The following is a 57,671-nucleotide window of genomic DNA, read 5'->3' on the forward strand; positions in this document are numbered from 1 at the left end:
AAGAAGGCGGCCCCCGCCAAGAAGGCGGCCCCGGCCAAGAAGGCGGCCCCCGCGAAGAAGACTGCTCCGCCCAAGAAGACGACCCCGGCCGCGACCGCGGCCCCGGCCACGAAGGCAGCGCCCGCGAAGAAGGCACCGGTCAAGAAGGCCCCGGCCAGCTCCTTGGTCGTCAAGGAGGGCGAGGGCGCGTGGACCAAGTCCGAGCTGAAGGAGGTCCTCGACGAGCTGCGTAGGCAGTACGCCCACAGCACCGCGATCGTGCAGGCACAGGAGGCCGAGCTCTCCGGCCTGCTGCGTGACGCCGGCGACGGTGCCGGTCAGGACCAGGCCGACATGGGGGCCACGAGCTTCGAGCGCGACCACGAGCTGACCGTCCTCAACAACGAGCGCGACAAGCTCGCCCAGATCGACCGGGCGCTGGCCCGCATCGACGACGGCACCTACGGCGTGTGCGAGTCGTGTGGCAACCCGATCGGCAAGATGCGTCTCATGGCTTTCCCCCGTGCGACACTGTGCATGACATGCAAGCAGCGCGAGGAACGTCGCTGAGCGACGACGCCAGTGCCGACCAAGCACCCGCAGCAGGACCGGCCGCACACCGCCGTCTCTGGTTCCGGTTCGCCGCGGTCGCCCTTGTCGTCTACGCGCTCGACGTCGGGTCGAAGATCCTGGCCGTCGCCGAGCTGACCGGCCGCGAGGACATCCCGCTGGTCGGTGACCTGCTCGTGCTGCACCTGACCCGCAACCCCGGCGCCGCGTTCAGCACCGGCACCCAGTTCACCGAGGTCCTCAGCTGCATCGCGATCATCGCGGTCTTCGTGGTGCTCTGGCTGAGCCGTCGCCTCGGCAACGCGGCCTGGGCCGTGGCGCTGGGCTTCCTGCTCGCGGGCGTTGCGGGCAACCTCACCGACCGCTTGCTGCGCGAGCCCGGACCCCTGCGCGGTCACGTGATCGACTTCCTGATGCTGCCCAACTGGCCAGTCTTCAACTTCGCCGACATGTCGATCAACGCCGGGGCGATCCTGATCCTGGTCCAGGCGTTCCGCGGCATCCACATCGACGGCACCCGCGAGCGCGACAAGGATCACGAGTCCCAGGAGCCGACGCAGTGACCCAGGTCGACCACCGCAGCCTCCAGGTGCCCGAGGGGCTGGCCGGTGAGCGCGTCGACGCCGCGCTCGCGCAGATGTTTGGGCTCTCCCGTACGAAGGCGGCCGACCTGATCTCGCAGGGCCTGGTCACCGTCGACGGCGGCGGCGTCGCCAAGAGCGACCGGGTGCTCCCCGGTGCGCTGCTCGACGTCACCATCCCGCACGAACGCGACCCGCTGACCGTCGTACCCGAGGTCGTCGAAGGCATCAAGATCCTCCACGACGACGACTCGATCGTGGTGATCGACAAGCCCGTGGGCGTCGCCGTGCACCCCTCGCCCGGCTGGTCCGGGCCGACGGTCGTGGGCCACCTCGTCGGTGCCGGGTTCCGGATCGCCACCAGCGGTGCCCCGGAGCGGCAGGGCATCGTCCAGCGCCTCGACGTGGGCACCTCCGGCGTCATGGTGATCACCAAGTCCGAGCACGGCTACTCCCTGCTCAAGAACGCCTTCCGGCAGCGCACCGTCGACAAGACCTACCACGCGCTCGTCCAGGGCCACCCCGACCCGCACGAGGGGACGATCGACGCCCCGATCGGCCGGCACCCCAAGGCCGACTACAAGTTCGCGGTCATGGCCGACGGGCGCGCGAGCGTCACCCACTACGAGACGCTCGAGGCGCACCGCTTCGCCAGCCTGCTCGAGGTGCACCTCGAGACCGGCCGCACCCACCAGATCCGCGTCCACATGGCCGCGCTCAAGCACCCGTGCGTCGGAGACATCACCTACGGCGCCGACCCGACCCTCTCGCGGCGGGTCGGGCTGGAGCGTCAGTGGCTGCACGCCGTCAAGCTGGGTTTCGAGCACCCCGACTCCGGTGCCTACGTCGAGTACGAGTCGACCTACCCCGACGACCTCACGCGCGCGCTCGAGATCATCCGCAACGCCGACTGACGATGGCGAACGACCTGGTCCTCCGGCCCGCGGGCGAGGGCGACGCCGAGGCGGTGGCGGCCGTGCACCTCGCGGCCCGCCGGTCGGCGGCGATGCCTCGGGGTGTGCACACCGATGCCGAGGTCAGGGACTGGCTCGCCGCCCGGCTGGCGTCCGACGAAGGCTGGGTCGCCGAGGTCGAGGGCGAGGTCGCGGGCTACGCGCGCCTGACCGACACCTGGCTCGACGACCTGTACGTCGCTCCGCCGCACGCCGGGCAGGGGCTGGGCTCGGCACTGCTCGAGCTCGCCAAGACCCGGCGGCCGCACGGCTTCTGCCTGTGGGTCTTCGAGATGAACCGTCCGGCGCGCGGCTTCTACGCCCGCCGCGGGCTGGTCGAGCTCGAACGCACCGACGGGACGGCCAACGAGGAGCGGGCCCCTGACATCCGGATGGCCTGGCCCGGCGCGGAGCCGCTGGCCTTCTACCGCCAGCTGATCGACGAGGTCGACGCCCAGCTCGGGGACCTGTTGGCCCGCCGCGCGGCGCTGACCCGGGCGGTCCAGCCGCACAAGGCCGACCCCGAGACCCGCGACCCCGCGCGTGAGCACGCCATCGCCGAGGCGCTCGCCCGCCGGGCGCCGGCGCTCGGCACCGACCGGATCCAGCGGATCGTCCACACGATCATCACCGAGAGCCTCGACGCCGCCCGGGAGCGCTCCTGATCCGCCCGCGGTGGGGCGCCCGGTGCTGACCCGGTGCTGACCGCGGTCGTCCTCACCCTGCTGGGCTCGGTCGCCCACGCAGCCTGGAACCTGCTCGCGAGCCGGGCGCACGCGGAGGACAGCCGGGTCTTCGTCTGGGTCTACTCCACGCTCTCGCTGGCGACCATGGCCCCGGCGGCCGTGGTCGTGCTGGCGCTGGGCGCGGAGCTGTCGTGGGCACTGGTGGGTGCGAGCGCGCTGAGCGCCCTCTTCCACACGGCGTACGCCGTGTCCTTGCAGGCCGCCTACTCCCGTAGCGACCTCAACGTCACCTACCCGGTCGCGCGCGGCCTGGGCCCGGTGCTCGCCTCGGCGTTCGCCGTGGCCGTGCTGCACGAGCGGCTCTCCGGCTGGGGGTGGCTCGGGATCGCCGCGATCACGGTGGGCGTCGCCGTCGTGTCGACTGGTGCGGCGCCCGAGGACACCCGGCACCGGCGGGCGGCCGGGCTGCGCTGGGGGCTCCTGATCGCCGCCGCGATCGCGTCGTACACGCTCTGGGACGCGTACGCCGTCGGCGAGCTCGGCGTCGACCCGGTGCTCTACTACGCGGTCGGCGGGGTGTGGATGTTCGCCGTCCTCACGCTCATGTGCGCCGACCGGCTGCGACTGGCCGGGCCGGTCGCGCGCCGGCACTGGCGCACCGGGGTCGCGGTGGCGGTGCTCTCCCCGCTCGCCTACATCCTGGTCCTGGTGGCACTCACGATGGCGCCCGTGTCGGTGGTCGCGCCGCTGCGCAGCACCAGCATCGTGATCAGCAGCCTGGCGGCGTGGTGGTGGCTCGGCGAGACGCACGGCCTGCGCCGTCTGACCGGTGCGGTGGTGGTCACCGCGGGCGTCGCGGCACTCGTCCTCGGCTAAGCCTGGATCCACCGATCTCCGGCTGCTACGCGCCACCATGCGGGCGCGCTGGCTGCGTTACCGACGCTCGATGGACAACCAGTACGCCGTCGCGCCGGCGCCTTGCCATCACACCCGCCTGGCGACGCTCGCGACGCCGCCCATCGGTGGATCCAGGCTGACGTGCTGGCCGGCCAGGATGTCGGTGTGCCCTGCCACTATGGCCGAAGCGGTTCGCGTAGGCTGACGTCCTTCCCCAGCGAGACGTCCGAGGCCCTGATCCAAGGGCCGCGAGGCCGCTGCACGATGCCCTATCTCGACCGGCGAGGAGTCCGAAGCAGACCATGACGACAGGCTCCTCCGACTCCTTCGTCCACCTGCACGTCCACACCGAGTACTCCATGCTCGACGGGGCGGCACGGCTGGGGGCGCTGACCGAGCGGGCGGCGGAGCTGGGCATGCCGGCGGTGGCCATGACCGACCACGGCAACGTCTTCGGGGCCTACGAGTTCTACCGCAAGGCCAAGCAGGCCGGCGTCAAGCCGATCATCGGCATCGAGGCCTACTTCACGCCCAACATCTCCCGTTTCGAGCGCAAGGGCGTCAACTTCTACGGCGGCGGGCCCGACGACGTCTCGGCCCGCGGCGCCTACACCCACATGACGCTCCTCTCGGAGTCCACCGAGGGCATGCACAACCTCTTCCGGCTCTCCTCGGGCGCGTGGCGCGACGGCTTCTTCAAGCACCCGCGGATGGACCGCGAGCTCCTCTCCCAGCACTCGCGCGGCATCATCGGCACCACCGGCTGCCCCTCGGGCGAGGTGCAGGTGCACCTGCGCCACGGCAACTACGACGCCGCCCGCAAGACCGCCTCCGACTTCCAGGACATCCTCGGGCGCGAGAGCTACTTCCTCGAGCTGATGGACCACGGCCTCGACATCGAACGCCGTGTCCGCGACGGGCTGCTGCGGCTGGCCAAGGACCTCCAGATCCCGCTGCTGGCCACCAACGACTCCCACTACGTCAACCGCGAGGACGCGGCCTCGCAGGAGCACCTGCTCTGCATCAACTCCGGCAGCACGATGGACATCCCGGCCGGCGACGGCCCGGGCCAGCGGTTCGCGTTCAACGGCGACGGCTACTACCTCAAGAGCGCGGCCGAGATGCGCGAGATCTGGCGCGACCACCCCGCGGCGTGCGACAACACGCTGCTGATCGCCGAGCGCTGCGACGTGCAGTTCACCGAGGGCAACGGCACCTTCATGCCGCGCTTCCCCTGCCCGCCGGGGGAGGACGAGAACTCCTGGCTGGTCAAGGAGGTCGAGAAGGGCCTGCACTTCCGCTACCCGGCCGGCATCCCCGACGCCGTACGCAAGCAGGCCGACTTCGAGGTCGGCGTGATCACCCAGATGGGCTTCCCGGGCTACTTCCTGGTGGTCGCCGACTTCATCAACTGGGCCAAGGACAACGGCATCCGCGTGGGCCCCGGCCGCGGCTCCGGCGCCGGCTCGATGGTCGCCTACGCCATGCGCATCACCGACCTCGACCCGCTCGTGCACGGGCTGATCTTCGAGCGCTTCCTCAACCCCGACCGCGTCTCGATGCCCGACTTCGACATCGACTTCGACGAGCGTCGTCGCGGCGAGGTGATCCGCTATGTCTCCGACAAGTACGGCGACGACCGGGTCTCGATGATCGTCACCTACGGCACGATCAAGGCCAAGCAGGCGGTCAAGGACTCCAGCCGGATCCTCGGCTACCCGTTCGCCATGGGCGACCGGATCACCAAGGCGATGCCCGCCTCGGTGATGGGCAAGGACGTCCCGCTCAAGGAGATCTTCGACCCGGGTCACAAGCGCTTCGGCGAGGGTGGCGAGTTCCGGACGCTCTACGACGGTGACGCCGACGTCAAGCGCGTCGTCGACACCGCCATCGGCATCGAGGGCCTCAAGCGCCAGTGGGGCGTCCACGCGGCCGGCGTGATCATGTCCAGCGAGCCGCTGATCGACATCATCCCGCTGCTCAAGCGGCCCGCCGACGGCGCGATGATCACCCAGTTCGACTACCCGACGTGCGAGGCGCTCGGGCTGATCAAGATGGACTTCCTTGGCCTGCGCAACCTCACGGTCCTCGACGACGCCCTCAAGAACATCCAGGCCAACCGCGGCGAGACGGTCGTGATCGAGGACCTGCCGCTGACCGACGAGGCCACCTACGCCCTCCTGCAGCGGGGCGACACCCTCGGCGTGTTCCAGCTCGACGGCGGGCCGATGCGTGCCCTGCTGCGCTCGATGAAGCCCGACACCTTCGAGGACATCTCGGCGGTCGGTGCGCTCTACCGCCCGGGCCCGATGGGCGCCGACTCCCACAACAAGTACGCCCGCCGCAAGACCGGTCGCGAGCCGGTCGACCCGCTCCACCCCGAGCTGGCCGACGCCCTCCAGGACGTCCTCGGCGAGACCTACGGCCTGATCGTCTATCAGGAGCAGGTGATGGCGATCGCCCAGAAGCTCGCCGGCTACACGCTCGGACAGGCCGACATCCTGCGGCGGGCCATGGGCAAGAAGAAGAAGGAGGAGCTCGACAAGCAGTTCGAGGGCTTCTCCAACGGCATGACCGAGCGCGGGTTCTCGTTCGGCGCGATCAAGACACTGTGGGAGACCCTGCTCCCGTTCTCCGACTACGCCTTCAACAAGGCGCACTCCGCCGCCTACGGGCTGGTGTCCTACTGGACCGCCTATCTCAAGGCCAACTACCCCGCCGAATACATGGCGGCGCTGCTCACCTCTACCAAGGACGACAAGGACAAGTCGGCGATCTATCTCAACGAGTGCCGCCGGATGAAGATCCAGGTGCTCCCGCCCGACGTCAACGAGTCCTCCTCCGACTTCACCCCCGTCGGCCACGACATCCGCTTCGGCCTCACCGCTGTGCGCAACGTCGGCGCCAACGTCGTGGAGAAGATCGTCGAGGCGCGGCGCGAGAAGGGCCGGTTCGAGGACTTCAACGACTTCATGGAGAAGGTGCCGCTGCTCGTCTGCAACAAGCGGGTCATCGAGTCCCTCGCCAAGGCTGGCGCCTTCGACGACATGAAGCACCGCCGGCGCGCGCTGGTCGCGATCCACGAGCAGGCGGTCGACAAGTACGTCGAGTCCAAGAAGAACACCGACTACGGCCAGGACTCCATGTTCGACCTCCTCGAGGCCGCCGACGTCGGCTCCGCCGGCGGCAAGATCGACGTGCCCGACCTGGAGGAGTGGGACAAGATGACCCTGCTCGGCCACGAGCGGGAGATGCTCGGGCTCTATGTCTCCGACCACCCGCTGCTGGGCCTCGAGCACGTGCTGACCAACAGCTCCGACTGCACGATCGGCCAGCTTATGCTCGACGAGGAGCGCACCGACGGGTCGCCGATCACCATCAGCGGCCTGGTCACCTCGGTCCAGCGCAAGATCACCAAGCGAGGCGACGCCTGGGCGATGGTGACGCTCGAGGACCTCGACGGCGCGATCGACGTACTGCTGTTCCCCAGCTCCTACCAGCTCGCCAGCACCTACCTCGTCGAGGACGCCATCCTCACCGTGAAGGGCCGGCTGTCGCGCAGCAAGGACCAGCCCGAGATCCACGGTCAGGAGGTGAGCGTCCCCGACATCTCCGACGGCCCCTCCGGGCCGGTCGTCATCAGCCTGCCCTCGACCCGGTGCACCGCGCCGGTCGTGGAGCAGCTCAAGGACGTGCTCGGCACGCACCCCGGGGTGACCGAGGTGCAGCTGCGGCTGCTCACCCGTGACGCGACCAAGGTGATGCGCCTCGACGACCGGTTGCGGGTGACGCCGAGCCCGGCGCTGTTCGCCGACCTCAAGCAGCTCCTGGGGCCCGGGTGTCTGGCGGGGTGACCTACGCACCCGTGACGCACGCGCCGCCGGTCCGCCCCCAGTGGGGGCCGATCGTCGTCCAGTTCGCGGCCGTCCTCGCGATCTTCTCCGCTGCCGGTGCCGGCTGCGGGTGGCTGTGGTCCCGCCTGTGGGACCCGCCGCAGGGCGTGGTCTTCGAGGGCAAGTGGTACCTCGACGAGGAGGGCCTGCGCGGCGTCTTCTCCAGCACCGGGTGGTTCGTGGTCGTCGCCGCCGGTGCCGGCCTGGTGCTCGGGGTGCTCTGCGCCCTCGTGTTCGACAGGTCCGAGCTGGCGACGCTGCTGGCGGTGCTCCTCGGCGCCGGGCTCGCGACTTTCCTGATGTGGCGCGTCGGGCTCGAGCTGAGCCCCGCCGACCCCCATGAGCTCGCCCGCAGCGCCGCCGACGGTGACCGGCTGCCCGGCCGCATCGAGGCCTCCGGGCTGAGCCCGCACCTCGTGCTCCCGATGACCGCCCTGGCCGCCGTGGCGCTCGCCTACGCACTGGTGCCGAAACGCCGCGCAGCGCGCGGTTGACCCGGAACCACCGTGGGTAGGCTCGCGTCCGAGTCAACGAGGACCGCGCCGCCTGCGGGGTCCTCCCCAACGCCCGTAGTCCCACCCCTGGGGGTCCCCGTGTCCAGCAACCTGCCACCCGTCGGCCCGCCGTCCGGCCCCCCGTCCGGCTCGCCGTCCGGTCCTCCGGTCGGGCCGCCGCCCGGGATGCCGAGCGGGCCACCCCCGTCCGGACCGCCCCCGATGGCCCCGCCGACGGCACCTCCGTCAGCACCGCCCACGTGGGCCGCTGGCCCGCCTCCGGAGTACCTCGAGGCCGGCGGCGGCCACCCGCTGCCGCCGCAGCCGCCGACGGGCTCCGCAGACGGGGGCGGTGGGCGCAAGAAGATCATCCTCGGCGCCGTGGCCGTGCTCGGCGTGGGTGCCGTGGCCGCCGGAGCGTTCGCGGCGGTGTCGTTCTTCGGCACCGGTGCCCAGCCCGCTGAGGCGCTCCCCGCCAACACGCTCGGCTACGTCAGCATCGACCTCGACCCCAGTGGGGGACAGAAGATCGAGGCCGTACGGACCCTGCGCAAGTTCCCCGCGTTCAAGGACGAGATCGGTCTCGACACCGACGACGACATCCGGGAGCGGATCTTCGAGGAGATCCAGAAGTCCGACGAGTGCGAGGGACTCGACTACAGCGACGACATCGAACCCTGGCTCGGCGACCGGATGGCCTTCGCCGCCGTCGACCTCGGCGGTGAGGAGGACGGGGAGCCGAAGCCTCCCACGCCCGTGCTCGTCGTCCAGGTCAAGGACGCCGACAAGGCCGACGCCGGTCTCCAGAAGATCCGAGACTGTGGCTCCGACGAGGAGGCCGAGAGCTCGGACGAGTCCGACGAGTCCGACGAGTCGGACGAGACGCCGGACGAGGTCGGGGGCTGGTCGATCGACGGTGACTGGGCTGTGATCTCGGAGTCCCAGGAGGTCGCCGAGGAGATCGCCGCCCAGGCCGCCGACAGCTCGCTGGCAGACGACGAGGACTACAAGCGGTGGACCGGCGAGACCGGTGACGCCGGCATCATCACCGCCTACGCCGCGCCCGAGGCCGGCCAGGTGCTCGCCGAGTCCCTCGGCGGGTTCGGCCTGCCGATGGGTGGCGAGGACTGCGTCACCTCCGGCCCGATCGACCCGATGTCGCCCGAGCCGTCCTATGAGATCGAGTGCTCCGACGGTGGCCTCCACGAGATGATGCCCGACGAGTTCGTGTCGATGCTCGAGGACTTCGAGGGCGCGGCCCTGACCGTGCGCTTCGACGACGGCTCGCTCGAGGTCGAGTCCGCGACCGGTACCGAGCTGCTCGGCCTGCCGACGCTGACGGGCAGCGACCAGGGCGGCACCGCCATCGTGACTCTGCCGGAGGACACCGCCGCCGCCTTCGGGCTCGGCTTCGAGGAGGGCTGGTTCGACGAGCTCCTCGACTACGCCTCGTCGTTCAGCGGCGAGGGGATGGACATCGACGAGCTGATCGCCGAGGCCGAGGCGGAGACGGGCCTGAGCCTGCCCGAGGACGCCGAGACCCTCGCGGGCGAGTCGCTGACGGTCGCGGTCGGCAGCGACTTCAACCCCGACACGCTGTTCAACTCCAGTGACGGCAGCGACATCCCGGTCGCCGTGAAGATCAAGGGAGACGCGGAGGCCATCGAGGCGGTGCTCGCCAAGCTCAACCCCGACATGGACGTCACCTTCGGCAGCGACAGCGAGGGTGACTACGTCGTGGTTGGCCCCAACGCCGACTACCGCGCCTCGCTGCTCGATGACGGCGGGCTCGGTGACACCGACGTCTACGAGGACGTCGTACGTGAGTCGGACCAGGCCGGGTCGATCCTGTTCGTCAACTTCGACGCGGGGGATGGCTGGCTGGCCAACCTCGCCGGGGACGACCAGGAGATCAAGGAGAACCTGGAGCCGCTCGCGGGCCTGGGCCTCAGCGCGTGGGAGGACGACGGCGTCGGCCACTCCGTGCTGCGGATCACCACAGACTAGTCAGCGCTCGCCCGGCCGACCCGGGCCGTGATCGCCTCGGTGATCCGGACCAGGTCGGCCGGCGCGAGTTCCAGGTCGAGACCACGCCGGCCCGCGGACACGAACACCGTCAGCTGCGTGAGTGCGGACTCGTCCACGACGGTGGGCAGCTGCCGCTTCTGACCGATCGGGGAGATGCCCCCGACGACGTACCCCGTCGCGCGCTGGGCGGCGGCGACGTCCGCCATGACCGCCTTGCCGCCACTCACGGCCCGGGCCAGCGCCTTGAGGTCCAGCTGGCCGGAGACCGGGACCACGGCGACCGTCAGCCGGCCCTCGACGTCGGCGAGCAGGGTCTTGAACACCCGTTCCGGTGCGATGCCCAGGGCCTCGGCCGCCTCCAGGCCGTAGGACGCCGCCCGCGGGTCGTGGTCGTACTCGTGCAGCGTGAACTCGATGCCGGCCCGGGCCAGGGCGACGGTGGCGGGGGTGCCGCCCGTGGGCTTCTTCGCCATCGGCCTAGTTGGGAGACCAGCGCGTGCGAGCCACCTCGGTGGCCGGCAGCGACGGGATGACGTTCATGGCGCGCAGCTCGGTGCGCAGCAGGTCGGTGACGAGGATCAGGCGCTCCTCGGCGTCGTCGGCCTCCAGCAGTGCCTGGCGCTCGGACATCGGCAGCGGCGCGCAGGCCGCCAGCGTCCACGACAGGTACGCCGGGTCGCGCGGCAAGGCACCCTCGTAGGGGTCGGACCGGATGTCCGCGAGCGCCTGGCGGTAGGCCGTGAACGTGGCGCGGGCCCGCTCGAGCACCCCCTCGTCCACCCCCGCGTCGGGCTCGGGCAGATCGACCACGTGCCCGACCGGGAAGTCGCCGGTGGTGTCGAGCCGGTCGAGCTTGATCCGGTCGAGACCCACCGCGACGATGTCGAAGGTGCCGTCGGCGTTGGCCTCCACCTCGGTCAGCTGCACCCGGCACCCGACCCGGTAGAGCGACTGCGCGCCGTGGTCGCCCACCTCGTAGCCCTCGCGGATCCCCACCGACCCGAACACCCGGTCGATCGGGTCGTCGACGCGCAGCAGGTGGTGCACCATCGCCCGGTAGCGGTCCTCGAACACCCGCAGCGGCACGCTGACCCCGGGGAACAGCACCGAGTTCAGCGGGAACATCGGGAGGGTGTCGGTCATCTGCCCAACCTAACGCGCGGGGCAGGGCCGTCCATGGCGCGACGCCGAATCCGCGGCGCGCGTGCCGCCCACCTAGAATTGACCCATGATTCGCCGGATCGATCTGCGCGGGGCGGCCACGACCGGCCCCGTCGACTACCGCGCCGCCGTGCCGCGCGCGGACTTCGACGTCGAGGCAGCGATCCCCGCCGTACATGCGATCTGCGAGGCCGTGCGCACCCGCGGCGTCGAGGCGATCCAGGACTTCTCCCGCCAGTTCGACGGCGTGGAGCTCGACGACATCCGCGTGCCGGTCGCTGCGCTCAGCGACGCCCTCGAACGGCTCGACCCGGCCATCCGCGCCGGGCTGGAGGAGTCGATCCGTCGGCTCCGGCTCACGTGCGAGGCCGAGCTCGAGCACGACGTCACCACCGACCTCGGGCCGGGCGCCCGAGTGACCCACCGCAAGGTGCCGGTCGGCCGGGTCGGGCTCTACGTGCCCGGCGGGCTGGCCCCGCTGGTCTCCAGCGTCCTGATGAACGTCGTGCCCGCGCAGGTGGCCGGCGTGCCGTCCATCGCGCTCAGCTCGACGCCCCAGAAGGACTTCGGCGGGCTCCCGCACCCCACGATCCTGGCCGCGTGCGCGCTGCTCGGCGTCGACGAGGTCTACGCCGTAGGGGGAGCGCAGGCGATCGCGATGTTCGCCTACGGCACCGGCCCGTGTGCCCGCGTCGACCTGGTGACCGGGCCCGGCAGCATCTACACCGTCACCGCCAAGCGACTCCTCAAGGGCCAGGTCGGCATCGACTCCGAGGCTGGTCCCACCGAGATCGCGATCCTCGCCGACGACTCCGCCGACGCCGCCTACGTCGCCGCCGACCTGGTCAGCCAGGCCGAGCACGACCCGCTCGCGGCGTCCGTCCTGGTGACGCCGTCCACCCGACTCGCCGACGAGGTCGAGGCCGAGCTCGACAAGCAGGTGTTCGCCACCAAGCACACCGAGCGCATCCGCACCGCCCTCGGCGGCACCCAGTCGGCGATCGTGCTGGTCGACGACCTCGAGCAGGGCCTGGCCGTCGTCGACGCCTACGGCGCCGAGCACCTCGAGATCCAGACGGCCGATGCTGCGTCCTACGCCGCCCGCGTGCGCAACGCGGGCGCGATCTTCGTGGGCCCGCACGCACCGGTCTCCCTGGGCGACTACTGCGCCGGCTCCAACCACGTGCTGCCCACGGGCGGCTGTGCCTGCCACTCCTCGGGGTTGTCGGTGCGCGCGTTCACCAAGTCCGTGCACGTCGTCGACTACTCCCGTGAGGCACTGGCAGAGGTGGCCAACCACGTCGTCACGCTCGCCGAGGCCGAGGACCTGCCCGGCCACGGCGCCGCGGTGAGGGTCAGGTTCCCGTGACCTTCCCTCCCCTGCGGGAGGAGCTGCGCGGTCTCGAGCCGTACGGCGCCCCCCAGCTGGACGTGCCCGTCCAGCTCAACGTCAACGAGAACCCCTACCCGCCCTCCGACGCCGTCGTCGCCGACGTCGCGACCGCGGTGGCCGAGGCGACCCGCACCCTCAACCGCTACCCCGACCGTGAGTTCGTCGAGCTGCGCACCGCGCTGGCCGGCTACCTCGGCCACGGGGTGACGCCCGAGCAGGTGTGGGCGGCCAACGGGTCCAACGAGGTGATGCTCCAGCTGCTCCAGGCCTTCGGCGGTCCGGGGCGCTCGGCGCTGAGCTTCGCCCCGACGTACTCGATGTATCCCGAGTACGCCCGCGACTCCAACACCGCCTGGGTCCAGGGCAAGCGCGAGGACGACTTCGGTCTCGACCTCGACCGGGCCCGCGCCGTGGTGCTCGAGCAGCGCCCGTCGGTCGTGCTGCTGCCCTCGCCCAACAACCCGACCGGCACGGCGCTGCCGCCCGAGGCGGTCACCGTCCTGTGCGAGGCGGTCGGCGACGAGGGCATCGTGGTCGTCGACGAGGCGTACGGCGAGTTCCGTCGCGAGGGCACGCCCAGCGCGCTGGAGCTGCTCCCGCGCCACCGCAACCTGGTCGTGTCGCGCACGATGAGCAAGGCGTTCGCGCTGGCCGGCGCGCGGCTGGGCTACCTCGCCGCCGACCCGGCGATCTGCGACGCCATCCGCGTCGTCCGCCTGCCCTACCACCTCTCGGCGGTCACCCAGGCGGTGGCGCTCGCGGCGCTGCGCCACGCCCCCGAGCTGCTGGGCCGGGTCGACCAGCTGCGCCAGGAGCGCGACCTCACGGTGTCGTGGCTGCGCGAGCAGGGGCTCCAGGTGGCCGACAGCGACGCCAACTTCTGTTTGTTCGGGACCTACCCCGACCGCCATGCTGTGTGGCGGGGCCTGCTCGACCGAGGGGTGCTGATCCGTGAGGTCGGGCCCGACGGCTGGCTGCGGGTCTCGATCGGCACCGCGCCGGAAATGGCAGCGTTCAAGCAGGCACTGGCTGAGACCATGGCAGCAACGAGGGCAGAGACAATGGCCGGGACGGAAGAAGGACAGCCATGAGCAGGACCGCACGGATCGAGCGCCAGACCAGCGAGTCGAAGGTGATCGTCGAGGTCGACCTCGACGGCTCCGGGCGCCACGACATCTCCACCGGTGTCGGCTTCTACGACCACATGCTCACCGCGTTCGCCCGGCACTCGCTGGTCGACCTGACCGTCCAGAGCGTCGGCGACCTCCACATCGACGCCCACCACACCGTCGAGGACACTGCGATCGTGCTCGGCCAGGCGTTGCGCGAGGCGCTCGGCGACAAGGTCGGCATCCGCCGCTTCGGCGACGCCACCGTGCCGCTCGACGAGGCGCTCGTGCAGGCCGTGGTCGACGTGTCCGGCCGCCCCTACTGCGTCCACACGGGCGAGCCCGAGGGGCAGGAGTACGTCGTCCTCGGCGGCACCACGCCCACCTACCTCGGCTCGCTGACCAAGCACGTCTTCGAGACGCTGGCGTTCCACGCCCACATCGCGCTGCACGTCCGCGTGCTGGCCGGTCGCGAGCCGCACCACATCGTGGAGACCCAGTTCAAGGCGTTCGCCCGTGCGTTCCGCGACGCGATTGCCCTGGACCCCCGTGAGACGGGTGTCCCCTCCACGAAGGGTGCTCTTTGAGCACGAACGACGTCGTCGTCCTCGACTACGGGTCGGGCAACCTCCGCTCGGCCGTGCGCGCCCTCGAGCGCGCCGGCGCGCACGTGGAGCTGACCGGCGACTTCGACCGGGCGCTGGAGGCCGACGGGCTCGTCGTGCCCGGCGTCGGTGCGTTCGCGGCGTGCATGGCCGGCCTGCGCTCGGTCAAGGGCGACCGGATCATCGGCCGCCGCCTCGCCGGTGGCCGGCCCGTGCTGGGGATCTGCGTCGGCATGCAGATCCTCTTCGGGCGCGGGGTCGAGCACGGCGTCGAGACCGAAGGCTGCGACGAGTGGCCCGGCGTGGTGGAGCGGCTCCAGGCGCCCGTCGTACCCCACATGGGGTGGAACACCGTCGAGGTGCCCGAGGGCTCCGCGCTCTTCGCGGGCGTCGAGGCGGAGCGGTTCTACTTCGTGCACTCGTACGGCGTGCGCGACTGGACCCTGCGCACCAACGACCGCACGCGCGCCCCGCTGGTCACCTGGGCCGAGCACGGTGGCGACCGTTTCGTCGCCGCGGTCGAGAACGGCCCGCTGAGCGCGACCCAGTTCCACCCCGAGAAGTCCGGTGACGCCGGGGCCGCGCTGCTGCACAACTGGGTGCGGAGCCTGTCCGCATGAGCAAGGAGCGCGCGCGGCGCCGCGAGGAGCGTGAGCGCGAGGCCGCGGTGCGTGCCGCCGCCCGCGCCGCCGCGGAGGAGCGGGCCGAGCGCCGTGCCGCGCGTCGGCGCGTCGTCACCTCCGTGCTGCCGCAGCCGCGCTCGCGCCCGACCGGCGTGCTCGCCAGACGGCGTCGCAACCAGACCCTGGCCACGGTGATGATCCTGCTCCTGGTCAACGCGGCAGCGTTCGCGTTCCTCGACCACTGGGCGGCCCGTGCGCTCGTGCTGATCGTCAGCCTGCTCGCCGCTCCCGTCCTGCACACCCTGCTGTTCCGCCGCCGCTGACCGAGAGAAGACCCATGACCACCGACCAGACCAGGCACCTCGAGCTCCTCCCCGCCGTCGACATCGCGGGCGGCCAGGCCGTCCAGCTGGTGCAGGGCGTCGCCGGGTCGGAGAAGCGGTTCGGCGACCCGGTCGAGGCCGCCCTGCGCTGGCAGGAGGCCGGCGCCGAGTGGCTGCACCTGGTGGACCTCGACGCCGCGTTCGGGCGCGGCCACAACCGCGAGCTCCAGGCCGCGATCGTGGGTGCGCTCGACATTCAGGTCGAGATGAGCGGCGGCATCCGCGACGACGAGTCGCTCGCCGCCGCCATGGCCACCGGCTGCCGCCGGGTCAACATCGGCACCGCCGCGCTCGAGCAGCCCGAGTGGTGCGCCGCCGCGATCGCCGAGTACGGCGACCGGGTCGCCGTCGGGCTCGACGTACGAGGTCGGACCCTGGCCGCACGCGGCTGGACCCGCGACGGCGGCGACCTCTACGACGTCCTGGCCCGGCTCGACGCCGAGGGCTGCGCGCGCTACGTCGTCACCGACGTCAACAAGGACGGCATGCTCCAGGGCCCCAACCTCGAGCTGCTGAAGGCGGTCTGCGCTGCCACCGACCGGCCGGTCGTCGCCTCCGGCGGGATCACCGAGCTGTCCGACCTGGAGGCGCTGATGGGCCTGGTCGGAGACGGCGTCGAGGGCGCGATCATCGGCACCGCGCTCTACGAGGGCCGGTTCACGCTCGAGGACGCACTGGCGCTGACGTTGCCGCAGGCGCCCGCATGACCCTCGCGATCCGCGTCATCCCGTGCCTCGACGTCGATGCCGGGCGCGTGGTCAAGGGCATCAACTTCAAGGAGCTGCGCGACGCCGGCGACCCCGTCGAGCTGGCCCGGATCTACGACGCCGAGGGCGCCGACGAGCTGACCTTCCTCGACATCTCCGCCTCCTTCGAGGGCCGCGCGACCACGATGGAGATCGTGTCGCGGACCGCCGAGGAGGTCTTCATCCCGCTGACCGTCGGTGGGGGAGTGTCCTCCGTGGACGACGTCGACCGCCTGCTCCGCGCCGGTGCCGACAAGGTGGCGATCAACACCGCGGCGATCCACCGCCCCGAGCTGGTCGCCGAGATCGCCGACCGCTTCGGCAACCAGGTGCTGGTCCTCTCCGTCGACGCCAGACGCGCGTCCGGCACCGACTCGGGCTTCGAGGTGACCACCCACGGCGGCCGCAAGTCGGCCGGCCTCGACGCGATCGAGTGGGCAGCGCGCGCCTGCGAGCTGGGCGCCGGCGAGATCCTGCTCAACGCCATGGACGCCGACGGCACCCAAGACGGCTTCGACCTCGACCTGATCCGCGCCGTACGCCGTGAGGTCACCGTCCCCGTCATCGCCTCGGGCGGCGCCGGCGCGGCCGAGCACTTCCCTCCAGCCGTCGACGCCGGGGCCGACGCCGTGCTCGCCGCCACCGTCTTCCACTTCGGCACCCTGCGCATAGCCGACGTCAAGGGCGCGCTCAGCGCGGCCGGCCACCCCACCCGTTGACCCGCCCGAAACTGACACACACCCTCGTTGACCCGCCCGAAACTGACACACACCCTCGTTGACCCGCCCGAAAGTTTCGGGCGGGTCAACGAAGGACAGGCTGCGGAGCATGAGCGAGTACGACGTCTACCGGAGCCCGGCCGCCGACAGCCCTGAGCAGCCGGCGACCGACGAGAAGTGGCAGGTCCTGGTCGAGTACGCCAACAACGGCCAGGCCAAGCCGCCGACGAAGATCCACGTCTTCCCCCACGTGCTCGCCACGCGTGAGGAGGCGATGGCCGAGGCGGCCCGGCTCGCCGTCGAGCACGATCCTCCCGACCCGCTGTCCCCGCAGGGGCGAGCGGTCTACCGCGACGGTGAGGGGTTCCTGAGCATCGTGCGTGGCGCGATGTCGACGTTCCACTTCAGCACCCGCGTGGTGCGCTTCGTTGGCGAGACCGACCGCTGACCGTCCGGGACATAGGCTCAGAACCCGAGGTCGGCGCCCCGGAGCTTGGAGACCCGGTCGGCGGGCCCGCCGAACGTCAGGTCTCGCACCTGCCGCCGGCCGAAGAGGAACAGCGCGATCTCGGCCACCGGGCCCTCGACCGTCACCGGGTCGGCGCCGCGGCGCAGGGTGGCGGTGGCGCCGGTGTCGGTGCGCCGGATCTCGACCGGGACCCCGGCCGGGCGCACCAGCGCCTTGCCGCCGAGCCGGATCGCGCGCCACACCGCGTCGACGTCCTTGTCGTCGAGATCGCGCGGCGCCCAGTCCGGCTGGCCCCGGCGCAGGTCCTCGTGGTGGACGAAGTACTCCATCGTGTTGGCGAGCAGCTCCACCGGCGGCAGCGCGTAGGGCGTCAGCCCCGGGTCGCGCAGCTTCTCGACGAGTACGGCGAAGTCCTGGCGCGCCAGCCGTGCCATCGCACCGTCGGCGAGCCCGGACAGGGCCGGGACCGCGATCCCCGCGGCGCCGAGCGGGTTGTTCTCACGTACGAGCAGGTGGGTCACCAGGTCCTTCGCGGTCCAGTCGCTGCACAGGGTCGGCGCGTCCTCGCCGAGCACCAGCGCCAGGTCGCAGAGAGCATGGCGCTCGCGCCGGGCAAGCGAAGGAGTACGCACGTCCTCAGCCTAGGGCCGCCACGCCTCCGGCGGTCCCGGGAGGATTGGGTGATGTCGGTCGACGGGAATAGCCTGCCCCGGCCGACAGTTGCGGACGGTCGACGAGGAACCAGGGAGCCATGAGCGACGAGCGAGCAGACGGCCGGGGATCGACCCGAGCCGGGTTCGCCGTACTCCTGGTCGCGATCAAGCGTGAGCCCTGGATCTTCACGCTCTCGACGCTCGGCAGCGTCCTGTTCGGCGCCCTGACCGTCGCCGACGCCTGGGTGCTCGGCTGGTCGACCGACCACGTCGTGCTGCCGGCGTTCAAGACCGGCGAGGTCGGCACCGGCTCGCTGGTCGCCATCCTCGCGCTGTTCCTCGGGGTGGCGATCCTGCGCGCGGTCGGCATCGTCGCCCGCCGCCTCGGCGCCGGGATCATGCAGTACCGCATGCAGGCCAGCACCCGCCGCGCCGTCACCCGCCAGTACCTCTCCCTGCCGATGGCCTGGCACCAGCGGCACCCGACCGGCGAGCTGCTGTCCAACGCCAACTCCGACGTCGAGGCCGCCTGGGGTCCGATCGCGCCGCTGCCCATGGCGGTCGGCACCGTGGCGATGATGGTGATCGCGGTCGCGCAGATGCTGTTCGCCGACCTGGTGCTCGCGGTGGTCGGGCTTCTGGTCTTCCCGGCGGTGATCGCGGTCAACGTGACCTACCAGCACCTCGCCCAGGGCTGGATGACCCGCGCCCAGCAGCTGCGCGCCGAGGTCAGCGAGATCGCCCACGAGTCCTTCGACGGCGCGATGGTCGTCAAGACGCTCGGCCGCGAGCCGGAGGAGACCGCGCGCTTCGCCGCCAAGGCCGAGGAGCTGCGCGACGTCAACATCCGGGTCGGCCGCATCCGCGCCGCCTTCGATCCCGCTCTCGCCGCCCTTCCCGGGCTGGGCGTCCTGTTCGTGCTCGCGGTCGGCGTCTCCCGCGTGATGAGCGGCGCCACCGACGCCGGCGACGTCGTCACCGTCGCCTACCTGCTCACCATCGTGTCGTTCCCGATCCGGTCCATCGGCTGGCTGCTCGGCGAGTTTCCGCGCAGCGTGGTCGGCTACCGCCGGGTGAGCGCCGTGCTGGCCGCCACCGGCGACATGCCGTACGGCGACCGGAGCGCCGTCCGCGGCGCCGACGGAGCGCGGCTCGACGTCGAGGCGCTCGGCTACCGCTACGTGCCCGACCAGCCGCTCATCGAGGACCTCAGCTTCTCGGTCGACCCGGGTCGCACCGTCGCCCTCGTGGGCGCGACCGCGTCCGGCAAGAGCACCATCACGACACTGCTGACCCGGCTGGTCGACCCCGACCGCGGCCGGGTCGCGGTCGACGGCGTCGACCTGCGCGAGCTGGCGGCCGGCGAGCTGGCCTCGACGGTCTCGATCGTCCCCCAGACGGCGTTCCTCTTCGACGACACCGTGCGCGGCAACATCACCCTCGGCGTCGACGTCACCGACGCCGACGTCTGGGCTGCGCTGCGCACCGCCCAGGCCGACGGCTTCGTCGCCGCGCTGCCCCACGGCCTCGACACCCAGCTGGGCGAGCGCGGCACGTCACTCTCCGGCGGCCAGCGCCAGCGCATCTCCCTGGCCCGCGCACTCGTACGCCGGCCACGCCTGCTGATCCTCGACGACGCCACCTCGGCGGTCGACCCCGAGGTCGAGGCGCGCATCCTCGCCGGGCTGCGCGAGGCCGGCGCCGGCTCGACGCTCGTCGTGGTCGCCTACCGCAAGGCCACCATCGGTCTCGCCGACGAGGTGCTCCACCTCGAGGGCGGGCGCATCGTCGACCGCGGCACCCACGCGGAGCTGCTGTCGCGCAGCCCGTCGTACGCCCGGCTCGTCAACGCCTACGAGCAGGAGGAGGTGACCACATGAGCACGACCATGGACTCCGGTGAGGAGATCGGCGCGCTCGACACGATCCGTCGTGGCGTGCACTTCTCTCCCGAGCTGAAGGAGGGCATCTGGGGCACCCTGGCGCTCGCGGTCGTCGCCTCCGTCGGCCAGGTGATCGTGCCGATCGCCGTCCAGCAGACCCTCGACCGTGGCCTCGCCCGGTCCGGCGGGCCCGACCTGTCGTTCACGGTGTGGATGGGCGTGGTCGCGGCGGCCGCCCTGCTGCTGACCAGCTGGGCCTCCTACGCCATGACGGCGCGCCTCTTCTCGACCTCCGAGCGCGGCCTGGCCACGCTGCGGATCAAGGCGTTCCGCCACGTGCACGACCTGCCCCTGCTCACCCAGAACACCGAGCGCCGCGGCGCCCTGGTCTCCCGGGTCACGAGCGACGTCGACCAGGTCAGCCAGTTCCTCGTCTTCGGCGGCCTGCTGTTCGTGGTCAGCGTCGGCCAGGTCCTGATCGCCACCATCGTGATGCTCTTCTACAGCTGGCAGCTCGCGCTCGTCGTCTGGGTCTGCTTCGCGCCGCTGTTCCTGTCGCTGCGGTTCTTCCAGCGCAAGCTGTCCGAGGCCTACGGCACCGTACGACGCCAGGTCGGCATCATGCTGTCCGCGATCTCCGAGCCGGTGGTCGGGGCGGCCGTCGTCCGCTCCTACGCCGTCGAGGCCCGCACCCAGGCCCGCATCGACGAGGCCATCGCCACCCACCAGAGTGCCAGCACCCGCGCCCAGGGCCTGACCGCCTTCTCGTTCTCGCTCGGTGGCGTCTCCGCCGGGCTGGCCAACGCCGGCGTGCTCATCGTCGGCATCTGGCTCGGCTTCGCCGGCAACATCTCGGCCGGCGAGGTCCTGGCCTTCGCGTTCCTCGTCACCCTCTTCGTCGGCCCGGTCCAGATGGGCACCCAGATCCTCACCGACGCCCAGAACGCCATCGCCGGCTGGCGTCGCGTGATCGGCATCCTCGAGACCCCCGCCGACCTCGTCGACCCCGGGCCCGACGGACAGGTGCTGCCACGCGGCCCGATCGACGTGCGCTTCGACGACGTCGAGTTCGCCTACCCCGGCGGCCCCCCGGTCCTGCGCGACGTCACCCTCGAGATCGACGCCGGGCGCCGGGTCGCGATCGTGGGGGAGACCGGGTCCGGCAAGTCCACGTTCGCCAAGCTGCTGACCCGGCTGATGGACCCGTCCCGCGGCGCGGTCCTGCTCGACGGGGTCGACGTACGCGAGATCGGCGAGGCATCCCTGCGCCGCAGCGTCGTGCTCGTGCCCCAGGAGGGCTTCCTCTTCGACGACACGCTGCGGGCCAACGTGCGCTACGGCAAGCTCGACGCCACCGACGCCGAGATCCTCGGCAGTGCCGACGAGCTCGGCCTCACCGACTGGGTCGCCGGCCTGCCCCGTGGCCTCGACACCCTGGTCGGCCAGCGCGGCGAGTCGCTGTCGGCGGGGGAGCGCCAGCTGGTCGCCCTGCTGCGCGCCCACCTCGCTGATCCCGACCTGCTCGTCCTCGACGAGGCCACCAGCGCCGTCGATCCCCAGCTCGAGATGCGCATCGGCCGCGCGCTCGAGCGCCTGATGAGCGGACGTACGTCGGTCACCATCGCGCACCGCCTGTCCACCGCCGAGGCCGCCGACGAGGTCGTGGTCGTCGACCAGGGCCGGATCGTCCAGCGCGGCCACCACAGCGCCCTCGCCGCCGAGGCGGGCAGCGTCTACTCCGGTCTCCACGCGTCGTGGGTGTCTCAACAAGGCAAGCCATAATGGGCGACGTGACCTCGTCCCTCGACCCCGCCATCGCCGACCGGCTCAAGCGCAACGCCGAGGGACTGGTTGCCGCCGTGGTCCAGCAGCACGACACCCACGAGGTGCTGATGCTCGGCTGGATGGACGACGAGGCGCTCCACCGCACGCTGACCACCGGCCGGGCGACCTACTGGAGCCGCTCGCGCCGTGAGTACTGGGTCAAGGGCGACACCTCCGGCCACGTCCAGTGGGTCAAGGAGGTCCGCCTCGACTGCGACGGCGACACGCTGCTGGTCAAGGTCGACCAGGAGGGCGCGGCCTGCCACACCGGCGACCACACCTGCTTCGACGCCGACGTGCTCACCGGGCCCACGAGTGCCTAGCGCCGGGTTCGGCCCGGTCGTCGTCCTCGGGCTCGCGGCCGGCGTGGGTGCCGCGGTCGCCGGTAACCAGGCCTGGGTGGTCGCCGACGCCTCCTCGGAGGGAGCCACCAGCGCTTTCGTTGCGACCGCGACGGGCGCCAGCGTCCCGCTCGCCACCGCCCTGGCCCTCGTGGTCCTGGCCAGCTGGGGCGTCGTGCTCGTCTCCCGCGGTCGAGTACGCCGTGCCGTCGCCGGCCTCGGCGCGGTCGCTGCCCTCGGCACGCTGGTGACCTACGTGGCCGGGTTCTTCTCGGCCGCGGAGTCCCTGCGCGACGACTTCGTGGCAGCGGGGTTCGACAGCGTCGACGTCGACCACACCCGGTGGTACTGGATCGGGCTCGTCTGCGCGGTCGTCTCGGTGCTCGCCACCCTCCAGGCGGTCCGGCGCGTGCCGCAGTGGCCCGAGATGGGCACCCGCTACGACGCGCCGGGGGACCAGCCGCGGCCCCAGTCACCGGCCGAGCCGGCCGAGGAGCCGTCCAGCCTCGATCTCTGGAAGGCGATTGACGAGGGTCGCGACCCCACCCGCTGACGACCTGAATACACTGGTGCCGCACCGCACCGACGTACCTGTTTGCCACACCGCGAGGAGCCCCGCATGTCTGACAACCACGGCAACACCCCGGCCGCCTGGACCGCTGTGGTCGTGGGCCTGGTCGGCTTCGTGGTCGGGGCGATCGGCCTCATGCTCGACCCGATCAGCTACCCCGTGTTCTGGGTCGGCGTCGCGATCACCGTCGCCGCCGGCGTGCTGTTCGCCGTGATGGGCAAGCTCGGGCTGCACGGGTCGGCACATTGACCCACCCGCCGCTGGCGCCGCCCGTCGCCCTCGCCTCGCCGCCGCGCACCCGGTGGCAGCGGATGGCTGCGCCGGTCGGCACGATCGGCGCCCTCGGCGCCGCCACGGTGGCACTGCACTTCCGTGACCCGCACGAGACCGCGAGCTGGGGGCTGTGCCCCAGCGCGATGATGGGCTTCTGGTGCCCCGGCTGCGGCGGCCTGCGCGCGGTCAACGACCTGACCAACTTCCAGCTGGTCGACGCCGCGTCGAGCAACCTGGCCTTCATCGTGGCCCTGCCGTTCATCCTGGCGGGCCTGGCCGTGTGGACCGTCGACCGTTGGCGCGGTCATCGTCGGGCGATCTCGATGACCCTGGTGAGCCGCACCGCGGTCGCCGTGGTGGCGCTCCTGGCGGTCTTCACAGTGCTCAGGAACGTGTCCGGTTCCTGGCTGGCGCCCTAGGGCGACCCTGCCGGACCCGAGGCGCCGCAGCCGCGGCGCCCCGAGCCCTCTGCTCAGCTGTCGCCGAACTGGCCTTCGTAGGTGAAGTCGATGACGCCGGTTCCGATGAGGATCCAGTAGATGACGCCGAGGGCGATGCCGACCAGGCCGAGGATGAAGCCCCACTGGGCGAGGTTCTCGCCCTTCTTGGTGCCGTTGGACTCGCGCACGTCCTTCTTCCCGAGCAGGCCGAGGATCACGCCGCCGATCGAGAAGATGAAGCATCCCCAGAAGCACGGGATGACGCCGATGATGCCCAGCACCAGGCCGATGATGGCCATCACGGAGTTCTTCTGCGGCTGAGCGCCGTAACCAGGCTGCGGTGCGCCGTACTGCGGCGGCGGCGGAGGAGGCTCGTTGTAGCTCATCGGGTTCCCTTCGACGTTGACCGGTCCAGAGGAGTGACCGCTGTCAGGACCCTAACGCCTTGCGTGACAGACTCGGAGCACCACCGCACCTCGAAATCAGGCCCGCGCGGCCCCGCTCCTGGAGGAACCCATGTCCGTGCTCGACGACATCGTCGACGGCGTACGGATCGACCTCGCGGAGCGTGAGGCGGCGCTGCCGCTGGCCGACGTGCGTGCGGCCCTGGCCGACGTCGACGCCCCGCGCGACCCGATGCCGCACTTCCGCTCGGCCGGGTCCAGCGTCATCGCCGAGGTCAAGCGGCGCAGCCCCAGCAAGGGCGACCTCGCCGACATCCCCGACCCCGCCCTTCTGGCCGCCGAGTACGCCGCCGGCGGAGCCGCCGCGATCAGCGTGCTCACCGAGCAGCGCCGCTTCGGCGGCAGCCTCGCCGACCTGCGGGCGGTCCGGGCCGCGGTAGACACCCCCCTGCTGCGCAAGGACTTCGTGGTCACCAGCTACCAGGTCGTCGAGGCGCGCGCCGCCGGTGCCGACCTCGTGCTGCTGATCGTGGCCGCGCTCGACGACGACACCCTGCGCCGGCTCCACGACGAGGCCCGCGAGCTCGGCCTCACCGTGCTGGTCGAGGTGCACGACGAGGCCGAGACCGAGCGTGCGGTCGCGCTCGGCGCCGAGCTGGTCGGCGTCAACGCCCGCAACCTCAAGACCCTCGCCGTCGACGACACCACGTTCGGCCGGCTGGCGCCGCTCGTGCCCGACGACCGAGTGCTCGTGGCCGAGTCGGGCATCTCGGGACCACCAGACGTCAGGCGCTTCGTCTCCGAGGGTGCCCGCGTGGTCCTCGTCGGCGAGGCCCTGGTCAAGGACGGGGCGCCGCGCGAGGCGGTCGCCGCGATGACAGGAGTCGAGGCATGAGCACACCTCCCGACACGTCCCGCTACGACGCCGACGAGCGCGGCTGGTTCGGTGACTTCGGTGGCCGGTTCATGCCCGAGGCCCTGGTCGCCGCGCTCGACGAGCTGACCGCGGCCTGGCAGGACGCCATGGCCGACCCGGCGTTCGTCGAGAGCTTCGAGACCATCTGCCGCGAGTACGCCGGCACACCCAGCCGTCTCTACGAGGCCCGCCGGCTCTCCGACAAGGTCGGGGTCCGCATCCTGCTCAAGCGCGAGGACCTCAACCACACCGGCGCCCACAAGATCCGCAACGTGCTCGGCCAGGCGCTGCTGACCAAGCGCATGGGCAAGCAGCGGGTGATCGCCGAGACCGGGGCCGGCCAGCACGGTGTCGCCAGCGCCACCGCCGCGGCCTACTTCGGCCTCGACTGCACCGTCTACATGGGCGCCGTCGACGTGAAGCGCCAGGCCCTCAACGTCGCCCGGATGAACCTCCTCGGCGCCAAGGTGATCCCGGTCGACAGCGGCAGCGCCACGCTCAAGGACGCCATCAACGAAGCGCTGCGCGACTGGGTCGCGAGCGTCGACCACACGGCGTACCTCTTCGGCACCGCCGCCGGGCCCCACCCGTTCCCGAGCATGGTGCGCGACTTCGCGCGCGGCATCGGCGACGAGGCGCGCGCCCAGTGCCTCGAGCAGTACGGCGTGCTGCCCGACGTCGTCGCGGCGTGCGTCGGCGGCGGCTCCAACGCGATCGGGATCTTCCAGGCGTTCCTCGACGACGACGGCGTCGCGCTCCACGGCTTCGAGCCGGGCGGCGACGGCGTCGAGACCGGCCGTCACGCGGCCACCATCCACGCCGGCGACAGCGGGGTGCTCCACGGCGCCCGCACCTACGTGCTCCAGGACGAGGACGGCCAGACCATCGAGTCCCACTCGATCTCGGCCGGCCTCGACTACCCCGGGGTCGGGCCACAGCACGCCCACCTCGCCAAGACCGGCCGCGCCATCTACACGCCCGTGACCGACGCCGAGGCCATGGACGCGCTGGCCCTGCTCAGCCGCACGGAGGGGATCATCCCTGCCATCGAGTCGGCCCACGCCGTTGCCGGCGCCCTGCGCCTGGCCGAGGGCCTCGCCGCCGAGAAGGGTCCCGACGCGACCATCCTGGTCAACCTCAGCGGCCGCGGCGACAAGGACATGGAGACCGCCATGGAGTGGTTCGACCTATGAGCACCCCCACGAAATGCTCGCTTCGCTCCGCTTTCGCCGGGTACCCCGCATGAGCACCCCCACCACCGCCACCGCGTTCGCCGCCGCCAAGGCCGAGGGCCGCGCCGCGCTCGTCGGCTACCTGCCGGCCGGCTTCCCCGACGTCGCCGGCGGCATCGACGCGCTGCGTTGCCTGGTCGACTCCGGCTGTGACGTGATCGAGATCGGCCTGCCCTACAGCGACCCGGTGATGGACGGCCCCACGATCCAGGCCGCCGCCCAGCAGGCCCTCGAGCGGGGGGTCCGCACCACCGACGTGCTGCGCACGGTCGAGGCGGTCGCCGCCACCGGCGTCCCCACCGTGGTGATGACCTACTGGAACCCCGTCGAGCGCTACGGCGTCCCCCGCTTCGCCGCCGACCTCGCCGCCGCCGGGGGAGCGGGCCTGATCACGCCCGACCTGACCCCCGACAGTGCACCCGAGTGGATCGCCGCCGCCGACGAGCACGACCTCGACAAGATCTTTTTGGTCGCGCCCTCGTCCACCGACGAGCGGATCGCCATGACCACCAACGCCTGCCGCGGCTTCGTCTACGCCACCGCGGTCATGGGGGTCACCGGCGCCCGCACCACGACCAGCGACCTCGCCGCGCCCCTGGTCTCCCGCACCCGCGCGACCACCGACCTGCCGATCGGGGTCGGCCTGGGCGTCAGCAACGGCGAGCAGGCTGCCGAGCTCGCTGCCTACGCCGACGGTGTGATCGTCGGCTCGGCGTTCGTGCGCGCGCTGCTCGACCACGACGACCGCTCCGCCGGGCTCAAGGCGCTGGCCGCCCTCACCGAGGACCTCGCTGCCGGGGTACGCCGTGGCTAGGGCGGCAGTCCGGGTCGTCACCGCGCTGTTCCTGCTCCTCGCGCTCGTCGGGTGTGGCGACGACGCGGCGTCCGACGACTTCGCCGGCACCATGCTCGACAACCCGCTCCCGGCACCCGACATCGCGCTGACCGACACCGAGGGCGAGCCCTACTCGCTCGCGGCCGACACCGACAAGCGGCTCACGCTGGTCTTCTTCGGCTACTCCCGGTGCCCCGACATCTGCCAGACCGTGATGGCCGCGCTGGCCGGCGCGATGAACCGTCTCGACGACGAGGAGCGCGAGGAGGTCGACGTGGTCTTCGTGACGACCGACCCGAAGAACGACACCCCCAGCGCGCTGCGCACCTACCTCGACGACTACGACCCCAGCTTCATCGGCCTGACCGGCGACATCGAGTCGATCATCGCGGCGGGCGAGCCGCTCGCCATCTACGTCAGCGACGGCAAGGAGCTGCCCGGCGGCGGCTACGACCTCGGGGGGCACAGCACCCAGATCACGGGGATCGACAGCTCCGACGAGGCTCCGGTCTACTGGAGCCAGTACACCAAGCAGGGGCAGTTCGCTGCCGACATCCGCACCCTGCTCGGCAAGGAGAGCTGACGTGTCCACCCTTCTCACGATCACGAGCCTGACGATCCCCAGCCCCGACACCGGCGTCTGGTACGTCGGTCCGGTGCCGCTGCGCGGCTACGCGCTGTCGATCATCCTCGGCATCATCGTCGCGATCTGGATCGGCGAGCGGCGCTGGGTCGCCCGCGGCGGCCGGCCCGGCGACGTACAGGACCTGGCGATCTGGGCGGTGCCGTTCGGCCTGGTCGGCGCCCGGCTCTACCACGTGCTGACCGACAGCGCCCTCTACTTCGGCGACGGCAACAACCCCGTCACCGCGCTCTACGTGTGGCGCGGCGGGCTCGGCATCTGGGGCGGCGTGGCCCTGGGCGCGCTCGGCGTCTACGTGGGCGCCCGGCTCAAGGGCATCCGCCTGCTCCCGGCCCTCGACGCGATGGCGCCCGGGGTCCTCGTCGCCCAGGCGCTGGGCCGCTGGGGCAACTGGTTCAACCAGGAGCTCTACGGCCGGCCCACCGACCTGCCGTGGGGCCTCGAGATCGACCCGGACAACTACCCGTCCGGCCAGACCTTCCCCGCGGGCACGACGTTCCACCCGACGTACCTCTACGAATGCCTGTGGAACCTCGGCGCCTTCGGCCTGGTGATCTGGGCCGACCAGCGCTTCAAGCTCGGCTACGGACGCGTCATCGCGCTCTACGTCATGGCCTACACGGCCGGTCGCGGCTGGATCGAGTACCTCCGCATCGACACCGTCGAGCTCGACGACGTCGGTGGCCTGCGCTTCAACGTCTGGGTCTCGATCGTGCTGTTCGTGGCGGCGTCGATCTACTTCGTGGTGAGCCTGCGCCGCCGCCCCGGCCGCGAGGACAGCGTCTACCGCGAGGGTCACGAGCCGCCCGCCGACTCGGCGTCCGACGGCGACGACGGTCCCGAGGTCACCGAGACCGACGTCGACGCCCCGACACCGCCGCCCGGCAAGTCCGAGGGCGCCACCACCTGACCGTCCATCGGACAGCCACCCGCTGCTCGAGGACGTAACCGGGTGGTAATCTGACGACTCCGCCGCGTGGGCCAATGTCGTCCCTTGCGCCCACAAGTGCAGGCGTCGTTCTGCACACGACGACGACGGGAGAACTCAGTGCCCTACACGCACGCGTTCCCGCCGCCCCAGGGTCTTTACGACCCCCGCAACGAGCATGACGCCTGTGGCGTCGCTTTCGTGGCGACCCTCACCGGGGAGGCCAGCCACGACATCGTGGCGAAGGCGCTGACAGCGCTGCGCAACCTCGAGCATCGCGGTGCCGCCGGCGCCGAGCCCAACTCCGGCGACGGCGCGGGCATCCTGATGCAGGTCCCCGACGCCTTCCTGCGCGCGGTCGTCGACTTCGAGCTCCCCCCCGCCCACGCCTACGCCGTCGGTACGGCGTTCCTGCCCGGCGACGACGCCCACGTGGCCGAGACCCGCCGCCGGATCGAGGAGATCGCCGCCGACGAGGGCCTCGCGGTCCTCGGCTGGCGCGACGTCCCGACCGACCCGTCGGTCCTCGGGGCCACCGCCCTCGGTGTGATGCCCGCCTTCAGCCAGCTCTTCGTCGCCGGCGCCCGCCAGCGCGTGGCCGGCATGTCGCTGGAGCGGATGGCCTTCTGCCTGCGCAAGCGCGCCGAGCGCGACACCGACGTCTACTTCCCCTCGCTGTCGGCGCGCACGCTCGCCTACAAGGGCATGCTGACCACCGAGCAGCTAGACAACTTCTTCCCCGACCTGCTCGACGAGCGGGTGGCCTCGGCCCTGGCCGTCGTCCACTCGCGGTTCTCCACCAACACGTTCCCGAGCTGGCCGCTGTCCCACCCGTTCCGGTTCATCGCCCACAACGGCGAGATCAACACGGTGATGGGCAACCGCAACTGGATGCGCGCCCGTGAGGCCCTGCTGGCCTCCGACGTCATCCCCGGCGACCTCGAGCGGCTCTACCCGATCGTCACCACCGGGGCCTCTGACTCCGCGTCGTTCGACGAGGTGCTCGAGCTGCTGCACATGGGCGGGCGCAGCCTGCCGCACGCGGTGCTGATGATGATCCCCGAGGCGTGGGAGAACCACACCGAGATGGAGCAGCGTCGCCGCGACTTCTATGCCTTCCACTCGGCGGTGATGGAGCCGTGGGACGGACCTGCCTGCGTCGTCTTCACCGACGGCTCCCAGATCGGGGCGGTCCTCGACCGCAACGGCCTGCGCCCCTCGCGCTACTGGGTCACCGACGACGGCCTCGTCGTGCTCGCCTCCGAGGTCGGTGTACTCGACCTCGACCCCGCGACCATCGTCCGCAAGGGCCGGCTCCAGCCGGGCCGGATGTTCCTCGTCGACACCGACGAGCACCGGATCATCGAGGACGAGGAGATCAAGAACGAGCTCGCCTCGGAGCACCCCTACGGCGAGTGGCTGCACGCCGGGCTGATCCACCTCAACGACATCCCCGAGCGTGAGCACATCATCCACACGCACGCCTCGGTCACCCGCCGCCAGCAGATCTTCGGCTACACCGAGGAGGAGCTGCGGGTCCTGCTCACCCCGATGGCCAACACCGGGGGAGAGCCGCTCGGCTCCATGGGCACCGACACCCCGATCGCTGCGCTCAGCGACAAGCCGCGGCTGCTGTTCGACTACTTCAGCCAGCTCTTCGCCCAGGTCACCAACCCCCCGCTCGACGCGATCCGCGAAGAACTCGTCACGTCGCTCAACGGCACCATCGGGCCCGAGGCCAACCTGCTCGACCCGACGCCCGCGTCGTGCCGCCAGGTCGTGCTGCCGTTCCCGGTGATCTCCAACGACGACCTCGCCAAGATCCGGCACATCAACCGCGACGGCGACATGCCCGGTTTCATCACCCACGTGTCGCGCGGCCTCTACGAGGTCGAGGGCAGTGGCGGGGCCCTGGCCCACCGCATCGAGGAGATCTGCGCCGAGGTGTCGCAGGCGATCGCCGGCGGAGCGCGGATCATCGTGCTCTCCGACCGGCACTCGACCGCCGAGCTGGCGCCGATCCCGTCGCTGCTGCTCACCGGCGCGGTGCACCACCACCTGGTCCGCGAGAAGACCCGCACCCAGGTCGGCCTGCTGGTCGAGGCCGGCGACGTGCGCGAGGTCCACCACGTGGCGCTGCTGGTCGGCTACGGCGCCGCGGCGGTCAACCCCTATCTCGCCATGGAGTCCGTCGAGGACCTCGCCCGCGAGGGCTACTACGTCAAGACGGAGCCCGAGCAGGCCGTCGCCAACCTGGTGAAGGCGCTCGGCAAGGGCGTGCTCAAGGTGATGTCCAAGATGGGTGTCTCCACCGTCGCGTCCTACACCGGTGCGCAGATCTTCGAGGCCATCGGCCTTTCCCAGGACCTTGTCGACCGCTACTTCACCGGCACCACCTCCAAGCTCGGCGGGATGGGCCTCGACACGGTCGCCCAGGAGGTGGCGCGTCGCCACGCCACGGCGTACCCCCGAGGCGGGATCCTGCCCGCCCACCGCGAGCTCGAGATCGGCGGCGAGTACCAATGGCGCCGCGAGGGCGAGCCGCACCTCTTCGACCCCGACACGGTCTTCCGGCTCCAGCACGCCACCCGCACCGGGCGCTACGACATTTTCAAGCAGTACACCGCGGCGGTCGACGAGCAGTCCGGCCGGCTGATGACGCTGCGCGGGCTGATGCGGTTCAAGGACGCCGAGAGCACCGGGCGGCAGCCGATCTCCATCGACGAGGTCGAGCCGGTCTCCGAGATCGTCAAGCGCTTCTCGACCGGGGCCATGTCCTACGGGTCGATCAGCAAGGAGGCGCACGAGACGCTCGCGATCGCCATGAACCGGCTGGGCGCGAAGTCCAACACCGGTGAGGGTGGCGAGGACCCCGACCGCCTCTACGACCCCGAGCGGCGCAGCTCGATCAAGCAGGTCGCGTCGGGTCGCTTCGGGGTGACGTCCGAGTACCTCACCAACTCCGACGACATCCAGATCAAGATGGCGCAGGGAGCCAAGCCCGGCGAGGGCGGTCAGCTGCCGGGCAACAAGGTCTACCCGTGGGTGGCCCGGACCCGCCACTCGACACCCGGCGTCGGGCTGATCAGCCCGCCGCCCCACCACGACATCTACTCCATCGAGGACCTCGCCCAGCTGATCCACGACCTCAAGAACGCCAACCCGGCGGCACGGGTCCACGTCAAGCTGGTCTCCGAGGTCGGGGTCGGCACCGTCGCCGCGGGCGTCTCCAAGGCGCACGCTGACGTCGTACTCATCTCCGGCCACGACGGCGGCACCGGCGCCTCGCCGCTGACGTCGCTCAAGCACGCGGGTGGTCCGTGGGAGCTCGGGCTCGCCGAGACGCAGCAGACCCTGCTGCTCAACGGGCTGCGCGACCGGATCGTCGTCCAGACCGACGGCCAGCTCAAGACCGGGCGCGACGTCGTCATCGCGGCGCTGCTCGGTGCCGAGGAGTTCGGCTTCGCCACCGCGCCGCTCGTGGTCTCCGGCTGCATCCTGATGCGGGTCTGTCACCTCGACACCTGCCCGGTCGGGGTCGCCACCCAGAACCCCGTCCTGCGTGAGCGCTTCTCCGGCAAGGCCGACTACATCGTCAACTTCTTCACCTACATCGCCGAGGAGGTGCGCGAGCTCCTCGCGCAGCTCGGCTTCCGGACCCTCGACGAGGCGATCGGCCAGGTGGGCGCCCTCGAGGTGGCCGAGGCGGTGGACCACTGGAAGGCCTCCGGCCTGGACCTGACCCCGATCCTGCACGCCCCCGACCTGAGCGGGTTCAAGGACCAGGACCTGCGGTGCACCAAGACCCAGGACCACGGGCTCGAGCGGTCGCTCGACCTCACCGAGCTGGTGCCGCTGGCGCAGCCGGCGATCCAGGACGGCGAGCCGGTGCGCGCCCAGGTCGCGATCCGCAACGTCAACCGCACGGTCGGCACCATCCTCGGCCACGAGGTGACCAAGAAGTACGGCGGCGAGGGGCTGCCCGAGGGCACCATCGACATCACGTTCGTCGGGTCCGCGGGCCAGTCGTTCGGCGCGTTCGTGCCCAAGGGGATCACCCTGCGGCTCGAGGGCGACGCCAACGACTACGTCGGCAAGGGGCTGTCGGGCGGACGGATCGTCGTACGTCCCGACCGGACGGCGACGTTCAGCTCGCACGAGCAGATCATCGCCGGCAACACCATCGCCTACGGCGCCACCAGCGGTCAGATCTTCCTGCGCGGTGGGGTCGGCGAGCGCTTCGCGGTCCGCAACTCCGGCGCGTGGCTGGTGACCGAGGGCGTGGGAGACCACGGCTGCGAGTACATGACCGGTGGTCGTGTCGTCGTGCTCGGCAAGACCGGGCGCAACTTCGGCGCCGGCATGTCGGGCGGCATCGCCTGGGTGCTGGACCTCAAGGACTACCGCGTCAACCGTGAGCTCGTCGAGCTCGGCCCGGTGACCGGAGAGGCCGCGGCCGAGCTCGAGCAGCTCGTGCGCGACCACTTCGAGGAGACCGGTTCCCAGGTCGCCGAGGAGCTGCTCGCCGACTGGGAGACCTCGCTGACCCGCTTCACCGAGATCATGCCGCGCGACTACCGCATCGTGCTCGAGGCCAAGGCGAAGGCCGAGGCCGACGGGCTCGACGAGAACGAGATCGCCCACGCGATGATGGAGGCACTCCATGGGTGAGCAGCTCCGCTTCCCCGCTCACTGCGAGCGCGGGGTCACGACCGATACCGAGGCAACGGCGCCGACGTCGGCTTCGACGATGATGGAGGGCTGTGCCTGATGGCTGACCCGAAGGGGTTCCTGAAGAACGGTCGCGAGGTCGCCACGCGACGTCCGGTCGAGGAGCGGGTGCACGACTGGAACGAGGTCTACCCGGGGAGCGTCGGCCGCGCACTGCTGCCGATCATCACCGAGCAGGCCGGGCGCTGCATGGACTGCGGCATCCCGTTCTGCCACCAGGGCTGCCCGCTCGGCAACATCATCCCCGAGTGGAACGACCTGGTCTGGCGCGATGACTGGCAGGGTGCGATCGAGCGTCTGCACGCGACCAACAACTTCCCGGAGTTCACCGGGCGGCTGTGCCCGGCGCCGTGCGAGACCGCCTGCGTGCTCGGCATCAACCAGGACCCGGTCACGATCAAGAACGTCGAGGTCTCGATCATCGACCGCGCCTGGGAGTCGGGCAACGTGGCCCCGCAGCCGCCGGAGTGGCTCTCGGGCAAGACCGTCGCCGTCATCGGCTCTGGCCCGGCCGGGCTCGCCGCCGCCCAGCAGCTGACCCGCGCCGGACACACCGTCGCGGTCTACGAGCGCGCCGACAAGATCGGCGGCCTGCTGCGCTACGGCATCCCCGAGTTCAAGATGGAGAAGAAGCACGTCGACCGGCGTGTGGAGCAGATGAAGCGCGAAGGCACGGTCTTCCGGGCCGGGGTCCAGGTCGGCGACGAGCTGACCGGTGACCGGCTGCGCGAGCGGTACGACGCCGTGGTGCTCGCCATGGGGTCCACGGTCGCCCGCGACCTGCCCGTGACCGGACGCGAGCTCGGCGGCATCCACCAGGCGATGGAGTTCCTCCCGCAGGCCAACCGGGTCGCGCTGGGGGAGACCGTCGACGACCAGATCCGTGCCGACGGCAAGCACGTCGTGATCATCGGCGGCGGCGACACCGGTGCCGACTGCCTCGGTACGTCGACCCGCCAGGGCGCGGCGTCGATCACGCAGCTCGAGATCATGCCCGAGCCGCCGCAGTCGCGGCCCGACGGTCAGCCGTGGCCGACGTACCCGATGACGTTCCGCGTCTCCTCGGCCCACGAGGAGGGCGGCGAGCGGGTCTACGCCGTGTCGACCCAGGAGTTCCTGGGCGACGACGACGGCAACGTCCGGGCGCTGCGCCTGGTCGACGTGGTGTTCGAGGGCGGCAAGCTCACCGAGATCGAGGGCACCGAGCGGGAGATCCCGGCCGAGCTGGTGCTCTTCGCCATGGGCTTCACCGGTCCCGAGAAGGCCGGGCTGGTCGAGCAGCTGGGTGTCGACCTCGACGAGCGCGGCAACGTCGCGCGCGACGGCTCCTACATGAGCTCGCTGCCCGGCGTGTTCGTCGCCGGCGACGCCGGACGCGGGCAGTCGCTCATCGTCTGGGCCATCGCCGAGGGTCGTGCGGCGGCGGCCGCGGTCGACAAGTTCCTCACGGGCTCGACCACCCTCCCGGTGCCGATCCCTCCCACCGCCCGGCCTCTGGTCGTCTGAACCACGCCCGTCCACGCTGACCCGTCGCAAACTTTGCGACGGGTCAGCGTGCGCGGGGGTTTTGGAACGATCTAACTCTTCGTTAGGGTGGTGCCGTGCGTAGAGCAAAGATCGTCTGCACCCTGGGCCCTTCGACCAACACCGAGCGCCGCATCCGCGAGCTCGTGTACGCCGGGATGGACGTCGCCCGGCTGAACATGAGCCACGGCAGTCACGACGACCATGCCGAGGCCTACCGCCTCGTGCGCGAGGCCGCCGACGCCAGCGGCCACGGCGTCGGCATCTTCGCCGACCTCCAGGGGCCCAAGATCCGCCTCGAGACGTTCCCTGGCGGTCCGGTGCAGCTGCGCCGCGGCCAGGTCTGGACGATCACCACCCGCGACGTCGACGGCGACGCCGAGATCTGCGGCACGACCTACAAGGGTCTGCCCGGCGACGTCAGCGTGGGCGACCCGATCCTGATCGACGACGGCAAGGTCCGGCTGCGGGTGACCAGCGTCGGTGCCACCGACGTCACCACCGAGGTGCTGGTCGGGGGACAGGTCAGCAACAACAAGGGCATCAACCTGCCCGGAGTGGCCGTCTCCGTGCCGGCCCTGTCCGAGAAGGACATCGAGGACCTCAAGTTCGCTCTCGGCCTGAGCGTCGACTTCATCGCCCTGAGCTTCGTGCGCAACGCCGCCGACGCCGCCGACGTACGCCGGGTGATGTCGGAGGTGGGCGTCCACCTGCCGGTGATCGCCAAGATCGAGAAGCCCCAGGCGATCGACAACCTCGACGAGATCATCGAGGCCTTCGACGGCTTCATGGTGGCGCGCGGCGACCTCGGCGTGGAGTGCCCGCTCGAGGACGTGCCGTTCCTCCAGAAGCAGATCATCGAGAAGGCCCGCCTCAACGCCAAGCCGGTGATCGTGGCGACGCAGATGCTGGAGTCGATGATCACCAGCCCGTCGCCGACCCGCGCCGAGACCAGCGACGTCGCCAACGCCGTCCTCGACGGCGCCGACGCCGTGATGCTGTCGGGCGAGACCAGCGTGGGGGAGCACCCGATCCACGTGGTCGAGACGATGGCCCGGATCATCTCCGCCACCGAGCGCCATGCCCTCGAGCCCCGGACCCTCGGCGCCATCGACACGATCGAGTGGGACCCGCACACCCGCGGCGGCGTGATCGCCAAGGCTGCGGAGGAGGTCGCGGAGCGGATCGGCGCCAAGTACGTCGTCGCGTTCACCCAGTCCGGCGACTCCGCCCGACGGATGTCCCGGCTGCGTGGCCCGATCCCCGTGCTGGCGTTCACCCCCGAGGCCCGGGTGCGCTCCCAGCTCTCGCTCTCCTGGGGCGTCGAGACCTTCAAGACCTCCCCGGTCGACCACACCGACGAGATGGTGCGCCAGGTCGACGAGCAGCTGCTCCAGATCGGCCGCGTCGAGGAGGGTGACCAGGTGGTCATCATCGCCGGGGCGCCTCCGGGCATCCCCGGCTCGACCAACGCGCTGCGCATCCACCGCATGGGCGACGCCATCAACGAGGTCGCGCCCGCCTACAAGCGCCTCTGACCCACGGCGCGGAGCGGTTGCCAGAGTGCCCCGGGTGGGATTCGAACCCACACTGGATGGTGTTTGAGACCACTATCTCTGCCGTTGGATTACCGGGGCTGGCGCGCCGAAACCTTAGCCGATCTGGACGGACCGCCCTGCTACTGGACAAAGTCAACTGACTGACTATAGTTAAGTGGTCGTTGTCTCTCGGTTCGGAGGTCTGGTCATGTGGAAGCCCTGGGAGTGGGCCGCGCGTAGCAACGCGCGGGCGCTCGAGAACGCCCGCCTGGCCACCACGCTGTGCAGCCGCCGCCGGCTCGAGCGGGCCGAGGTGGAGCTCTTCCTCATCAACCTCCACGACCGCTCCCAGGCCGCGAGCACGGCCGTCCAATCGGCGACCGGTTCCTGAACCTGCGGGCGCACAGCCCGATAGGCGCCGTTAGCCTGTCCACGTGACCGAGCCAGCTGCCGCCCCCGCGCACCGCACCGTCGTGATCGCCGAGGACGAGACGCTCATCCGCATGGATCTCGCGGAGATGCTCACCGAGGAGGGGTACGTCGTGGTCGGCGAGGCCGGCGACGGGGCGCGGGCGATCGAGCTCGCCGACGAGCTCCGACCGGACCTGGTCATCCTCGACGTGAAGATGCCCGTGCTCGACGGGATCTCCGCCGCCGAGGCGATCGCCGGCAGGCGGATCGCCCCGGTCGTCATCCTGACCGCGTTCTCGCAGCGGGACCTGGTCGAGCGGGCCCGCGACGCCGGCGCCATGGCCTACCTCGTCAAGCCGTTCTCCAAGACCGACCTCGTGCCGGCGATCGAGATGGCGGTCAGCCGCTTCGCCGAGCTCAGCATGCTCGAGACCGAGGTGGCCGACCTCACCGAGCGGCTCGAGACCCGCAAGGCGGTCGACCGCGCGAAGGGCATCCTGCAGCAGCAGCTCAGCCTGTCCGAACCGGAAGCCTTCCGGTGGATCCAGAAGACGGCGATGGATCTTCGCCTGTCCATGCGACAGGTCGCGGACGGCGTCGTCGAGCACGGCCCCGGCGTCACCGGGGCCTCCAGCACCTGAACCAGACCCGGTAACGGGTTGGTCATGATTCGGCAGCCTTCCGGCAAGGTACTTACAGGAGGGCGTCGGGCGGTGTACGTTCCGCACCGGAGAACCGGCCACCGTGGGGCGGCCGCGCCTCCTGTAACTCTGCGTCCTCGGTAGTCGGCCGAGGACCTGACGAGAGGTTGAAGGACTTGAGGCGAAACAAGGTAGTCGGGCTGGGGGCAGTGGCCGCGAGCCTGGCACTGATCCTGTCGGCGTGCGGTAGTGCGGACACGGATGACAAGGCCGACGGTGGCGGCGACGAGTGCAGCGGCAAGATCGGCGCCATGGGTGCCCTCTCCGGTCCCAACGCGAGCATCGTGATCCCCTCGGTCAACGGCGCCGAGCTGGCGCTCAAGCAGTTCCTCGCTGAGAACGAGGACTGCGACATCAGCCTGGAGAAGTTCGACAGCGAGGGTGACGCGACCAAGGCCACGCCGCTGGCGAGCCAGATCGCCGACGACCCGGAGTTCCTCGGTGTCATCGGTGGCGCGTTCTCGGGTGAGACCCGCGCGACCAAGGGCATCTTCAACGAGGCCGGCGTGACCATGATCAGCCAGTCGGCAACGGCCACGGACCTCACGACCGAGGACCCGGCCGCCGTGTTCCACCGCGTGGTCGGCTACGACGACGTCCAGGGCGCGGCTGTCGCGAAGTACCTCTCGGACGCGATCGGCGCGACCAAGGTCTTCGTGATCGACAACTCCGAGGCCTACGGCGAGCCGCTGGCCGACAAGGTCAAGGAGGAGCTCGGTGACCTCGTCGCCGACTCCGACAAGACGCAGGTCGAGCAGACCGAGTTCTCGGCCACGATCTCCAAGATCGAGAGCGCCGGAGCCGACGCGATCTTCTACGCCGGCTACATCGCCGAGGCCGCGCCGCTGATCAAGCAGATCCGCGACGCCGGCATCGACGTCCCCGTGGTCTTCCCCGACGGTGTCTACGGCGCCGACTTCCCGATCGCGGCCGGTGCCGCGGGCGAGGGTGCCATCGTCACCTGCCCGTGCGTCCCGATCGAGGAGGGCGACACGTTCTACGCCGACTACGAGGCGGAGTTCGGTGAGGCTCCCGGTGCCTACGCGGCCGAGGGCTTCGACGCCATGACGATCTTCCTCGAGGCGATCAAGAGCGGCGCCACCGACCGTGGAGCCGTCGAGGAGTTCGTCGACAGCTACGAGGGTGAGGGCCTGACCAAGACCCTCGCGTTCGACGAGAAGGGCGACGTCGCCGTGGAGAACGTGGTCATCTGGGCCTACAAGGTGCAGGGCGACGCCCTGGTGCCCGACCAGGAGATCTCGCTCGACTGAACAAGCAGTGACTGACAGGGGCGGCCGAGCCCAGCTCGGCCGCCCCCGTCTCTGCACCGCCCCTCTCAGTCTCAGGGGCGTGACCCCAACCAAGGAGCATTCCGTTGCTTGAACAACTCGGTCTCCTGGTAGTTCCGCTGGTGGCGTGGGACAACCTCTTCAGCGACCTGCCGGGCCACACGGTCGACGGCCTCACTCGTGGCGCCATCTATGCGCTCGTGGCCCTCGGCTACACGCTGGTCTACGGCGTCATGCGTCTGATCAACTTCGCCCACTCCGAGGTCTTCATGGTCGGCACGTGGGCCGTCCTCGGCATCTACACCGTCATCGGCGCGGCCGAGGGCGACGCCCTGTGGTTCGTCATCGTGGCGACCCTGGTGGCCCTGATCGGCGCAATGCTTGCGTCCGCCGGCACCGCGCTCGCGGTCGAGCGGATCGCCTACCGGCCCCTGCGCAAGAAGAACGCACCACCTTTGATCTTCCTGATCACGGCCATCGGCTGCTCGCTCGTGCTGCTCGAGATCTTCGGACAGGTGCTGCATGCGTTCTTCGGTGAGCCGTTCGGACGCAAGACCATCAGCATCCCGTCGCTCGTCCAGACCGAGCAGCTGATCGGACCCCGGGGGAGCCTGCTCACCACCGACGCGGTCACGATCACCAACCTGCAGCTGATCATCTTCCTCGGCGCGGTCGGGATGATGCTCGCGCTCGACATGTTCGTCAACCGCTCCCGGCTCGGCCGTGGCGTCCGGGCAGTGGCCCAGGACCCCGACACCGCCGCACTGATGGGCGTCAACCAGGACCGCGTCTTCATGCTGGTGTTCATCCTCGGCGGCGCGATGGCCGGGGTGGCGGCCCTGCTCTATACGATGCAGTTCGACATCACGAAGTTCAACATCGGGTTCCTGATCGGGATCAAGGCGTTCACAGCGGCGGTCCTCGGAGGGATCGGGAACCTACGAGGGGCCCTCCTCGGCGGACTGCTGCTCGGCATCGTCGAGGTCTACTCCTCGACGCTCTTCGACTCCTCCTGGGCCGACGTCACGGCGTTCATCCTGCTGATCTTGGTGCTGATGATCCGGCCCACCGGCATCCTGGGCGAATCGCTGGGGAAGGCACGCGCATGAACGTACTCACGAAGGTTCCTGGCACCCTCGCGATCCAGGACAGGTGGCGCGGCATGTCGCGGCTCACCCGCGAGATCATCAAGGCCGTAGGCATCGCCGCCGGCATCGCGTTCCTGGTCTACCTGCCGTTCCTCCAGGTGCTGCCGTTCGCGCAGATCCGCACCGACCTGAGCTCCCGCGGTGCCTCGTGGGACGCCGTGCTCTTCCAGATCGTGATCTACATGATCGTCGCGGTCGGGCTCAACGTCGTGATCGGACTGGCTGGTCTGCTCGACCTCGGCTACATCGGCTTCTATGCCGTCGGCGCCTACTCTGTCGCGATCTTCGGCTCCCCGTCGTCACCGGTCACCGAGTGGGCGGTCCAGAAGTTCGGTTTCGCCGAGGGCTGGGCGGTGCCGTTCGTGGCCTGCGTCCCGATCGCGATCGCGTTCGCCCTGCTCGCCGGGGTGATGCTGGGTGCCCCGACCCTGCGGCTACGCGGCGACTACCTCGCCATCGTCACCATGGGCTTCGGAGAGATCATCCGGATCGTCCTGCGCAACGTCGGTGAGGTGTCCAACGGTCCGCAGGGCATCGTCGAGATCCCCTCGCCGCCGGGACCCAAGGTCATCAACGACTACGGCGTCGAGGTCGACCTGTTCAACCGGCTCGACCACCACTACTGGTACTGGCTCGCGCTCGCCGTCCTGATCGTGCTGATCATCCTGGTGCGCCGGCTCGAGAACAGCAGGGTCGGGCGGGCCTGGCTCGCCATCCGCGAGGACGAGGACGCCGCCGCGATCATGGGCGTCCCGGCGCTTAAGTACAAGCTGTGGGCCTTTGCGATCGGCGCCATGCTCGGCGCCACCGCCGGCATGCTGTTCGCCAGCCACCAGACCGCGATCACACCCAACGACTTCCAGCTCAACCTGTCGTTCCTGTTCGTGGCGATGGTGGTCATCGGAGGCTCCGGCAACATGGTCGGCGCCATGCTGGGTGCCTTCCTGATCACCTACCTCCCCGAGCGGTTCCGAGACTTCCAGGAGTGGCGGCCCTTCGCGTTCGGGCTCGCTCTCGTCCTCGTCATGATCTTCAGGCCGCAGGGGTTGGTCCCCAGCCGGAGACGCGCGGCCGAGTTCCGTGACCGCAAGATCGAAGCAGAGGAGGCGGCTACCGATGCCTGAGGCCACCCAGACCAGTGGCGAAGCCAACGGTGAGCCCACCTACGAGACCACCGGCGGCCCGCTCCACGACGTGCTGGTCCACGTCAACCACGTCACGCTGCGCTTCGGCGGCGTCGTCGCGCTCAACGACGTGGACTTCGAGATCCGCAAGGGCGAGATCCTCGGCCTGATCGGACCCAACGGAGCCGGCAAGACGACCTGCTTCAACGTGATGACCGGTGTCTACAAGCCCACCTCGGGCGGCGTGGACTTCGACGGCAAGGAGATCGCCGGCACCCCGAGCCACAAGATCAACCAGCTCGGTGTGGCACGCACGTTCCAGAACATCCGTCTCTTCCCTGAGATGAGTGCCCTCGAGAACGTCATGGTCGGCTGCGACGCCGGACACAAGACGAGCGTGCTCGGCGCCCTGTTCCGGCTCCGTCGCGTCCGCAGCGCCCCCGAGCACCTGTACTCCGACAACAAGATCAAGAGCGGTTGGGAGCGGCTCGCCGGTCTGAGCCGGCACATGTACGAGGAGCGGCAGGGCCGGCTCAAGGCCATGGAGCTCCTGCGCTTCGTCGGCATCGCCGACCGCGCCCACGAGCTGGCCCGCAACCTGCCCTACGGCTACCAGCGCCGGCTCGAGATCGCCAGGGCGATGGCGACGGATCCCAAGCTGCTCTGCCTGGACGAGCCGGCTGCCGGCTTCAACCCGGCGGAGAAGGAAGACCTGATGGGTCTGATCCGCAGGATCCGCGACCGCGGTCTCACGGTGCTCCTCATCGAGCACGACATGAAGCTGGTCATGGGAGTCACCGACCGGATCGTGGTGCTCGAGTTCGGCACCAAGATCGCGGACGGCCTCCCGGCCGAGGTGGCCCGCAGCCCCAAGGTCATCGCCGCCTACCTAGGAGAGCCTGACGATGCTGCTACAGCTTGAGGACGTGGTCCTGACCTACGGCAAGATCGAGGCCCTCCACGGACTCTCCATCGAGGTCGAGGAGGGCGAGGTCGTGGCCCTGATCGGCGCCAACGGTGCCGGGAAGACCTCCACGATGCGCGCGGTCTCCGGGGTCCGGGGCATCCACTCCGGCAGGATCATCTTCCAGGGCGAGGACGTCACCCGGCTCCGTGCTGACCAGCGGGTCCGCAAGGGTCTGTGCCTGGCGCCCGAGGGGCGCGGCATCTTCCCCGGCATGACCGTGGTCGAGAACCTCGAGATGGGTGCCTACACCCGTCGCGACAAGGCCGAGATCGCCAAGGACTTCGAGCGGGTGTTCGGCCTCTTCCCGAGGCTCGAGGAGCGCAAGAAGCAGATCGCCGGCACCATGTCCGGCGGCGAGCAGCAGATGCTGGCCATCGGGCGCGCCCTCATGGCGAGGCCCAAGCTGCTCTGCCTCGACGAGCCGTCGATGGGACTGGCGCCGATGCTGATCCAGCAGATCTTCTCGATCATCAGCGAGATCGCCGAGCAGGGCACCACGATCCTCGTCGTCGAGCAGAACGCCAAGCAGGCGTTGTCGCGCGCTGACCGTGCCTACGTCCTGGAGACCGGCAACATCGTCAAGACCGGCACCGGTGCCGACCTGCTCGACGACCCGAGCATCCGCGAGGCCTACCTCGGCGTCGCGTGACAGGACTTCGTCCTGTCATTGGGAGTAGTGGCAGGACTACGTCCTGCCATTGGGAGTAGTGGCAGGACTACGTCCTGCCATTGGGAGTACTCGCTTCGCTCGTACTCCCGTTCGGGGTAGGAGCCCCGGACTCAGTGGAGGGCCGCCACCAGCGCCACCAGCGTCGGTGCGATCAGCAGGGCGGGCAGCAGGTCGGCGACCGGGATCTCCCGGATCCGCAGCAGCCGCAGGGCCACGCCCACCAGCAGGAGGCCGCCCGTCGCGGTGATCGCGGCGAGCTGGGCGTCCGGGAGGACGTCGCCGAGCAGCACGCCCACCAGTGTCAGCCCGCCCTGGACCACCACCACGGTGATGGCGGAGGCGGCGACGCCCCACCCGAAGGACGCGGCGAACGCGATCGCCGCGAAGCCGTCCAGCGTTGACTTCAGGAACAGCTGGTCGGCGCCGTTGCCCAGGCCGTCGTTGAGCGACCCCAGGATGGTGAGAGGGCCGGTGCAGAAGAGCAGCGAGGACACCACGAAGCCCTCGATGAACCGGTGTCGCTCCACTGACCCGGTCTCACCGGCCAGGCGTCGCTGCAGCCAGCCGCCCACCGACTCCACCCGCACCTCGAGCCGCAGCAGCGAGCCGACGATCCCGCCGAGCACGAGAGAGCCCAGCACGATCAGCATCGGCGCGCTGTCCCCGACCCGGGCGGAGAGGTCGGAGTCCAGCACCGCCATCGCCGACGTGCCCGCGATCAGCAGTGTGACCAGGCCGAGTGCGTCGGTGACCAGGTCGCGGGTGCGCACCGGGAGCCGGTTGCCGAGCAGGCGCCCCAGGATGGCCCCCACCAGGACGGTGGCGACATTCACGGCGGTGCCGATACCGGGCATCGGGGACTCCTCTGACAAGACGGGCGGGCTGAGCGTAGTCTTCGGGTGCGGAGGTGCACGCGGGGGAGTGGCAGCGCAGTCGTACTCCACTAAGTGCCGAAGTCTGGTGAAAGGCGTAGCAGATGAGCCGTTCGTTGGTGTCGCTTCGATGCGCTGAGCTCGCGGACGCGCCGGCCCTGGCCGAGCTGTGGGCCGACGCCCTGCGTCGCGCCGACCGTCACGACCACATCGCCGACCTCGAGCTCGTCATCAAGAAGGCTGCCGCGTCTCCCGAGCAGCGGCTGATCGTCGCCGACCAGGACGGCGCGGTCGCCGGTGCGGTGCTGCTGCGGGTCACCACGCTGACGCCGATCAACCTCGAGCAGGTCGTGCAGGCGATCTCGCCCCACGTGTTCCCGCACTACCGCCGCCACGGTATCGGCCGGCTGCTGATGGAGAGCGCGGTGAGCTTCGCCGAAGAGCTTGGCGTCGCCCATGTCGGTACGGCGGCCGCGTCGGCCTCACGCGACGCCAACCGCTTCATGGCCAGGCTCGGACTCGGTCCCCACGCGATGCTCCGGCTCGCGCCGACGGTCGCCGTACGCGCCAAGCTGACCGCGCAGCGGCCGGCGCTGGCCGCGACCAGCGGCCGTCAGCTCACCCGGGTGCTGGCCGCGCGGCGCTCGATGCGCCGCGCCCAGACCACCCCCGGCGGCTGACTCACAGGTCGGTCAGCGACCGAACCGCTCCGCCGGGACCAGCGCGCACGTGATGCGCGCGGTGCACACGCGCTTGCCGCGCTCGTCGGAGACGACCACCTCGAAGCAGGCACTCGTGCGACCCAGGTGGATCGGGGTGGCGACGCCGGTGACCACCCCGGAGGTGGCCGAGCGGTGGTGGGTGGCGTTGATGTCGACGCCGACCGACACCTTGTCGGGGTGGGCGTGCAGCGCGGACCCGATCGAGCCCAGGCTCTCGGCGAGCACGACCGACGCACCGCCGTGGAGCAGTCCGTAGGGCTGGGTGTTGCCCTCGACGGGCATCGTGGCCACGATCCGCTCGGCGGACACCTCGAGCAGCTCGACCCCCATCTTCTCGTTGAGGGCTCCCATCGGCATCTGGGCGAGGAACTCCTCGATGGACACGGCCTTCTCATCGTCGGTCATGGCCCCATTCTCGCCGACCGCGCGCAGCGCCCTGTCGGTGGTCATGGATAGAGTCGCCGAGTGCCCGACGCTCCCACGCCCGACCGTCCGCGCCTGCTGCTGCTCGACGGCCACTCGCTGGCCTACCGGGCGTTCTTCGCGCTCCCCGTCGAGAACTTCTCGACGACCACCGGCCAGCACACCAACGCCGTCTACGGCTTCACCTCGATGCTCATCAACGTGCTGCGCGACGAGAAGCCGACCCACCTGGCGGTCGCCTTCGACGTGTCGCGCCAGACCTTCCGGCTGGCCGAGTACGCCGAGTACAAGGCCGGCCGCAACAAGACTCCGACTGAGTTCAGCAGCCAGCTGCCGCTGATCGAGGAGGTGCTGCAGGCGCTGCGCATCCCGTTCCTGAAGAAGGACGGCTTCGAGGCCGACGACATCATCGCAACGCTGGCCACCCAGGCGCTCGCCGACGACATGGAGGTGCTGATCCTCACCGGTGACCGCGACTCCATCCAGCTCGTCACCGACACCTCGACGGTGCTCTACCCCATGCGCGGCGTGTCCGACCTGGCCCGGATGACCCCCGAGTGGGTGCAGAACAAGTACGGCGTCCCGCCCGAGCGCTACCCCGAGATCGCCGCACTCGTGGGGGAGACCTCCGACAACCTCCCCGGCGTGCCCGGGGTCGGCGTGGGCTACGCCGCCAAGTGGATCAACCAGTACGACGGCCTCGACAACGTGGTCCTGCACGCCGACGAGATCCCCGGCAAGAAGGGCGAGGCGCTGCGCGCCCACCTCGGCGACGTGCTGCGCAACCGCCAGCTCAACCGCCTGGTGACCGACCTCGACCTCGAGCTTCGGCCGACCGACCTCGCCGTACAGCCGTGGGACCGCACCGAGGTGCACACCCTCTTCGACGGCCTCGAGTTCCGGGTGCTGCGCGACCGGCTCTTCGAGACCCTCGAGTCGGAGGAGGACGTCGACGGGCCTGGCTTCGACCTCGACGGCGACGTGCTGGAGCCCGGCGCCGTCGGCGCCTGGCTGGCCGAGCTCGGCACCGAGCGCGTGGGCGTCCACGCCCGCGGGGTCTGGGGTGCCGGCACCGGCCGGCTGGAGGCACTCGCCCTCGCCACGGCCTCGCGTGCCGCCTACGTCGACCTGGCCGACCTCGGCCCGGCCGACGACGCGGCGCTCGCCGCCTGGCTGGCAGACCCGGCCAAGCCCAAGGTGCTCCACGACGCCAAGGGGCCGGCGCTGGCTCTCGCGGCCCACGGCTGGACCCTCAAGGGCGTGGCCTCCGACACCGCTCTCGCGGCCTACCTCGTGCGGCCCGACCAGCGCTCCTACGACCTGGCCGACCTCACCGTGCGCTACCTCCGGCGCGAGCTGCGCCAGGAGCAGGAGAGCGAGCAGGACGCGCTCTTCGACTCCGTCGAGGGTGGTGGCGACGACGCCGCGGCCACCGCGATGCTCCACGCCCGTGCGGTGCTCGAGCTGTCCGAGGCGCTCGACGTCGCGATCGAGGAGCACGGCGGCACCCGGCTGCTCGCCGACATGGAGCTGCCGCTGGTCGAGCTGCTCACCCTGATGGAGCAGACCGGCATCGCGGTCGACGTCGACCACCTCGAGGCGCTCTCGGGCGAGTTCGACGCCGAGGTGCGCAAGGCCGCAGAGTCGGCCTACGACGCGATCGGCAAGGAGATCAACCTGGGCTCGCCCAAGCAGCTCCAGGTCGTCCTCTTCGACGAGCTCGACATGCCCAAGACCAAGCGCACCAAGACCGGCTACACCACCGACGCCGACGCCCTCCAGGCGCTCTACGTCAAGACCGAGCACCCGTTCCTCGAGCACCTGCTGCGCCACCGTGACGTGATCCGGCTGCGCCAGACGATCGAGGGCCTGCTCAAGACCGTCGCCCCCGACGGCCGCATCCACACGACGTTCAACCAGACCATCGCGGCGACCGGGCGGCTGTCGAGCACCGATCCCAACCTGCAGAACATCCCGGTCCGCACCGAGGAGGGCCGGCGGATCCGCGAAGCCTTCGTCGTCGGGCAGAGCGTGGTCGGTGTCGGCTACGACTGCCTGATGACGGCCGACTACAGCCAGATCGAGATGCGGATCATGGCGCACCTCTCCGAGGACGCCCTGTTGATCGAGGCGTTCCGCTCCGGCCAGGACTTCCACTCGATCACCGCGTCCCGGGTCTTCGACGTGCCGGCCGACGCGGTCACGGTCGAGATGCGCGCCAAGATCAAGGCGATGAACTACGGCCTGGCCTACGGGCTGTCGGCGTTCGGGCTGTCCCAGCAGCTCGGCATCGAGCCGGCCGAGGCACGTGGCCTGATGGACGAGTACTTCGAGACGTTCGGCGGCATCCGCGACTACCTCGGGGGCGTGGTCGACGAGGCCCGCAAGACCGGCTACACCGAGACGATCATGGGCCGGCGCCGCTACCTGCCCGACCTCACCAGCGACAACCGTCAGCGTCGCGAGATGGCGGAGCGGATGGCGCTCAACGCGCCCATCCAGGGCTCGGCCGCCGACCTGATCAAGATCGCGATGCTCAACGTCCAGCGCGCGATCGAGGCAGACGGGCTTCGCTCACGGATGCTCCTCCAGGTGCACGACGAGCTCGTCTTCGAGGTGGCCGAGGGGGAGCGGGAGCGCCTCGACGCCCTCGTGCGCGAGCAGATGGGCAAGGCGGCCCAGCTGACCGTGCCGCTCGACGTCTCCGTCGGCACCGGCCACAGCTGGCACGAAGCGGCGCACTGACCGCAGCCGGCAGACCTCAGACCGAGGCGGGGGGAACCCCCGCGGCATCCTCGTCGGGCTGGAGCGGCTGGCGCACGAGCACGAGGCTGAGCCCCAGCAGTACGGCGAACAGCGCACCGTCGATCGCGAGGACGGTGACCAGCAGCTGGTCGATCGAGTCTGCGAGCAACCCCAGGCCGATCAGCGTCACGAACGCGATCCACACCAGGTAGACCGAGTGCTGCCCCTGGCGGGCCAGAACGGAGTAGACGAGCAGCTGCAGCATCGACAAGACGGTGCCCAGGATCGCGAACATCCACAGGCGGCCCTGCACGTCGTCGTACTCCCCGCCACCGACGAAGACCAGCGCCAGGCCGGAGAGTGCCGCGGAGGCGATCGTGCCGACTGCGCCGATCGCCGCGACGATGGCGAGAGAGCGGGTCAGGGCGCGCCGCCTCTCCGCGGCGGTGGACATCGCCGGGAAGGCGACGACGACCACGAACTGCGGCAGGAACAGCAGTGCCTTGGTCAGGATCAGCCCGCCGGCGTAGAGCCCGGAGTCGTGGTCGGAGAGCAGGTTGCGGGCCATGATGATGTCGACGTTGGACAGGGCGAAGAGCGCCAGCAGCGCCTGAGAGTTGTGCAGGATCTCGCCGACCATCGGTCGGAGGCGATGACGCTCGCTGGTCTCCCCGGGCTCGCGGTTGAGGCGCAGGAACCACCAGCCCACCGCGACCGGGGCGAGAAAGCCGATCGTGACCCCCACCAGCGCGCTGAGCTCACTCGGCTGCCACAGGATCAACGCGGTGCCGACCACCAGGCGCGGCACCCCGCCCGCAGCGTAGAGCAGCGCGAGCTGGGTCCAGCGGCGTTCCCCCTGCAGGATCCCGGCCAGTCCGCCCATGATCGTCAGCGGTACGACGCAGACGGCCAGGACAACCGCGGTGATGAGGTTGTCCAGGCGCAGCGCCGCGTTGACGAGAGGCGCGAGCACGAGCATCAGGATCCCGATCCCGGCTGCGGTCCGGTAGGTGAGGGTCAGGATGGAGCGCTCGATCTGGGCGACGTGACCGGGGTCGGCCGAGATCCGGCGTGCGGCGGTCGCCTGCAGGCCCAGCTGTAGCACTCCGACGACCAGCAACGTCGCCATCACGCCGGCGAGGGCGCCGTAGGAACGTGGGCCGAGCACCCGGGCCGCGACGATAGTGAAGCCGTACGTCGCCACGTTCATGAACCCGAGCCCTACGGCGATCGAGCCCCCGCCACGCAGGCTGGAGGAGACGCGGTGGCGCCAGCTGCCGTCCCCCACCATCACGCCGGGGAGTCTGGCACAGTGTCAAAGCGCCCGGCGTCGGCGGTCGGTCTGAGCGGCGCCCCGTGCGCCGCGCCGCGCGGCAGCGACGGAGCCGGGTGCGACGGGATACGTTTCGCTCATGACCACGGCGACGCGAGCACGTCGCTCGTGACCCCGGTCAAGCTCGTCGTCGCCCGCGTCTGGCCGTGGGTGCTGAGCCTGCTCGTGCTGCTGCCGCTGCTCCGCCCGGGCTATGTGCTGACCTACGACATGGTCTTCGTGCCCGACCTCGCGTTCCGCTCTGACTTCCTGGGCCTGGGGTCCGGGCTGCCGAGAGCGGTGCCGTCGGATGCCGTGGTGTCGCTCGTCGACGAGGTGCTGCCCGGTCAGGTGCTGCAGAAGCTCCTACTCGTCCTCGCGCTGGGACTCGCGGGGATGGGCGCCCGGAGGCTCGTGCCCGCCGACAACCTCACCGCCCAGCTAGCGGCCACCTCGTTCTACGTGTGGAACCCGTTCGTCGCAGAGCGACTCGGGATCGGCCACTGGCCCCTGCTCCTGACCTACGCGTGTCTGCCGTGGCTGGTCGACTCCGCGCGCCGGGCCCGCGCGGGCGAGCGCACGCTCCCGGCGATGATGCTCTGGCTGGCACTCGCCAGCCTCAGCGCTGCCGGGGGAGTGATCGCGACCGCGCTCGCGCTGCTCTGCGTGGTGGGGCGGGATCGGGAGGCGGTCCGGCGCTCGATATGGGTGGTCGCCGGAGCCGTGGCCGTCAATGCCCCCTGGCTGGTGGCCGGCGTCTGGAAGGGCGGCGCGGCGCTGAGCGACCCCGCGGGCGTCGAGGTCTTCGCCGCCCGCGGCGAGGGGGTCCTCGGCCTGCCGCTGACCCTGCTGGGGCTCGGAGGCATCTGGAACGCCGAGGTCGTCCCTGCGTCACGCACTGCCGCGCCCGCGGTGCTGATGCTGCTCGTCACCGTGGTCGTGGCGATCGCGGGCCTGCGGCGGTGGAGGGGCACGGTCGAGAGGCGCGACAGGCACGCGCTCGCGGCCGCCGCCGTCGTCGGCCTCCTGGTGGCTCTTTCCGGCAGCCTGGCTCCCGACGCCATGGCCTGGGTCGCCTCCACCGTGCCCGGCGGCGGGCTCTTCCGGGACGGGTCGCGCTTCGTCGCCCTGCTGGCACCGCTCGAGGCCTGCCTGTTCGGGCTGGGCGCCGCCGCCATCATCGAGAAGGTCCGCGTCCGCCCTGCGCGGCTGGTGCTGGCCACCTCGGTGGTGCTCGTGCCGCTGGCCCTGTTGCCGGACCTCGGCCTCGGGCTGGCCGGCAGGCTCCACTCGGTCAGCTTCCCTGCCGAGTACGCCGAGGCCCGGACCGCGATCGAGGAGAGGTCAGGTGGGAGCGAGGGCGACCTGCTGCTCCTGCCCTTCCGCTCCTACCGGTTGCCCACGTGGAACGAGGGTCGCCGGAGCCTGGACCCCCTGGGCCGCTTCATGACCCCCAACTACCTTGCAGACGACACCCTCGTCGTGTCCAAGGTGGCCGTTCCGGGAGAGGACGAGCGAGCCCGGCGCGTCGCCGCCGACCTCGCGCGCGACCTGCCCGCCTCGGAGCTGGTCGACCGCCTGGGCGACGAGGGGATCCGGTGGGTGCTCCTCGACAAGGAGACGGCGGCCATGCTGGCCCAGCCGGGTCCGGAGGCCGGCTTGCGCACCCTGCGGGTGGTGCATGAGGGGAGCCGGCTGGTGGTGTGGGAGCTGCCGCGTTCCGACCCGCCGGAGCCGGGTAGCGCCGAGGAGCTCACGCTCTGGGCCGCCTGGACCGTCGCAGGAGCAAGCGTCCTTGGCTGCCTGGCCCTCGTCGCTGTGAGGCGGACGCGCAGGCGGCCGGAAAAGCCACGCTTGCTGTGACTCGATGGTATGTTCGTGGGGACGAGGGAATGGGAGACAAACGTGCAGTCATTGATCGTAGGGGGAGCGTCCGTACTGGTAGGCGTCGGCCTGGCAGCAGCGACTGCTTTCGGCGTCGTCCAGACCGCGACGTCCGGATCTGTCAACCCGGATGAGTCGGTCCTCGAGTACGGCACCAACCCGTAACACATCACGTTCCAGGGCGGCCCTCAGCGAAAGCTTGGGGCCGCTTTCGGCGTCCCCGCACTTTTGGGGCCGGCACCACTCACGGGCCGGCGGGGTCCTCCACGCTCACGCGCCGCCGGGCGGACACCTCCACGAGGATGCGGGCAAAGGACTCCTGGGAGTGCGTCCACGTGAACGCCCGCGACATCTTCCTGGCCCCGGCGCCGAGCCGGGTGCGACGGTCGGCGTCGCCCATCAGGTCCCGGACGGCCCGCACGTATCCCTCGTGGTCGTCGACCAGCACGCCCGAGCGCTCGTGCTCGATGGACTCGCGGGTCCCGCCGGCCGAGCTGTAGGCGACCGTCGGCACACCGTGGGCGCCGGCTTCTCCGATGACCAGACCCCAGCCCTCCTTGAGGGAAGGCAGCAGCATGACCCAGGACCGGGCCAGGATCTCGTGCTTGCGCTCCTCGGTGACGTGCCCCTCGAAGACGACGATGTCGCCTCCGCCGACCTCGGCGGCGTACTTGCGGAGGTCGTCCTCCCACCAGCCGCTCCCGATCACGCAGAGCTCGAGGTCGGGGTAGGTGTCGCGCAGCGCCACCGCGGCGTCGATGGCGTGCTCGATCTGCTTGTGGGGCACCAGCCGGCTGACGACGACCAGTGAGGGGTGACGGGTCTTCTCCGCCGAGACCGACGGCGGCGGCGCCGTCCCGTTGTGAACGATGGCGATTCTCTTCTTCGCCACGCCCAAGCCCACGAGCTCGGCGCGGGTCGCTCGCGACACGGCGATGTACTGGCACCGGCGGTAGAGGAGCGGAGCCAGTCGGCGCTCGATCCACCAGCCCACCTTGCCGACGAGCCCGGGGTAGACCACCGGCCACTGCTCGCGGTGCACGTGGTGGACCAGTACGACGACCGGCTTGGTCGTGGCGAGACGGGTGAAGAACGGGAGGCCGTTCTGCACGTCCACCACCAGGTCCACCCGGCCGAACCGACGGCGCCACAGGCTCAGGAGGCCGTGGAGGTAGACGTCCACGTGGTTGCCCCGCCGGACGTAGCGGACCCCGTCGACGACCTCGTCCGAAGGCGCCAGGTCGTGCGCGGCGCAGAAGATCGTCACGCGTGCCCCGTGCTCCACGAGTCCGCGCGCCATCGTCTCGACATACCGCTCCGAGCCACCGCCCTCAGGGTTGGCGGTGTCGCGCCAGTTGAAGAAGACAATGTGACGATCACGAACAGATGCCGGGTTCCCTCCCTGCATGCGCTCCATGGTACGCAAGGGGCGCCGGGGATGTTCTGGAACCGGGGATCCTGGGAGTCCGGACGGCCCCTAGTAGGGGTCGAAGGCGTCGCGGTGGCCGAAGACCGCCGCGGCCGTGCGCCGCATTCGCAGCCGCAGCATCACCTTGACCGCGACGTTGCGCAGCCACCACGGGAGTTCGGCGAGGATCCGGCGCCGGGCTGCCATGGTGGGAGGCGTCACCCGGAACAACGCGAGCGAGCCGACGCGTCGCTCGTAGGTCAGCCTGCGCGACGGCAGCACGTGCGCCAGGATGCCGAGCGTGACTCCGATGGACGAGAAGCAGTCGTGGATGAGCACGGGCGCGCCGTCGGGCAGGTGGTCGGCCCACTTGAGGTCGTCCGACAGCGTCCAGTAGTCGTGCTTGCCGTCGATGTAGAGGTAGTCGATCGGGCGCACCCACGAGGGCCGGGCGCGAGTGCTGTACTCCGCCAGGAGGTCGACGGACTCGCTGAGCCCCGCCTCGGCGAGGTTCTTCTCGAAGGAGTCCCGGGTCTTGGAGCCACCGAAGAGTCGACCCTCGACGAACGGGTCGATCGCCACCACCCGCCCGCCCGAGGATGCAGCAGCGGCCGCCAGCATGATCGTGGAGCGCCCTTCGTGGCTTCCGATCTCGACCACCATCGGGGCGCCCGGACAGGCCAGAGCCGTCTGCCAGAGCAGCTCCGCCTGCGCCTCGGTCAGCCACCCCGGAACTGCGGAGGCGATCTCCCAGACGTCCGGGAACTGCGGCGTCGTGCGCTCGGGCATAAAGGCGGTTCCTAGGGGTGAGAGGCGGCCGTGCGGATCGGTGCAGCATATAGACTCCGCCGGCACGGTCGATCGCAGTGGAAGGCGGGTTCAGTGTCCGGCGAACACTCGGCCACTGACGGACCCGCAGGTGTCACCGGCAGGCAGCGCCACGGCTGGGTCACGGTCGGCATCGTCGCGCTGGTCATGGTGCTCAACGTCTTCCAGCAGCCCGGCCTGGTCACCTTCGACACCAAGCTCGACCTGCAGTTCAACCCCGCCGGGTTCATCGACCGCAGCCTGAGCCTCTGGAACGCCGACTGGGCCATCGGCGGGCTGCAGAACCAGGCGTCGGGGTTCCTGTTCCCCATGGGTCCGGCGTTCCTGCTCGGCGACGCCCTCGGGCTGCCGATGTGGCTCTGGGAACGGCTGTGGTCCGCCGCGGTCATGCTGCTCGCCTACGGCGGCGCTCGGCGCCTGGCGTCGTACTGGCCGGGAGTCACGAGGTGGGGCGCCGTGGTCGCGGGGCTGACCTACATGCTGGCGCCGCGCGTGCTGACCACCGTGGGGACCCTCAGCGGCGAGGCGCTGCCGGCCGCAGTGCTCCCCTGGACCGTGCTGCCGCTCGTGCTCTACCTGCGGGGGAGGCTGCACTGGGCTGTCGCCCTCCTGTGGTCAGGCGCCTCGGTCTCGTGGATGGGCGGGCAGAATGCCACGCTGGTCCTGGCCTGCCTGGTGTTCCCCGGCCTGCTGCTCGCACTGGGGGAGGGGCGCACCTGGCGACGGCGGGTCCGCGACGTCACGGTGTGGAGCGTCCTGGTGCTGCTGGCCAGCCTCTGGTGGCTCGTGCCGTTGTTCCTGCTCGGCGGCTATGGGCCGCCCTTCCTCGACTTCATCGAGTCTGCGACCAACACGGCGAGCGTGACGGGATGGCTGTCCTCGCTGCGCGGGACCAGTCACTGGGTGGCCTTCCTCCCGGACGGAGGCGGTGCCGGCCTGTCCGGTGGCCACGCGCTCGCAAGGTCACCCGTCCTGCTTCTCACGACGGTGGCGGTCGCCGGGCTGGGCCTCCTCGGCCTGGCGCAGGCCGGGCTGTGGCAACGGCGCGTGCTCATGGTCTCGCTGCTGGCGGGCATGTTCGTGCTCACGGTAGGCACCGGCGGCTGGGCCGGCTCGGTGCTGTCCGGCGCGTGGATCGACGCCCTCGACACCTGGTTGGCCCCGCTGCGCAACGTGCACAAGTTCGACCCGCTGGTGCGCCTCCCGCTCAGTCTGGGCGTCGGGGGCTTCGTGAGCGTCGGGCTTCCGCGACTGCTCGCCTCGAGCCCCAGACCCGTCGCCACGACCAGACCGGTGAGAGCGGCGCTCGCGGGCGTTGTGGCCGCCCTTGTCGCGGCGGCGGCCCTACCGGCGATCTCGGGGCAGCTGCGGACGGAGGGAGGCGCGGAGGACATCTCGACCTCGTGGCGGCAGGCGGCGGCGTTCCTCAGCTCCGAGCCCGGCCCGGTCAGCGCCATCGTCCTCCCGGGCGCCGGCGTCGCGGCGCAGTACTGGGGGCGCACGATCGACGAGCCCATCCAGGTGCTCGATGCTCCTCCCTGGATCTCCCGGGCCCAGGTGACGGTCGCGCCCGCCGGCACTCTTCGCTACCTCGACTCCATCGAGCGCCTGGTCGAGGCCGGGCGACCGCAGGCGGGGCTGGTCGACGCGATCCGCCGGCTGGGCGTGACCCACGTGGTGGTGCGCAACGACCTGGACGACGAGGAGACCGACGCGCCTCCGGCCGAGGCCGTGTACGCATCGCTGGGGGGCGACCCGGACGTCGTCTCCGTTGCGCGCTTCGGTCAGACCGCCGCCGGTGAGCCGGAGGTCGAGGTGTTGTCGCTGGGCGGCGGGGCCCGGGACCCACGTGCGGGAATTGCGGAGTGGGCCGACCTGCAGGTGGTCCAGGGGGGTCCCGAGGTCGTGAGCGACCTGGTCGCGGACGGCCTGCTCGGTGCCGACCAGCCCACGGTGCTCGCAGAGGGCGAGGACGGCGAGACCGTGGACATCCTCACCGACAGCAACCGCAGGGTCGAACGCACCTTCGGTCGCGTGCACTCGGCCGTCTCGGGCGTGATGACGGCCGGCGACGACTTCCGCTTCCATCGGCCGGTCCACGACTACGTCGGCGGCTCAGTGCCGGCGGCCACCACGACGGCCGAGTACGACGGGGCGGAGCAGCTGCGGGCCTCGAGCTCAGGCGGATACGCCGACGTGTTCGGCCCGGTGCGGCCTGAGGAGCACCCCTACGCGGCCTTCGACGACTCGGCCTTCACGGCCTGGGCGTCGGCTCCATTCAGCCCGCCCGAGGACCAGTGGATCGAGGCGCAGTTCGACCGGCCGGTCGATCCGGGGCAGGTCGAGCTCCAGTTCGACGTCCAGGGCGGCGCCCAGGTGTCCGTCGTACGGCTCACCACGGACGACGGCGAGGTGACCGTCCCGGTCCCGGCCGACGGTCGGACGGAGGCCGTCAACCTGCCCGGGACCCGGACCACCCGGGTCAGGATGACGGTGGTCGAGGCCGCCACGGGACGGCGCCAGGTGCGCCTGGCGGGCTTCGTCATGAGTGACCACCGGATCACGCGCAGCCTCCGCCTGCCCGGCAAGGCAACGCCGCAGACCACGGTGCACCTCTCCAGCGAGGCGCCTGAGCGCGCCTGCCGCACCACGTCCCAGGGGGTCGCCTGCAGCCAGGGCTGGCAGCGGGAGACGTCGGAGACTCCTGGGTTCGACCGCACCTTCGACGTCGTTGCCACGGGGGAGTGGCGGCTCGCCGGGCGGGTCGTCGCGACGCACGGGCGGGTGACCGAGCAGCTCCTGACGCCGCTCTCGCCGGCGCAGGTGACCGTGGTCTCGACGACGACGTTCGCCGGTGACCCCGCCGTGGGTGCCGCCCAGGCGTTCGACGGTCTCACCGACACCGGGTGGTACGCCTCGCCGCTGGATCCGGCCCCCGGCCTGCAGCTGAGCTGGCAGCGCAAGCGAGTCATCACGGGGATCCGCGCTGTGCTGAGACAGGGCCAGGAGGGCTACCTGCCGGAGTTCCTGCGCGTGGACCCGATGACCCCCGACGGCGCCACGCAGCTCGTGGCGACGACCGGTCCGCGGGCGGGGGTGATGACCCCGATCCGCACCCAGAGGCTGAACATCACGGCCCTGGTGGATCCCAGCCACTCGGACGGGGTGGGCATCTCCGAGCTCGAGATCGACGGACTGGAGGACCTGCGGCACACCCCCGACCCGACGGCCGCGACCGGCGTGCCCTGCGGCTTCGGCCCCACCATCGAGGTAGGCGGCGCGACGTTCGAGACGGGCGTGACCGGAACGATCGGGGACGTGGTCACCGGTGCCCCGCTCGACCTCCAAGTCTGTGGGGATGACGACGTCGTCCTTCACCGAGGCGCCCAACGGCTCAAGGTCACCAACGCTGAGGGCTTCGCCGTGTCGAGCCTGTGGCTCACGCCCAGCGCGCCCACTGTGGCGGTCCGGTCGGCGCCACCCACCAGTGAGGTCACGTCCTGGTCCTCGTCCGAGCGTGTCGTCGAGGTCGACGCCGAGGAGGAGGCGGTGCTCGTGCTGCCGCAGAGCTACAACCGCGGCTGGCGGGCCACCGTCGACGGCAGGACACTCGACTCCGTCGTGCTCGACGGCTGGAAGCAGGGATGGCGCGTGCCGGCCGGGACCGACGGCGTCGTCGAGATGTCGTTCGAGCCTCAGGACGCGTTCCGCCTCAGCCTGGTCCTCGGCCTGTCGGTGGCCGCGCTCCTCGCCTTGCTGACCCTGATGACCCTCGCGCTGTCGCGGCGTCGACCCGAGCGCTTCCGGGGCTCCGAGGGTCGCCCCCCGGCGCCGGCTCGACGTACCGCGGCCACCGTCACGCTGCGCGTCGTCGGTCTGCTCGTGGGGGGTCTCGCCCTCGCCGTCATGTCGGTGCCGCTGCTGGCAGGCGCCGCGGCCGGTCACGTCACGCGGCGCGCAGCGCTGCCCGGGTTGAGCGTCGCCGTCGGCTCGGCACTCCTGTTCGCAGTGTTGATCGCGATCGCCGACCCCGCTCCCGTCATGGCGCCTCCGCCGGCGTCCGATGCCATCGTGGCGCTCGTCGTCGGCCTCGTCGCCGGGCGGATGCTGTCCGGCCAGCCCGAGGGAGTGGGCCGATGATGACCGCGGGAGGGCGGACCCTGGTCGTCACCGCGCTCGTCGGCGTCATCGCGGTCCGGACCTCCCTGTCGCAGCCCGTGACGCCGCAGGCGGCGCGAGTCGGCAGTGACCCCGAGGGTGCCTTCGCGCGGGCCGCGGACGGCTGGAGCGACCTTGGTGCCCTGGGTGGTGCGTCGGCGCAGGGACTCCGGGACCTGCCGCTGGCCGGCTGGCACTGGCTGTGCGCGCCCCTGGACCTGTCCGCCGAGGCGCTGCAGGTGACGTGGCGGGTGCTGGTGCTCGTCCTCGCCCTGTGGGGCGCGATCCGGCTCGCCCGGGCGCTGTCCCCGGGCGCCTCGTGGTCACCGTGGGTCGCCGCGGTGCTGTTCAGCTCCGGGCCGGTCGTCGTCGCCGCCGTGCTCCGCTCACCGACCGACGGGCTCGCAGCGGCAGCACTGCCGTGGGTGGTCGGCCCGCTCCTCGTCCGGGGCCTCGGGTGGAGACCCGCGGCTGCCGCTGCCGCCTGGATCGGTCTCGCCGGCTTCGGCAGCCCGGGCTGGGCATTTGCCGCGCTCCTCGCGGGTCTGGTGGCAGGGGCCGTGCGGGCGCGTGGCCGGCTGCTGGCGGCGGCGCGGTTCGTGGTGCTCGCCGCAGCGGCCTCGGCGTGGTGGGTCGCGGCGTACGTGTGGGAGCACGATCGTGCCCGTGACGTGTCTGCACTGGTCGGGGAGCCCGGCCTGGGCGAGGCCCTGGCCCAGGGCGTCGGGCGGCCGGGACTGGCTCCTGTGCTGCTCGTCGCGGTCGCGGCCGGGCCGCTCCTTGCCGTGGCAGCGGCGCTGGCTCTGAGGGCGCAAGGAACCGAGAGGGGCTTCGTAGGGGGACTCGCCGCCGCCTCCGTCGTTGCGGTGACGGCTTGGGCCTTCGTGGGCGACGAGCTGCCCGTCCTGGCGCCGACTGGGGAGGACCCGACCCACGCCGTGCTGGCGCCCGTGCTCGGCTGGCTCAGCGTGGCCGCGCTTGTCGC

51 protein-coding genes and 1 tRNA gene (1 of these 52 cut by a window edge) are annotated in these 57,671 nt (G+C 70.9%); 42 read left to right on the forward strand and 10 right to left on the reverse strand.

Features of this window, described 5'->3' with window-relative positions; all coding sequences use genetic code 11:
* The 8 genes from BLR90_RS01875 to BLR90_RS01910 form a co-directional block, all read left to right on the forward strand.
* Positions 1-549: TraR/DksA family transcriptional regulator (locus tag BLR90_RS01875; RefSeq protein WP_245715109.1), on the forward strand; the 549-nt coding region annotated here is incomplete at its 5' end.
* Positions 522-1,112, forward strand: coding sequence for a signal peptidase II (gene lspA / locus BLR90_RS01880; protein ID WP_091022035.1), 591 nt, complete (start codon positions 522-524; stop codon positions 1,110-1,112). The genes BLR90_RS01875 and lspA, both read left to right, overlap by 28 nt.
* Positions 1,109-2,044, forward strand: coding sequence for an RluA family pseudouridine synthase (locus BLR90_RS01885; protein ID WP_091022036.1), 936 nt, complete (start codon positions 1,109-1,111; stop codon positions 2,042-2,044). Before lspA ends, BLR90_RS01885 begins: the two co-directional genes overlap by 4 nt.
* A gap of 2 nt (positions 2,045-2,046) precedes the next feature.
* Positions 2,047-2,748: a GNAT family N-acetyltransferase gene (locus tag BLR90_RS20840; RefSeq protein ID WP_147212926.1), complete on the forward strand. Its 702-nt coding sequence runs from the start codon at positions 2,047-2,049 to the stop codon at positions 2,746-2,748.
* A 33-nt stretch (positions 2,749-2,781) separates the two neighbouring features.
* Complete coding sequence (locus BLR90_RS01895; protein ID WP_091022038.1) at positions 2,782-3,645, forward strand: DMT family transporter; 864 nt, start codon at positions 2,782-2,784, stop codon at positions 3,643-3,645.
* A gap of 323 nt (positions 3,646-3,968) precedes the next feature.
* A complete protein-coding gene (gene dnaE / locus BLR90_RS01900; protein WP_091022040.1) occupies positions 3,969-7,520 on the forward strand; it encodes a DNA polymerase III subunit alpha in 3,552 nt (1,183 codons plus the stop codon).
* Positions 7,517-8,053 (forward strand): hypothetical protein, encoded by a 537-nt coding sequence (locus BLR90_RS01905; protein WP_091022042.1) that lies wholly within the window; start codon positions 7,517-7,519, stop codon positions 8,051-8,053. The genes dnaE and BLR90_RS01905 overlap by 4 nt, the downstream gene beginning before the upstream one ends.
* Positions 8,054-8,152: 99 nt before the next feature.
* Entirely contained in the window at positions 8,153-10,060 is a 1,908-nt protein-coding gene (locus BLR90_RS01910; protein WP_218029313.1) for a DUF3352 domain-containing protein, read from the forward strand.
* On the opposite strand, the gene ybaK is transcribed toward BLR90_RS01910, so the two are convergent.
* A complete protein-coding gene (ybaK, locus tag BLR90_RS01915; protein ID WP_091022046.1) occupies positions 10,057-10,554 on the reverse strand; it encodes a Cys-tRNA(Pro) deacylase in 498 nt (165 codons plus the stop codon). The genes BLR90_RS01910 and ybaK overlap by 4 nt on opposite strands.
* A 4-nt stretch (positions 10,555-10,558) precedes the next feature.
* On the reverse strand, positions 10,559-11,224 hold the full coding sequence (locus BLR90_RS01920) for an LON peptidase substrate-binding domain-containing protein (protein ID WP_091022048.1): 666 nt from the start codon (positions 11,222-11,224) through the stop codon (positions 10,559-10,561).
* An 85-nt stretch (positions 11,225-11,309) separates the two neighbouring features.
* On the opposite strand from BLR90_RS01920, the gene hisD reads away from it, so the two are divergent.
* The 8 genes from hisD to BLR90_RS01960 all read left to right on the forward strand — a co-directional run bounded on the left by hisD (position 11,310) and on the right by BLR90_RS01960 (position 17,268).
* The gene (hisD, locus tag BLR90_RS01925) at positions 11,310-12,611 is read left to right on the forward strand and encodes a histidinol dehydrogenase (RefSeq protein ID WP_091022050.1); all 1,302 of its coding nucleotides are present in this window, start codon (positions 11,310-11,312) and stop codon (positions 12,609-12,611) included.
* On the forward strand, positions 12,608-13,726 hold the full coding sequence (locus tag BLR90_RS01930; protein ID WP_091022052.1) for a histidinol-phosphate transaminase: 1,119 nt from the start codon (positions 12,608-12,610) through the stop codon (positions 13,724-13,726). The genes hisD and BLR90_RS01930 overlap by 4 nt, the downstream gene beginning before the upstream one ends.
* Positions 13,723-14,331, forward strand: coding sequence for an imidazoleglycerol-phosphate dehydratase HisB (hisB, locus tag BLR90_RS01935; RefSeq protein WP_091022054.1), 609 nt, complete (start codon positions 13,723-13,725; stop codon positions 14,329-14,331). Before BLR90_RS01930 ends, hisB begins: the two co-directional genes overlap by 4 nt.
* Positions 14,328-14,969, forward strand: a complete 642-nt coding sequence (hisH, locus tag BLR90_RS01940; RefSeq protein WP_091022055.1) for an imidazole glycerol phosphate synthase subunit HisH — start codon at positions 14,328-14,330, stop codon at positions 14,967-14,969. The genes hisB and hisH overlap by 4 nt, the downstream gene beginning before the upstream one ends.
* A complete protein-coding gene (locus tag BLR90_RS01945) occupies positions 14,966-15,295 on the forward strand; it encodes a hypothetical protein (protein WP_091022057.1) in 330 nt (109 codons plus the stop codon). Before hisH ends, BLR90_RS01945 begins: the two co-directional genes overlap by 4 nt.
* A gap of 14 nt (positions 15,296-15,309) precedes the next feature.
* Complete coding sequence (gene priA / locus BLR90_RS01950; RefSeq protein ID WP_091022059.1) at positions 15,310-16,062, forward strand: bifunctional 1-(5-phosphoribosyl)-5-((5-phosphoribosylamino)methylideneamino)imidazole-4-carboxamide isomerase/phosphoribosylanthranilate isomerase PriA; 753 nt, start codon at positions 15,310-15,312, stop codon at positions 16,060-16,062.
* Positions 16,059-16,820 carry an imidazole glycerol phosphate synthase subunit HisF gene (gene hisF / locus BLR90_RS01955; protein WP_091022061.1) on the forward strand — a complete coding sequence of 254 codons (762 nt, stop codon included), beginning with the start codon at positions 16,059-16,061 and terminating at the stop codon, positions 16,818-16,820. The genes priA and hisF overlap by 4 nt, the downstream gene beginning before the upstream one ends.
* Before the next feature lie 109 nt (positions 16,821-16,929).
* Positions 16,930-17,268 carry a hypothetical protein gene (locus BLR90_RS01960; protein ID WP_091022063.1) on the forward strand — a complete coding sequence of 113 codons (339 nt, stop codon included), beginning with the start codon at positions 16,930-16,932 and terminating at the stop codon, positions 17,266-17,268.
* Positions 17,269-17,285: 17 nt separating this feature from the next.
* On the opposite strand, the gene BLR90_RS01965 is transcribed toward BLR90_RS01960, so the two are convergent.
* Complete coding sequence (locus BLR90_RS01965) at positions 17,286-17,921, reverse strand: TIGR03085 family metal-binding protein (protein ID WP_091022064.1); 636 nt, start codon at positions 17,919-17,921, stop codon at positions 17,286-17,288.
* A 119-nt stretch (positions 17,922-18,040) separates the two neighbouring features.
* On the opposite strand from BLR90_RS01965, the gene BLR90_RS01970 reads away from it, so the two are divergent.
* From BLR90_RS01970 to BLR90_RS01995, 6 genes are all read left to right on the forward strand, one after another.
* A complete protein-coding gene (locus BLR90_RS01970; protein WP_091022066.1) occupies positions 18,041-19,822 on the forward strand; it encodes an ABC transporter ATP-binding protein in 1,782 nt (593 codons plus the stop codon).
* On the forward strand, positions 19,819-21,606 hold the full coding sequence (locus tag BLR90_RS01975; protein ID WP_091022068.1) for an ABC transporter ATP-binding protein: 1,788 nt from the start codon (positions 19,819-19,821) through the stop codon (positions 21,604-21,606). Before BLR90_RS01970 ends, BLR90_RS01975 begins: the two co-directional genes overlap by 4 nt.
* Before the next feature lie 8 nt (positions 21,607-21,614).
* On the forward strand, positions 21,615-21,971 hold the full coding sequence (gene hisI / locus BLR90_RS01980) for a phosphoribosyl-AMP cyclohydrolase (protein ID WP_245715110.1): 357 nt from the start codon (positions 21,615-21,617) through the stop codon (positions 21,969-21,971).
* Positions 21,964-22,542 (forward strand): Trp biosynthesis-associated membrane protein, encoded by a 579-nt coding sequence (locus tag BLR90_RS01985; RefSeq protein ID WP_091022072.1) that lies wholly within the window; start codon positions 21,964-21,966, stop codon positions 22,540-22,542. The genes hisI and BLR90_RS01985 overlap by 8 nt, the downstream gene beginning before the upstream one ends.
* Positions 22,543-22,608: 66 nt before the next feature.
* Positions 22,609-22,809: an HGxxPAAW family protein gene (locus tag BLR90_RS01990; protein ID WP_091022074.1), complete on the forward strand. Its 201-nt coding sequence runs from the start codon at positions 22,609-22,611 to the stop codon at positions 22,807-22,809.
* Positions 22,806-23,252, forward strand: coding sequence for a DUF2752 domain-containing protein (locus BLR90_RS01995; RefSeq protein ID WP_091022076.1), 447 nt, complete (start codon positions 22,806-22,808; stop codon positions 23,250-23,252). Before BLR90_RS01990 ends, BLR90_RS01995 begins: the two co-directional genes overlap by 4 nt.
* A 53-nt stretch (positions 23,253-23,305) precedes the next feature.
* Here the strand turns inward: BLR90_RS01995 and BLR90_RS02000 are convergent, their stop codons facing one another.
* On the reverse strand, positions 23,306-23,659 hold the full coding sequence (locus BLR90_RS02000; RefSeq protein WP_091022078.1) for a DUF4190 domain-containing protein: 354 nt from the start codon (positions 23,657-23,659) through the stop codon (positions 23,306-23,308).
* A 130-nt stretch (positions 23,660-23,789) separates the two neighbouring features.
* Here BLR90_RS02000 and trpC point away from each other — a divergent pair, with 130 nt between their 5' ends.
* From trpC to pyk, 8 genes are all read left to right on the forward strand, one after another.
* Positions 23,790-24,572 (forward strand): indole-3-glycerol phosphate synthase TrpC, encoded by a 783-nt coding sequence (gene trpC, locus BLR90_RS02005; protein WP_091022080.1) that lies wholly within the window; start codon positions 23,790-23,792, stop codon positions 24,570-24,572.
* Entirely contained in the window at positions 24,569-25,786 is a 1,218-nt protein-coding gene (gene trpB / locus BLR90_RS02010; protein WP_091022082.1) for a tryptophan synthase subunit beta, read from the forward strand. Before trpC ends, trpB begins: the two co-directional genes overlap by 4 nt.
* A gap of 49 nt (positions 25,787-25,835) precedes the next feature.
* Positions 25,836-26,639 carry a tryptophan synthase subunit alpha gene (trpA, locus tag BLR90_RS02015; RefSeq protein WP_091022083.1) on the forward strand — a complete coding sequence of 268 codons (804 nt, stop codon included), beginning with the start codon at positions 25,836-25,838 and terminating at the stop codon, positions 26,637-26,639.
* Positions 26,632-27,243: an SCO family protein gene (locus BLR90_RS02020; protein WP_245715111.1), complete on the forward strand. Its 612-nt coding sequence runs from the start codon at positions 26,632-26,634 to the stop codon at positions 27,241-27,243. Before trpA ends, BLR90_RS02020 begins: the two co-directional genes overlap by 8 nt.
* Before the next feature lies 1 nt (position 27,244).
* Positions 27,245-28,213, forward strand: a complete 969-nt coding sequence (gene lgt / locus BLR90_RS02025) for a prolipoprotein diacylglyceryl transferase (RefSeq protein WP_218029312.1) — start codon at positions 27,245-27,247, stop codon at positions 28,211-28,213.
* A 138-nt stretch (positions 28,214-28,351) separates the two neighbouring features.
* Positions 28,352-32,902 carry a glutamate synthase large subunit gene (gltB, locus tag BLR90_RS02030; RefSeq protein ID WP_091022085.1) on the forward strand — a complete coding sequence of 1,517 codons (4,551 nt, stop codon included), beginning with the start codon at positions 28,352-28,354 and terminating at the stop codon, positions 32,900-32,902.
* Positions 32,903-33,001: 99 nt separating this feature from the next.
* Positions 33,002-34,468 (forward strand): glutamate synthase subunit beta, encoded by a 1,467-nt coding sequence (locus BLR90_RS02035; protein ID WP_091022087.1) that lies wholly within the window; start codon positions 33,002-33,004, stop codon positions 34,466-34,468.
* Positions 34,469-34,563: 95 nt separating this feature from the next.
* Positions 34,564-36,024 (forward strand): pyruvate kinase, encoded by a 1,461-nt coding sequence (gene pyk / locus BLR90_RS02040; protein WP_091022089.1) that lies wholly within the window; start codon positions 34,564-34,566, stop codon positions 36,022-36,024.
* Between the two features lie 26 nt (positions 36,025-36,050).
* On the opposite strand, the gene BLR90_RS02045 is transcribed toward pyk, so the two are convergent.
* A tRNA-Leu gene (locus BLR90_RS02045) sits at positions 36,051-36,123 on the reverse strand.
* A gap of 76 nt (positions 36,124-36,199) precedes the next feature.
* Here BLR90_RS02045 and BLR90_RS02050 point away from each other — a divergent pair.
* From BLR90_RS02050 to BLR90_RS02080, 7 genes are all read left to right on the forward strand, one after another.
* On the forward strand, positions 36,200-36,415 hold the full coding sequence (locus tag BLR90_RS02050) for a hypothetical protein (protein WP_147212925.1): 216 nt from the start codon (positions 36,200-36,202) through the stop codon (positions 36,413-36,415).
* A 43-nt stretch (positions 36,416-36,458) separates the two neighbouring features.
* Positions 36,459-37,076 (forward strand): ANTAR domain-containing response regulator, encoded by a 618-nt coding sequence (locus tag BLR90_RS02055; RefSeq protein WP_091022093.1) that lies wholly within the window; start codon positions 36,459-36,461, stop codon positions 37,074-37,076.
* 176 nt (positions 37,077-37,252) lie between these two features.
* Positions 37,253-38,407 (forward strand): branched-chain amino acid ABC transporter substrate-binding protein, encoded by a 1,155-nt coding sequence (locus BLR90_RS02060; RefSeq protein WP_091022094.1) that lies wholly within the window; start codon positions 37,253-37,255, stop codon positions 38,405-38,407.
* Between the two features lie 140 nt (positions 38,408-38,547).
* Positions 38,548-39,534: a branched-chain amino acid ABC transporter permease gene (locus BLR90_RS02065; protein WP_091022096.1), complete on the forward strand. Its 987-nt coding sequence runs from the start codon at positions 38,548-38,550 to the stop codon at positions 39,532-39,534.
* Entirely contained in the window at positions 39,531-40,697 is a 1,167-nt protein-coding gene (locus BLR90_RS02070) for a branched-chain amino acid ABC transporter permease (protein WP_091022098.1), read from the forward strand. Before BLR90_RS02065 ends, BLR90_RS02070 begins: the two co-directional genes overlap by 4 nt.
* Complete coding sequence (locus tag BLR90_RS02075) at positions 40,690-41,619, forward strand: ABC transporter ATP-binding protein (protein WP_091022100.1); 930 nt, start codon at positions 40,690-40,692, stop codon at positions 41,617-41,619. Before BLR90_RS02070 ends, BLR90_RS02075 begins: the two co-directional genes overlap by 8 nt.
* The gene (locus tag BLR90_RS02080) at positions 41,603-42,313 is read left to right on the forward strand and encodes an ABC transporter ATP-binding protein (RefSeq protein ID WP_091022102.1); all 711 of its coding nucleotides are present in this window, start codon (positions 41,603-41,605) and stop codon (positions 42,311-42,313) included. The genes BLR90_RS02075 and BLR90_RS02080 overlap by 17 nt, the downstream gene beginning before the upstream one ends.
* Positions 42,314-42,444: 131 nt before the next feature.
* Here BLR90_RS02080 and BLR90_RS02085 read toward each other — a convergent pair whose 3' ends face one another.
* Positions 42,445-43,188 carry a DUF554 domain-containing protein gene (locus BLR90_RS02085; RefSeq protein WP_091022103.1) on the reverse strand — a complete coding sequence of 248 codons (744 nt, stop codon included), beginning with the start codon at positions 43,186-43,188 and terminating at the stop codon, positions 42,445-42,447.
* Between the two features lie 122 nt (positions 43,189-43,310).
* On the opposite strand from BLR90_RS02085, the gene BLR90_RS02090 reads away from it, so the two are divergent.
* Entirely contained in the window at positions 43,311-43,886 is a 576-nt protein-coding gene (locus BLR90_RS02090) for a GNAT family N-acetyltransferase (protein WP_245715112.1), read from the forward strand.
* A 12-nt stretch (positions 43,887-43,898) separates the two neighbouring features.
* Here BLR90_RS02090 and BLR90_RS02095 read toward each other — a convergent pair whose 3' ends face one another.
* A complete protein-coding gene (locus tag BLR90_RS02095) occupies positions 43,899-44,333 on the reverse strand; it encodes a hotdog fold thioesterase (protein ID WP_091023174.1) in 435 nt (144 codons plus the stop codon).
* 60 nt (positions 44,334-44,393) lie between these two features.
* On the opposite strand from BLR90_RS02095, the gene polA reads away from it, so the two are divergent.
* Positions 44,394-47,096 (forward strand): DNA polymerase I, encoded by a 2,703-nt coding sequence (gene polA, locus BLR90_RS02100; protein ID WP_091022106.1) that lies wholly within the window; start codon positions 44,394-44,396, stop codon positions 47,094-47,096.
* 16 nt (positions 47,097-47,112) lie between these two features.
* On the opposite strand, the gene BLR90_RS02105 is transcribed toward polA, so the two are convergent.
* Entirely contained in the window at positions 47,113-48,387 is a 1,275-nt protein-coding gene (locus tag BLR90_RS02105; protein ID WP_091022108.1) for a lipopolysaccharide biosynthesis protein, read from the reverse strand.
* Between the two features lie 21 nt (positions 48,388-48,408).
* Between BLR90_RS02105 and BLR90_RS02110 the strand changes: the two genes are divergently transcribed.
* A complete protein-coding gene (locus BLR90_RS02110; RefSeq protein ID WP_143016076.1) occupies positions 48,409-50,271 on the forward strand; it encodes an MmpA family trehalose lipid delivery protein in 1,863 nt (620 codons plus the stop codon).
* A 265-nt stretch (positions 50,272-50,536) separates the two neighbouring features.
* On the opposite strand, the gene BLR90_RS02115 is transcribed toward BLR90_RS02110, so the two are convergent.
* Together BLR90_RS02115 and BLR90_RS02120 are read right to left on the reverse strand one after the other, a co-directional pair.
* Positions 50,537-51,700: a glycosyltransferase family 4 protein gene (locus BLR90_RS02115; protein WP_091022112.1), complete on the reverse strand. Its 1,164-nt coding sequence runs from the start codon at positions 51,698-51,700 to the stop codon at positions 50,537-50,539.
* Positions 51,701-51,769: 69 nt separating this feature from the next.
* Positions 51,770-52,489: a class I SAM-dependent methyltransferase gene (locus BLR90_RS02120; protein WP_218029311.1), complete on the reverse strand. Its 720-nt coding sequence runs from the start codon at positions 52,487-52,489 to the stop codon at positions 51,770-51,772.
* Positions 52,490-52,582: 93 nt separating this feature from the next.
* Between BLR90_RS02120 and BLR90_RS02125 the strand changes: the two genes are divergently transcribed.
* Positions 52,583-56,668, forward strand: a complete 4,086-nt coding sequence (locus BLR90_RS02125) for an alpha-(1->3)-arabinofuranosyltransferase domain-containing protein (RefSeq protein ID WP_091022114.1) — start codon at positions 52,583-52,585, stop codon at positions 56,666-56,668.
* Positions 56,665-57,671, forward strand: partial view of an alpha-(1->3)-arabinofuranosyltransferase domain-containing protein gene (locus BLR90_RS21715; RefSeq protein ID WP_170254213.1) — the beginning only. It continues 2,668 nt past the right edge of the window; only the first 1,007 of its 3,675 coding nucleotides appear in the window; the start codon lies at positions 56,665-56,667; the stop codon falls past the right edge of the window. The genes BLR90_RS02125 and BLR90_RS21715 overlap by 4 nt, the downstream gene beginning before the upstream one ends.

It is taken from the genome of Nocardioides szechwanensis (assembly GCF_900103935.1).
Lineage (GTDB): Bacteria > Actinomycetota > Actinomycetes > Propionibacteriales > Nocardioidaceae > Nocardioides > Nocardioides szechwanensis.

Bases quoted from the DNA above. Each gene is read 5' to 3' on its own strand.
- lspA (WP_091022035.1), top strand. From the start codon at position 522: ATGCAAGCAGCGCGAGGAACGTCGCTGAGCGACGACGCCAGTGCCGAC.
- BLR90_RS20840 (WP_147212926.1), top strand. From the start codon at position 2,047: ATGGCGAACGACCTGGTCCTCCGGCCCGCGGGCGAGGGCGACGCCGAG.
- dnaE (WP_091022040.1), top strand. From the start codon at position 3,969: ATGACGACAGGCTCCTCCGACTCCTTCGTCCACCTGCACGTCCACACC.
- ybaK (WP_091022046.1), bottom strand. From the start codon at position 10,554: ATGGCGAAGAAGCCCACGGGCGGCACCCCCGCCACCGTCGCCCTGGCC.
- BLR90_RS01920 (WP_091022048.1), bottom strand. From the start codon at position 11,224: ATGACCGACACCCTCCCGATGTTCCCGCTGAACTCGGTGCTGTTCCCC.
- hisD (WP_091022050.1), top strand. From the start codon at position 11,310: ATGATTCGCCGGATCGATCTGCGCGGGGCGGCCACGACCGGCCCCGTC.
- hisB (WP_091022054.1), top strand. From the start codon at position 13,723: ATGAGCAGGACCGCACGGATCGAGCGCCAGACCAGCGAGTCGAAGGTG.
- BLR90_RS01945 (WP_091022057.1), top strand. From the start codon at position 14,966: ATGAGCAAGGAGCGCGCGCGGCGCCGCGAGGAGCGTGAGCGCGAGGCC.
- priA (WP_091022059.1), top strand. From the start codon at position 15,310: ATGACCACCGACCAGACCAGGCACCTCGAGCTCCTCCCCGCCGTCGAC.
- hisF (WP_091022061.1), top strand. From the start codon at position 16,059: ATGACCCTCGCGATCCGCGTCATCCCGTGCCTCGACGTCGATGCCGGG.
- BLR90_RS01960 (WP_091022063.1), top strand. From the start codon at position 16,930: ATGAGCGAGTACGACGTCTACCGGAGCCCGGCCGCCGACAGCCCTGAG.
- BLR90_RS01970 (WP_091022066.1), top strand. From the start codon at position 18,041: ATGAGCGACGAGCGAGCAGACGGCCGGGGATCGACCCGAGCCGGGTTC.
- BLR90_RS01975 (WP_091022068.1), top strand. From the start codon at position 19,819: ATGAGCACGACCATGGACTCCGGTGAGGAGATCGGCGCGCTCGACACG.
- BLR90_RS01990 (WP_091022074.1), top strand. From the start codon at position 22,609: ATGTCTGACAACCACGGCAACACCCCGGCCGCCTGGACCGCTGTGGTC.
- BLR90_RS02000 (WP_091022078.1), bottom strand. From the start codon at position 23,659: ATGAGCTACAACGAGCCTCCTCCGCCGCCGCCGCAGTACGGCGCACCG.
- trpC (WP_091022080.1), top strand. From the start codon at position 23,790: ATGTCCGTGCTCGACGACATCGTCGACGGCGTACGGATCGACCTCGCG.
- trpB (WP_091022082.1), top strand. From the start codon at position 24,569: ATGAGCACACCTCCCGACACGTCCCGCTACGACGCCGACGAGCGCGGC.
- trpA (WP_091022083.1), top strand. From the start codon at position 25,836: ATGAGCACCCCCACCACCGCCACCGCGTTCGCCGCCGCCAAGGCCGAG.
- BLR90_RS02035 (WP_091022087.1), top strand. From the start codon at position 33,002: ATGGCTGACCCGAAGGGGTTCCTGAAGAACGGTCGCGAGGTCGCCACG.
- BLR90_RS02070 (WP_091022098.1), top strand. From the start codon at position 39,531: ATGAACGTACTCACGAAGGTTCCTGGCACCCTCGCGATCCAGGACAGG.
- BLR90_RS02075 (WP_091022100.1), top strand. From the start codon at position 40,690: ATGCCTGAGGCCACCCAGACCAGTGGCGAAGCCAACGGTGAGCCCACC.
- BLR90_RS02080 (WP_091022102.1), top strand. From the start codon at position 41,603: ATGCTGCTACAGCTTGAGGACGTGGTCCTGACCTACGGCAAGATCGAG.
- BLR90_RS02085 (WP_091022103.1), bottom strand. From the start codon at position 43,188: ATGCCCGGTATCGGCACCGCCGTGAATGTCGCCACCGTCCTGGTGGGG.
- BLR90_RS02090 (WP_245715112.1), top strand. From the start codon at position 43,311: ATGAGCCGTTCGTTGGTGTCGCTTCGATGCGCTGAGCTCGCGGACGCG.
- BLR90_RS02095 (WP_091023174.1), bottom strand. From the start codon at position 44,333: ATGACCGACGATGAGAAGGCCGTGTCCATCGAGGAGTTCCTCGCCCAG.
- BLR90_RS02105 (WP_091022108.1), bottom strand. From the start codon at position 48,387: ATGGTGGGGGACGGCAGCTGGCGCCACCGCGTCTCCTCCAGCCTGCGT.
- BLR90_RS02115 (WP_091022112.1), bottom strand. From the start codon at position 51,700: ATGCAGGGAGGGAACCCGGCATCTGTTCGTGATCGTCACATTGTCTTC.
- BLR90_RS02120 (WP_218029311.1), bottom strand. From the start codon at position 52,489: ATGCCCGAGCGCACGACGCCGCAGTTCCCGGACGTCTGGGAGATCGCC.